Source organism: Kitasatospora sp. NPDC058444, assembly GCF_042721415.1.
In the GTDB taxonomy this organism is placed as follows: Bacteria; Actinomycetota; Actinomycetes; order Streptomycetales; family Streptomycetaceae; genus Kitasatospora.
In genome coordinates this window covers 55,882-111,961 of sequence record NZ_JBHXLL010000028.1, presented here as the reverse complement: position 1 = coordinate 111,961, position 56,080 = coordinate 55,882, and the positions used below count along the sequence as shown (strand labels likewise).

General features: G+C 72.7%; 54 protein-coding genes (2 of these 54 running past the window's edge). 21 read left to right on the top strand and 33 right to left on the bottom strand.

Features of this window, described 5'->3' with window-relative positions; genetic code table 11:
• From pheS to infC, 6 genes are all read right to left on the bottom strand, one after another.
• Positions 1-503 carry the 5' portion of a phenylalanine--tRNA ligase subunit alpha gene (gene pheS, locus ACFWP2_RS26400; protein WP_380455646.1) on the bottom strand. It extends 619 nt beyond the left edge of the window, so only the first 503 of its 1,122 coding nucleotides appear in the window; its start codon is at positions 501-503; the stop codon falls past the left edge of the window.
• A gap of 205 nt (positions 504-708) precedes the next feature.
• On the bottom strand, positions 709-1,812 hold the full coding sequence (locus ACFWP2_RS26395) for an ATP-binding protein (protein WP_380455644.1): 1,104 nt from the start codon (positions 1,810-1,812) through the stop codon (positions 709-711).
• A 173-nt stretch (positions 1,813-1,985) separates the two neighbouring features.
• Positions 1,986-2,852, bottom strand: a complete 867-nt coding sequence (locus ACFWP2_RS26390; RefSeq protein WP_380455642.1) for a TrmH family RNA methyltransferase — start codon at positions 2,850-2,852, stop codon at positions 1,986-1,988.
• A gap of 98 nt (positions 2,853-2,950) precedes the next feature.
• Positions 2,951-3,346, bottom strand: coding sequence for a 50S ribosomal protein L20 (gene rplT, locus ACFWP2_RS26385; RefSeq protein WP_030055649.1), 396 nt, complete (start codon positions 3,344-3,346; stop codon positions 2,951-2,953).
• A 109-nt stretch (positions 3,347-3,455) separates the two neighbouring features.
• Positions 3,456-3,650, bottom strand: a complete 195-nt coding sequence (gene rpmI, locus ACFWP2_RS26380) for a 50S ribosomal protein L35 (RefSeq protein WP_030055648.1) — start codon at positions 3,648-3,650, stop codon at positions 3,456-3,458.
• Positions 3,651-3,793: 143 nt separating this feature from the next.
• Positions 3,794-4,534, bottom strand: a complete 741-nt coding sequence (infC, locus tag ACFWP2_RS26375; RefSeq protein ID WP_380455679.1) for a translation initiation factor IF-3 — start codon at positions 4,532-4,534, stop codon at positions 3,794-3,796.
• Positions 4,535-4,974: 440 nt separating this feature from the next.
• On the opposite strand from infC, the gene ACFWP2_RS26370 reads away from it, so the two are divergent.
• Positions 4,975-5,352 carry a DUF1844 domain-containing protein gene (locus ACFWP2_RS26370; protein ID WP_316520291.1) on the top strand — a complete coding sequence of 126 codons (378 nt, stop codon included), beginning with the start codon at positions 4,975-4,977 and terminating at the stop codon, positions 5,350-5,352.
• A gap of 48 nt (positions 5,353-5,400) precedes the next feature.
• Here the strand turns inward: ACFWP2_RS26370 and ACFWP2_RS26365 are convergent, their stop codons facing one another.
• Entirely contained in the window at positions 5,401-6,174 is a 774-nt protein-coding gene (locus ACFWP2_RS26365) for an SseB family protein (protein ID WP_380455639.1), read from the bottom strand.
• A 91-nt stretch (positions 6,175-6,265) separates the two neighbouring features.
• Here ACFWP2_RS26365 and ACFWP2_RS26360 point away from each other — a divergent pair, with 91 nt between their 5' ends.
• The 3 genes from ACFWP2_RS26360 to ACFWP2_RS26350 all read left to right on the top strand — a co-directional run bounded on the left by ACFWP2_RS26360 (position 6,266) and on the right by ACFWP2_RS26350 (position 9,116).
• A complete protein-coding gene (locus ACFWP2_RS26360; RefSeq protein ID WP_380455637.1) occupies positions 6,266-7,489 on the top strand; it encodes an amino acid deaminase/aldolase in 1,224 nt (407 codons plus the stop codon).
• 59 nt (positions 7,490-7,548) lie between these two features.
• Positions 7,549-7,959, top strand: coding sequence for a hypothetical protein (locus tag ACFWP2_RS26355; RefSeq protein WP_380455635.1), 411 nt, complete (start codon positions 7,549-7,551; stop codon positions 7,957-7,959).
• A gap of 242 nt (positions 7,960-8,201) precedes the next feature.
• Positions 8,202-9,116 carry a lytic polysaccharide monooxygenase gene (locus ACFWP2_RS26350; RefSeq protein WP_380455633.1) on the top strand — a complete coding sequence of 305 codons (915 nt, stop codon included), beginning with the start codon at positions 8,202-8,204 and terminating at the stop codon, positions 9,114-9,116.
• 140 nt (positions 9,117-9,256) lie between these two features.
• On the opposite strand, the gene ACFWP2_RS26345 is transcribed toward ACFWP2_RS26350, so the two are convergent.
• The 4 genes from ACFWP2_RS26345 to ACFWP2_RS26330 all read right to left on the bottom strand — a co-directional run bounded on the left by ACFWP2_RS26345 (position 9,257) and on the right by ACFWP2_RS26330 (position 14,174).
• Positions 9,257-10,402: a DUF2510 domain-containing protein gene (locus ACFWP2_RS26345; RefSeq protein ID WP_380455631.1), complete on the bottom strand. Its 1,146-nt coding sequence runs from the start codon at positions 10,400-10,402 to the stop codon at positions 9,257-9,259.
• 108 nt (positions 10,403-10,510) lie between these two features.
• A complete protein-coding gene (locus ACFWP2_RS26340; RefSeq protein WP_380455629.1) occupies positions 10,511-11,311 on the bottom strand; it encodes a 3-oxoacyl-ACP reductase in 801 nt (266 codons plus the stop codon).
• A gap of 7 nt (positions 11,312-11,318) precedes the next feature.
• The gene (locus tag ACFWP2_RS26335; RefSeq protein WP_380455627.1) at positions 11,319-12,776 is read right to left on the bottom strand and encodes an aldehyde dehydrogenase family protein; all 1,458 of its coding nucleotides are present in this window, start codon (positions 12,774-12,776) and stop codon (positions 11,319-11,321) included.
• A 3-nt stretch (positions 12,777-12,779) separates the two neighbouring features.
• Entirely contained in the window at positions 12,780-14,174 is a 1,395-nt protein-coding gene (locus tag ACFWP2_RS26330; RefSeq protein WP_380455625.1) for a glutamine synthetase family protein, read from the bottom strand.
• Between the two features lie 219 nt (positions 14,175-14,393).
• Here ACFWP2_RS26330 and ACFWP2_RS26325 point away from each other — a divergent pair, with 219 nt between their 5' ends.
• From ACFWP2_RS26325 to ACFWP2_RS26300, 6 genes are all read left to right on the top strand, one after another.
• Complete coding sequence (locus tag ACFWP2_RS26325) at positions 14,394-15,122, top strand: gamma-glutamyl-gamma-aminobutyrate hydrolase family protein (protein ID WP_380455623.1); 729 nt, start codon at positions 14,394-14,396, stop codon at positions 15,120-15,122.
• 194 nt (positions 15,123-15,316) lie between these two features.
• Positions 15,317-16,438, top strand: a complete 1,122-nt coding sequence (locus ACFWP2_RS26320; RefSeq protein WP_380455621.1) for a cation diffusion facilitator family transporter — start codon at positions 15,317-15,319, stop codon at positions 16,436-16,438.
• Between the two features lie 61 nt (positions 16,439-16,499).
• The gene (locus tag ACFWP2_RS26315; RefSeq protein WP_380455677.1) at positions 16,500-17,402 is read left to right on the top strand and encodes a 5'-3' exonuclease H3TH domain-containing protein; all 903 of its coding nucleotides are present in this window, start codon (positions 16,500-16,502) and stop codon (positions 17,400-17,402) included.
• Positions 17,403-17,560: 158 nt separating this feature from the next.
• On the top strand, positions 17,561-18,355 hold the full coding sequence (locus tag ACFWP2_RS26310; protein WP_380455619.1) for a hypothetical protein: 795 nt from the start codon (positions 17,561-17,563) through the stop codon (positions 18,353-18,355).
• Complete coding sequence (locus ACFWP2_RS26305) at positions 18,352-18,702, top strand: winged helix-turn-helix domain-containing protein (protein WP_380455617.1); 351 nt, start codon at positions 18,352-18,354, stop codon at positions 18,700-18,702. Before ACFWP2_RS26310 ends, ACFWP2_RS26305 begins: the two co-directional genes overlap by 4 nt.
• A 221-nt stretch (positions 18,703-18,923) precedes the next feature.
• A complete protein-coding gene (locus tag ACFWP2_RS26300) occupies positions 18,924-19,469 on the top strand; it encodes a DoxX family protein (RefSeq protein ID WP_380455614.1) in 546 nt (181 codons plus the stop codon).
• A gap of 71 nt (positions 19,470-19,540) precedes the next feature.
• Here the strand turns inward: ACFWP2_RS26300 and ACFWP2_RS26295 are convergent, their stop codons facing one another.
• The 6 genes from ACFWP2_RS26295 to ACFWP2_RS26270 all read right to left on the bottom strand — a co-directional run bounded on the left by ACFWP2_RS26295 (position 19,541) and on the right by ACFWP2_RS26270 (position 23,938).
• Entirely contained in the window at positions 19,541-20,635 is a 1,095-nt protein-coding gene (locus ACFWP2_RS26295; protein WP_380455612.1) for a radical SAM protein, read from the bottom strand.
• Between the two features lie 13 nt (positions 20,636-20,648).
• Positions 20,649-21,182, bottom strand: a complete 534-nt coding sequence (locus ACFWP2_RS26290; protein WP_380455610.1) for a class IV adenylate cyclase — start codon at positions 21,180-21,182, stop codon at positions 20,649-20,651.
• Positions 21,169-21,774, bottom strand: coding sequence for an AAA family ATPase (locus tag ACFWP2_RS26285; protein WP_380455608.1), 606 nt, complete (start codon positions 21,772-21,774; stop codon positions 21,169-21,171). The genes ACFWP2_RS26290 and ACFWP2_RS26285 overlap by 14 nt, the downstream gene beginning before the upstream one ends.
• A gap of 26 nt (positions 21,775-21,800) precedes the next feature.
• Positions 21,801-22,754: a hypothetical protein gene (locus ACFWP2_RS26280; RefSeq protein WP_380455606.1), complete on the bottom strand. Its 954-nt coding sequence runs from the start codon at positions 22,752-22,754 to the stop codon at positions 21,801-21,803.
• Complete coding sequence (locus tag ACFWP2_RS26275) at positions 22,751-23,434, bottom strand: ATP-binding protein (RefSeq protein WP_380455604.1); 684 nt, start codon at positions 23,432-23,434, stop codon at positions 22,751-22,753. The genes ACFWP2_RS26280 and ACFWP2_RS26275 overlap by 4 nt, the downstream gene beginning before the upstream one ends.
• 183 nt (positions 23,435-23,617) lie before the next feature.
• Positions 23,618-23,938, bottom strand: a complete 321-nt coding sequence (locus tag ACFWP2_RS26270; RefSeq protein WP_380455602.1) for a hypothetical protein — start codon at positions 23,936-23,938, stop codon at positions 23,618-23,620.
• A gap of 157 nt (positions 23,939-24,095) precedes the next feature.
• Here ACFWP2_RS26270 and ACFWP2_RS26265 point away from each other — a divergent pair, with 157 nt between their 5' ends.
• The 3 genes from ACFWP2_RS26265 to ACFWP2_RS26255 are packed head-to-tail and all read left to right on the top strand — an operon-like array spanning position 24,096 to position 26,572.
• Complete coding sequence (locus ACFWP2_RS26265) at positions 24,096-25,181, top strand: hypothetical protein (protein WP_380455600.1); 1,086 nt, start codon at positions 24,096-24,098, stop codon at positions 25,179-25,181.
• Between the two features lie 13 nt (positions 25,182-25,194).
• Complete coding sequence (locus tag ACFWP2_RS26260) at positions 25,195-25,863, top strand: YdcF family protein (protein ID WP_380455598.1); 669 nt, start codon at positions 25,195-25,197, stop codon at positions 25,861-25,863.
• Between the two features lie 22 nt (positions 25,864-25,885).
• Entirely contained in the window at positions 25,886-26,572 is a 687-nt protein-coding gene (locus ACFWP2_RS26255; protein ID WP_380455675.1) for a WbqC family protein, read from the top strand.
• Positions 26,573-26,909: 337 nt separating this feature from the next.
• Here ACFWP2_RS26255 and ACFWP2_RS26250 read toward each other — a convergent pair whose 3' ends face one another.
• Both ACFWP2_RS26250 and ACFWP2_RS26245 read right to left on the bottom strand, forming a co-directional pair.
• Positions 26,910-29,765 (bottom strand): DEAD/DEAH box helicase, encoded by a 2,856-nt coding sequence (locus ACFWP2_RS26250; protein WP_380455672.1) that lies wholly within the window; start codon positions 29,763-29,765, stop codon positions 26,910-26,912.
• Positions 29,766-29,937: 172 nt separating this feature from the next.
• Positions 29,938-31,110, bottom strand: coding sequence for an aminotransferase class V-fold PLP-dependent enzyme (locus ACFWP2_RS26245; protein WP_380455596.1), 1,173 nt, complete (start codon positions 31,108-31,110; stop codon positions 29,938-29,940).
• 109 nt (positions 31,111-31,219) lie between these two features.
• Between ACFWP2_RS26245 and ACFWP2_RS26240 the strand changes: the two genes are divergently transcribed.
• Together ACFWP2_RS26240 and ACFWP2_RS26235 are read left to right on the top strand one after the other, a co-directional pair.
• Positions 31,220-33,289, top strand: a complete 2,070-nt coding sequence (locus ACFWP2_RS26240) for a prolyl oligopeptidase family serine peptidase (protein ID WP_380455594.1) — start codon at positions 31,220-31,222, stop codon at positions 33,287-33,289.
• A 256-nt stretch (positions 33,290-33,545) separates the two neighbouring features.
• Positions 33,546-35,924: an immune inhibitor A domain-containing protein gene (locus ACFWP2_RS26235; RefSeq protein ID WP_380455592.1), complete on the top strand. Its 2,379-nt coding sequence runs from the start codon at positions 33,546-33,548 to the stop codon at positions 35,922-35,924.
• A gap of 127 nt (positions 35,925-36,051) precedes the next feature.
• On the opposite strand, the gene ACFWP2_RS26230 is transcribed toward ACFWP2_RS26235, so the two are convergent.
• A complete protein-coding gene (locus tag ACFWP2_RS26230; protein ID WP_380455590.1) occupies positions 36,052-37,509 on the bottom strand; it encodes an MFS transporter in 1,458 nt (485 codons plus the stop codon).
• A 47-nt stretch (positions 37,510-37,556) separates the two neighbouring features.
• Here ACFWP2_RS26230 and soxR point away from each other — a divergent pair, with 47 nt between their 5' ends.
• Entirely contained in the window at positions 37,557-38,030 is a 474-nt protein-coding gene (gene soxR, locus ACFWP2_RS26225) for a redox-sensitive transcriptional activator SoxR (RefSeq protein WP_380455588.1), read from the top strand.
• Positions 38,031-38,154: 124 nt separating this feature from the next.
• On the opposite strand, the gene ACFWP2_RS26220 is transcribed toward soxR, so the two are convergent.
• The 5 genes from ACFWP2_RS26220 to ACFWP2_RS26200 are packed head-to-tail and all read right to left on the bottom strand — an operon-like array spanning position 38,155 to position 43,861.
• A complete protein-coding gene (locus ACFWP2_RS26220; RefSeq protein ID WP_380455586.1) occupies positions 38,155-39,156 on the bottom strand; it encodes an ABC transporter ATP-binding protein in 1,002 nt (333 codons plus the stop codon).
• Positions 39,156-40,154 (bottom strand): ABC transporter ATP-binding protein, encoded by a 999-nt coding sequence (locus tag ACFWP2_RS26215; RefSeq protein WP_380455584.1) that lies wholly within the window; start codon positions 40,152-40,154, stop codon positions 39,156-39,158. The genes ACFWP2_RS26220 and ACFWP2_RS26215 overlap by 1 nt, the downstream gene beginning before the upstream one ends.
• The gene (locus ACFWP2_RS26210) at positions 40,154-41,140 is read right to left on the bottom strand and encodes an ABC transporter permease (protein WP_380455582.1); all 987 of its coding nucleotides are present in this window, start codon (positions 41,138-41,140) and stop codon (positions 40,154-40,156) included. The genes ACFWP2_RS26215 and ACFWP2_RS26210 overlap by 1 nt, the downstream gene beginning before the upstream one ends.
• The gene (locus tag ACFWP2_RS26205; protein WP_380455579.1) at positions 41,137-42,099 is read right to left on the bottom strand and encodes an ABC transporter permease; all 963 of its coding nucleotides are present in this window, start codon (positions 42,097-42,099) and stop codon (positions 41,137-41,139) included. Before ACFWP2_RS26205 ends, ACFWP2_RS26210 begins: the two co-directional genes overlap by 4 nt.
• Before the next feature lie 13 nt (positions 42,100-42,112).
• Positions 42,113-43,861: an ABC transporter substrate-binding protein gene (locus tag ACFWP2_RS26200; protein WP_380455577.1), complete on the bottom strand. Its 1,749-nt coding sequence runs from the start codon at positions 43,859-43,861 to the stop codon at positions 42,113-42,115.
• 163 nt (positions 43,862-44,024) lie between these two features.
• Between ACFWP2_RS26200 and ACFWP2_RS26195 the strand changes: the two genes are divergently transcribed.
• Positions 44,025-45,476 (top strand): aminopeptidase P family protein, encoded by a 1,452-nt coding sequence (locus tag ACFWP2_RS26195; protein ID WP_380455574.1) that lies wholly within the window; start codon positions 44,025-44,027, stop codon positions 45,474-45,476.
• A gap of 50 nt (positions 45,477-45,526) precedes the next feature.
• Here the strand turns inward: ACFWP2_RS26195 and ACFWP2_RS26190 are convergent, their stop codons facing one another.
• From ACFWP2_RS26190 to ACFWP2_RS26180, 3 genes are all read right to left on the bottom strand, one after another.
• Complete coding sequence (locus tag ACFWP2_RS26190) at positions 45,527-46,549, bottom strand: nitronate monooxygenase (protein WP_380455572.1); 1,023 nt, start codon at positions 46,547-46,549, stop codon at positions 45,527-45,529.
• A gap of 61 nt (positions 46,550-46,610) precedes the next feature.
• Entirely contained in the window at positions 46,611-47,237 is a 627-nt protein-coding gene (locus ACFWP2_RS26185) for a response regulator transcription factor (RefSeq protein ID WP_049656462.1), read from the bottom strand.
• Entirely contained in the window at positions 47,234-48,439 is a 1,206-nt protein-coding gene (locus ACFWP2_RS26180) for a sensor histidine kinase (protein WP_380455569.1), read from the bottom strand. The genes ACFWP2_RS26185 and ACFWP2_RS26180 overlap by 4 nt, the downstream gene beginning before the upstream one ends.
• Positions 48,440-48,602: 163 nt before the next feature.
• Between ACFWP2_RS26180 and ACFWP2_RS26175 the strand changes: the two genes are divergently transcribed.
• Positions 48,603-49,679, top strand: a complete 1,077-nt coding sequence (locus ACFWP2_RS26175; protein WP_380455567.1) for an ABC transporter permease — start codon at positions 48,603-48,605, stop codon at positions 49,677-49,679.
• Between the two features lie 73 nt (positions 49,680-49,752).
• On the top strand, positions 49,753-50,436 hold the full coding sequence (locus ACFWP2_RS26170) for an ABC transporter ATP-binding protein (RefSeq protein WP_380455565.1): 684 nt from the start codon (positions 49,753-49,755) through the stop codon (positions 50,434-50,436).
• A 1-nt stretch (position 50,437) separates the two neighbouring features.
• On the opposite strand, the gene ACFWP2_RS26165 is transcribed toward ACFWP2_RS26170, so the two are convergent.
• The 3 genes from ACFWP2_RS26165 to ACFWP2_RS26155 form a co-directional block, all read right to left on the bottom strand.
• Positions 50,438-51,034 (bottom strand): Uma2 family endonuclease, encoded by a 597-nt coding sequence (locus ACFWP2_RS26165; RefSeq protein WP_380455562.1) that lies wholly within the window; start codon positions 51,032-51,034, stop codon positions 50,438-50,440.
• Between the two features lie 99 nt (positions 51,035-51,133).
• Positions 51,134-51,844 (bottom strand): GntR family transcriptional regulator, encoded by a 711-nt coding sequence (locus ACFWP2_RS26160; RefSeq protein WP_380455560.1) that lies wholly within the window; start codon positions 51,842-51,844, stop codon positions 51,134-51,136.
• A 181-nt stretch (positions 51,845-52,025) separates the two neighbouring features.
• A complete protein-coding gene (locus ACFWP2_RS26155; protein WP_380455558.1) occupies positions 52,026-52,907 on the bottom strand; it encodes an NAD(P)-dependent oxidoreductase in 882 nt (293 codons plus the stop codon).
• A gap of 262 nt (positions 52,908-53,169) precedes the next feature.
• Between ACFWP2_RS26155 and ACFWP2_RS26150 the strand changes: the two genes are divergently transcribed.
• Positions 53,170-53,727 carry a TetR/AcrR family transcriptional regulator gene (locus ACFWP2_RS26150; protein WP_380455670.1) on the top strand — a complete coding sequence of 186 codons (558 nt, stop codon included), beginning with the start codon at positions 53,170-53,172 and terminating at the stop codon, positions 53,725-53,727.
• A gap of 121 nt (positions 53,728-53,848) precedes the next feature.
• Positions 53,849-54,181: a hypothetical protein gene (locus tag ACFWP2_RS26145; RefSeq protein WP_380455556.1), complete on the top strand. Its 333-nt coding sequence runs from the start codon at positions 53,849-53,851 to the stop codon at positions 54,179-54,181.
• Positions 54,182-54,194: 13 nt separating this feature from the next.
• Here ACFWP2_RS26145 and ACFWP2_RS26140 read toward each other — a convergent pair whose 3' ends face one another.
• The gene (locus ACFWP2_RS26140; protein WP_380455554.1) at positions 54,195-55,142 is read right to left on the bottom strand and encodes an ornithine cyclodeaminase family protein; all 948 of its coding nucleotides are present in this window, start codon (positions 55,140-55,142) and stop codon (positions 54,195-54,197) included.
• Positions 55,139-56,080, bottom strand: partial view of a proline racemase family protein gene (locus tag ACFWP2_RS26135; protein ID WP_380455552.1) — the 3' portion only. It continues 87 nt past the right edge of the window; only the last 942 of its 1,029 coding nucleotides appear in the window; its start codon lies beyond the right edge, outside the window; its stop codon occupies positions 55,139-55,141. The genes ACFWP2_RS26140 and ACFWP2_RS26135 overlap by 4 nt, the downstream gene beginning before the upstream one ends.

The window sequence follows — 56,080 nt, the reverse complement described above, 5'->3', positions numbered from 1 at the left end:
GCCGGGTGGTCCGGGCCCAGGTTGAGGGCGTCGAAGTTGAGCCACTCGGCCTCGACCTCGGGGCCCTCGGCGACCTGGTAGCCCATCGCGACGAAGGTGTCCTCGATGCGCTCGGCCATGGTGGTCAGCGGGTGCCGGGCGCCGCGCGGGGCGCGGTCGTACGGCAGTGTGACGTCCACCGCCTCCTCGACCAGCACGCGGGCGTCACGCTCCGCCTCCAGCTCGGCCTGCCGCTTGGCGAGGGCCTGGTTGACGGCCCCGCGGGCCTGGCCGATCAGCTTTCCGGTGGCCGCCTTGGCATGCGGGGGCAGGGCGCCGATCTCGCGATTGGCGAGCGAGAGCGCGGAGCGGTCGCCGGTGTGGGCGACCTTCGCCTGCTTCAGCTCGTCCAGGGAGCCGGCGGCGGCGAACGCGGCGATCGCCTCGTCCCGCGCCTGCTCCACCACCTCGGGCTTGAGGGCCTCGACCTCGACCGGGTCGTACGACTTGTTGGGTGCCGACATCTCTATCTTTCCCGTGCTCCTGCTCGTCCGTGCTCAAGGTCTTTGGGCCAACGCCAAAGGTCGAGTGTAGTCGCAGCGGGTATCACCGCTGCCGCGAAGCCCGTCCCGGGGAACGAGGTCCGACCTGCTCCGAAGCTCACCGCATGCCTTCCGCATGCCTTCCGGACGGGTTCCGGATGACTTCCGGAGGCCTTCCGGGCACGGATCAGAGCATGAAGTCGGGCACCCCGGCGGGCAGGATGAATCGGAACCGGGCGCCGCCGCCGGGCGCGCGGTCGACGCGGATCGAGCCGCCGTGGGCCTCCACGATGCCCTTGACGATGTAGAGGCCCAGGCCCGTACCGCCGCGCTTGGACCCGCGCCAGAAGCGGGTGAAGACGCGCGGCATCGACTCCTCGGGGATCCCGCTGCCTTCGTCGCTCACGGTGACCGCTGTGCCTTCCACGATGCGGGGCGGGGTGCCGTTGCGTTCCCAGACGGGCGCCTCGACGACCTCCTTGGCCGGTGCCACCTCGATCGTGACAGTTCCCTCACCGTGCCGCACCGCATTTTCCAGCAGGTTGGCCAGCACCTGGTCGACCTTGTCCGGGTCGGCCCACAGGACGGTCAGCGGTTCGCCGACCCGGATGTCGAAGCGGTCCTCGGGGATGCCGGTGGCGACCTTGCGCTCGACGTGCCGGCGCACCGCCGCGGCCAGGTCGACCACCTGCTTGCGCAGCTCCAGCCGGCCGGAGTCGATCCGGGAGATGTCCAGCAGCTCGGCGATCAGCCGGGTGACCCGGTCGGCGTCCGCGTCCACGGTCTCCAGCATCAGCCGCTTCTGCCCGTCGGTGAACCGCTCCCACTTGGCCAGCAGCGTCGCCGTGAAGCCCTTGACGCTGGTGAGCGGGGAGCGCAGCTCGTGCGCCACGGTGGCGATCAGCTCGGCGTGGCTGCGCTCGGTGCGGCGCCGGGCCTCGGTACCGCGCAGGGCGATCACCAGGCGCTCCAGCGGCCCGCCCGGCGCGCTGCGCACGTACCGGGCGGAGACCAGCACCTCGCGCCCCCCGGGCAGCAGCAGGTTGCGCTCCGGCTGGCGGGTGCGGATGGCCAGCCCGCCGTACGGGTCGGTCAGCTGCCACCAGCGGCGGCCGTCCAGGTCCTCCAGCGGGAGGACGTCCTCCAGCCCGCTGCCGAGCGCGGCCTGCGGGAGCACGCCGGTGAGCCGGGCCGCGGCCCGGTTGAAGCAGACCACCCGGCCCAGCGCGTCGGCGACCACCAGGCCGTCCGGCAGGTCGTCCGGGTCGAGCTCGGGCCCGCTGCCGACCATGGGTTGCCTCCCCGATTACCCACCGTGCCGTTCCCCCCACCGAGGCAGACCCTAGCGCCTCCCAGGCGCCCGCAGTAGGGCTTGCAGGGGAGTGATCCCCACGCGCCCCGGGGCGTGTCCGCCGGGATCCGCCGCGCACCCGGCAAGGACCCGCAGGACACGCCCCGGGTGCGTCAGGCGTTCGAGCGGCAGCCGCCGGGCGAACGCTGGGCGCGGGCCGAGGCGTACAGGCAGACGGCCGCCGCGGTGGCCAGGTTGAGGCTCTCGGCGTGCCCGTGGATCGGGACGCGCACGACCTCGTCGGTGAGCGCGCGGGTCTCCTCCGGAAGCCCCCACGCCTCGTTGCCGAACACCCACGCGCCGGGCGCCCCCAGGGTGCCCTCGTCCAGCTCCTGGTCCAGGTCGCGCTCCCCCGCGCCGTCCGCGGCGAGCACCCGGACGCCGGCCTCGCGCAGCCGGCCGACGGCCTCCTCGACCGGCACCCCGACCGCCACCGGCAGGTGGAACAGGCTGCCCACGGAGGCCCGGACGGCCTTCGGGTTGTAGAGGTCCACCGAGGCGTCGGTGAGCACCACGGCGTCCGCACCGGCCGCGTCGGCGGTGCGCAGCACGGTGCCGGCGTTCCCGGGGTCGCGCACGTGGGCGAGGATCGCGACCAGCTTCGGGCGGGCCTTGAGCACCTCGGCGAACGGGGTGTCGATGAAGCGGCAGAGCGCCACGATGCCCTGCGGCGTCACCGTGTCGCAGATCTCGGCGATCACCTCGTCGGTGGCGGTCAGCACCGGCAGCCCCTCGGCCAGGGCGGCCTCGACGATGCCGGCGTGCCGCTCGGCGGCCTCCGGGGTCGCGTAGACCTCGACCACGGCGTGCTCACCGGTGCCCGGCAGCCTGCCGAAGGCGATGGCCTCCCGGACGGCCTGCGGGCCCTCGGCCAGGAAGCGGCGCTCCTTGCTGCGCTGGTTGCGCTTGGCCAGCCGGCGGGCGGCCACGACGCGCGGCGAGCGCAGGGAGGTCAGCAGGGGGGTGTCGGTGCTCGGCATGGTCTCGTTCTCCGGAGGCGCTGAAGGAGGGGGAAAAGCAGGACCGGACCCGCAGGAGAGCCTGCGGGTCCGGTCAGAGCTCAACCGATCTCGGAAGATCAGGCGGCGTCGGCGGCGGCCTTCGGGGCGTTCACGTCGGCCGGCAGCGCCTTCTGGGCGACCTCGACCAGGGAGGCGAACGCACCCGGGTCGTTGACGGCCAGGTCGGCCAGCATCTTGCGGTCGATCTCGACGCTGGCGGCCTTCAGGCCCTGCACGAAGCGGTTGTAGGTGATGCCGTTGGCACGGGCCGCAGCGTTGATGCGCTGGATCCACAGCTGACGGAAGTCGCCCTTGCGCTTCTTGCGGTCGTTGAAGTTGTAGACCAGCGAGTGGGTGACCTGCTCCTTGGCCTTGCGGTACAGGCGCGAACGCTGGCCACGGTAGCCGCTGGCGCGCTCCAGGATGACCCGGCGCTTCTTGTGGGCGTTGACTGCCCGCTTGACGCGTGCCACTTGATTACTCCTTGGGTTGGACCACGGACTACTTCACGTGGTCCGTCATTCGAATGGGTCGGGAAGGATCAGCTGTCCCGCTCGCGGCTCGCACCGGGCGGGAGCGCGATCACTTGCCGAGAAGCTTCTTGATCTTCTTGGCGTCAGCGGGGGCCAGCTCGACCGTCCCGGCCAGCTTGCGGGTCAGCGTCGAGGGCTTGTGCTCCAGGAGGTGGCGGCGGCCGGCGCGCTCGCGCAGCACCTTGCCAGAGCCACTGATCTTGAAGCGCTTGCTGGCGCCACTGTGCGTCTTCTGCTTCGGCATTTCGCCGTATCTCCTCGTCGGTCCCGTCCACGCCCGCGCGGCGGCTGCCACGCGGGCGTGAACTGGATGGATCTGCGGTGACCGGGCGGGACGCCCCGTCACCCTGTGGGCCGGTCTCCCGGGCCCTCCTGGCCGGTGAAGGCTCAGGCGCCCTGGGAGGCGGCCGGCTCCTCGACCGGAGCGTCGGCCTCGACGGCCGGCTCCTCGGCCGGGGCGTCCTGCGCCTCGGTCGCGACGTCCTCGACGTCCTCGACCTCGGTCACGACGTCCTCGTCCTCGATCTCCGCAGTGGCGTCGGAGCCGACGGTGCGGCCCTGACGCTCGGCCTTGCGGGCGTCCGCGAGGGCGCGGGCCTCGGCCATCGCCTCGGTCTTCTTCTTGTGCGGGCCAAGGACCATGATCATGTTGCGGCCGTCCTGCTTCGGCGAGGACTCGACGAAGCCCAGGTCCTGGACGTCGTCGGCGAGCCGCTGGAGCAGACGGAAGCCCAGCTCGGGGCGGGACTGCTCACGACCGCGGAACATGATCGTGATCTTGACCTTGTCGCCCTGCTTGAGGAACCGGACGACGTGACCCTTCTTGGTGTCATAGTCGTGCGGGTCGATCTTCGGCCGGAGCTTCATCTCCTTGATGACCGTGTGCGCCTGGTTCTTGCGCGCCTCACGGGCCTTCATGGCCGACTCGTACTTGAACTTGCCGTAGTCCATGAGCTTGCACACCGGCGGCCGGGCGGTCGCCGCGACCTCGACCAGGTCGAGGTCGTACTCCTGCGCGAGCTCCAGCGCCTTGGCAAGCGGCACGATGCCGACCTGCTCGCCGCTGGGACCGACGAGTCGCACCTCGGGGACGCGAATCCGGTCGTTGATGCGGGGCTCGGTGCTGATGGGGCCTCCTCGGTTGCACCTTCTGCGATGCGGCCGTCGGACGGCGGTCGCACGTAGTGGACTCGACCACTGGGCGGGGCTTCATTCGTGCTGCGCTGTCCGGTACGTACACCGCCACACGAAAAAAGCCCCGCTCGGTACAAGCGGGGCTCCACACAACCGGGGCGCCCGGTGAGGGGCGCTGCGGCGACTCGGCGCCAAGGCGCCCGTCGCGGACCGGGACCCGTCGACCGTGAAGCCGATCAGGTGGGAGACTTTCGCGGTTGCCCTCTCGGGCCTCCTCAGTGGAGCCTCCACTTGCTGGCCGAGTGCCCATACGGGATCCCGGCCGGTCAGTCTCGAAGCTTACAGCGTCGGGGGGTCGAACGCTATTCCGCCCCTCCGCGGAGCCCCTTGTACGCTCCACGTGTACCCACACGGCACAACGGAACGAGCCACCCTTGAGCAGCGAGCCCACCCAGAACCCCGGCGCTGACGACGACGCGATCGGCTTCGACGACCTCACCCGCGACATCGCCGAGGTCCCGGCCGTCGAGGTGATCACCACCGTCGCGGTGCACCTGATGAGCGCCGCGGCCGTCAAGTGCGGTCTCGCCGAGGGCGGCGAGAAGGACAAGGACCTGGACGAGGCCCGCAAGCTGATCACCGCCCTGGCCGGGCTGGTCACCGCCGGCGCCCCGGAGATCAGCAACTTCCACGCCGCGCCGCTGCGGGACGGGCTGCGCTCGCTCCAGCTCGCGTTCCGCGAGGCCTCCATCGTGCCGGACGCCCCGGGCGCGGGGCCGGGCGAGAAGTTCACCGGGCCGGTCTACTCCTGAGACCGGACGCGGGAGGCCCGACCCACGTGGGTCGGGCCTCCCGCTCTTTCAGCGCTGGTGGAGCGGCTCCCCCGGCAGCTCCGCGCCGGCCGGCAGCACCGCGAGTTCCAGCCCCAGGTCCAACCGCACCCGCAGCACCGGGTCGGCGGCCACCGCCTGCCCGAGCCGCTGGACGACCTCCACCATCCCCGGATGGTCCAGCGCCGGGTCGAACACCACCACGACCACTCCGTCCGAGCCCTCCGACGCCTCCAGCAGCCCGATGACCACCTGCGGCTCGGCCGCCAGCAGCCCGCGCACCGCCTCGCGCACCTCCGGGTCGAGGGCCGGCGGCAGGAACGGACGGTTCTCCGCCAGCGCCCGCAGCCGGGCGCCGCTCAGCTGGAACGCCACCGGCCCGGCCGGGTCGACCAGCAGGGTGTCGGCCCGCTCCGAGAAGGCCACCATCGCGGCCTGCGGGGCCGCCGTCGGCGCCGGGCGGGCGTCGGCGCGCCAGCGGGCCAGCGTCTCCAGCGAGGTGAAGGCCGGCAGCGCGCGGCGCCCGTCCGGGGCCTCCAGCACCGGGACGGCCATGTCGCTGGTCTTCTCGTGCCGGTGCCCGTGCGCGTCCACCTCGACCTCGCCGAGGATGGCGACGATCGGGACCATCAGCCGGGTGGGGGTCAGCGCCGCCAGCACCTCCGGCTCGGCCGAGCGGTCCTGCGACCAGCGCGCGAGGGCCTCGGTGAGCGCCGGGTCGGCGGTGCCGTCGTCGTCGGAGAAGCCGGGATTCGGGATGCTCTTGCCGACGAACGCCGGGTTGGAGAAGTCTTTGCGGTCCACCCGCCCGACCCTATGCCACCGCGCCCGAGCGGCCCCATTTCCCTGCACGCGACACCTACCCACCGGTAGCGCGGTGTGGCACCCTGCGGCCATGGTGATCCTCGACGCGCCCGCGCCCGCGCCCGCCCCGGTCTCCGACCGCCTCCGGTACGACCGCGCCACCGCCCACCTGGACGGGCCGGTGGCCGTCGTGGACCTCGCCGCCTTCGACGCGAACGCCGCCGACCTGGTCCGCCGGGCGGGCGGCAAGCCGATCCGGCTGGCCAGCAAGTCGATCCGCTGCCGGGCGCTGCTGGAACGGGCGCTGGCCGTGGACGGCTTCCTCGGGGTGATGAGCTTCACCCTGGAGGAGTCGCTCTGGCTGGCCCGCACCGGCGTCCGCGACATCCTGCTCGCCTACCCCTCCGCCGACCGGGCCGGCTTCGCCGAGCTCACCGCCGACCCGGAGGCCGCCCGCGAGATCACCGTCGTGCTGGACGACCCGGCCCAGCTGGACCTGATCGACGAGGCCCGCGGCGGCGACGCCGAGGTGCGGGTCTGCCTGGAGCTGGACACCTCGCTGCACCTGCTCGGCGGCCGGGTCCGGGTGGGCGCCCGGCGCTCGCCGCTGCGCACCCCCGAGGACCTCGGCGCCTTCGCCGAGCTCGTCCAGCGTCGCCGGGGCTTCCGGGTGGTCGGCCTGATGGCGTACGAGGGGCACGTCGCCGGGGTCGGCGACCGGGTGCCCGGGCGGCCGGTGCGCTCGCGGCTGATCCGGCTGATGCAGGCCACGGCCAGGACCGAGCTGGCCGAGCGGCGCGCGGCGGCGGTCCGGCGGCTGCGGCAGGTCGCCGACCTGGAGTTCGTCAACGGCGGCGGCACCGGCAGCGTGGAGTCCACCGTGGCCGAACGCGCCGTCACCGAGGTCGCGGCCGGCTCCGGGCTCTACCAGCCGCAGCTGTTCGACAACTACCGCTCCTTCCGGGGCCGCCCGGCCGCGCTCTTCGGCCAGCCGGTGGTGCGCCGCCCCGGCCTCGGCGTGGTGACCGTCCTCGGCGGCGGCTACCCGGCCTCCGGCGCGGCCGGCCCGGACCGCTCGCCGGTGCCGTACCTGCCGGCCGGGCTGCGCTACGACCCGATGGAGGGCGCCGGGGAGGTGCAGACCCCGCTGCTCGGCTCGGCCGCGGACGACCTGCTGATCGGCGACCGGGTCTGGTTCCGGCACGCCAAGGCGGGCGAGCTGTGCGAACGCTTCGCCGAGCTGCACCTGATCGAGGGCGACCGGATCGTCCGGACCGTGCCGACGTACCGGGGCGAGGGGAAGACCTTCCTCTGACGCTTCGTCCGCCTTTGCCCTACCGTGGTGCCGACACTGCGGTACGACAAGGGAGCAGCATGGACCCCGAGTTCACTGACATCGCCACCCAGGGCGCGGCAATGCTGGCCGGTCTCATGGTCACCTCGGCCTGGGAACGGGTGAAGCCGCGCGTTGCGGCGATGTTCGGCCGCAGGGCGGAGTCGATCTCGGAAGAACTGGACGAAACCCAGGCCGAGCTGGTCGCGGCGCCGGAGGAAGGCCGCGAGTCCGCCGCCCTGAGCGCCCGTGGCGAGTGGGAGCCGAAGCTGCGCCGGCTGCTGGCCAACGACCAGGCAATGGTGGCCGAACTCCAGGCGATCCTGGCGGAGTTCGCACCGGAGCCGGCCGACCAGCCCGGCAGCACGGTGCACAACGAGATCAGCGGGAACGCCAAGATCCACGGCAAGGTCGTCCAGGCCCACACGATCAACGGCAGCCTGAACTTCTGACCTTTCCGGAGCCTTAACGGGGCCCGATGGAACGGCTAACCACAGCCGTCCGTCGGGCCTTTGTGCTGCTCGGGGGCCTACAGTCCGTCAACAAGCACAGCACGCGCGGCTATTGCCATCTGGTCCAGACCAATCCTACGCTCTGGCCCGGGGGCCGCGCGCCGGGCCGGCGGCTCCCGAGCGGGCAGGCGTGCCCGCTCCCCCACACTCGCCCGGAACGACGGTCAAGGAGTCCCCACCCCATGTCCATCAAGCGAAGTGCCCTGTCCGTCGGCGTGATCGGCGCCGCGTTCCTCGCGGTGGCCGGTGCCACCGCCGGCACCGCCAGCGCCCACGGCACGATGACCAACCCCGTCAGCCGGGTCGCGGCCTGCTACGCCGAGGGCCCCGAGCACCCGGTGTCCCAGGTCTGCAAGGACCTCGTCGCCGCGAGCGGCACCCAGCCGCTGTACGACTGGAACGAGGTCAACATCGCCAACGCCAACGGCAACCACCAGGCGCTGATCCCGGACGGCAAGCTCTGCTCGGCCAACCGCGACAAGTACGCGGCGCTGGACTGGCCGCGCACCGACTGGCCGGCCACCGCGGTGAAGGCCGGTGCCTTCACCTTCCAGTTCCGCACCACCGCGCCGCACGTCGGCACCCAGACGGTCTACATCACCAAGGCGGGCTACGACCCCACCAAGGCGCTGAAGTGGTCGGACCTCGACCCGGCCCCGGTGGCCAAGGTGCAGGTCGACCGCAACGCCGTCAACGGGTCCTACACCTACTCCGGCACCCTGCCGCAGCGCACCGGCCGTCAGGTCCTGTACACGGTGTGGCAGCGCAGCGACAGCCCGGAGGCCTTCTACTCCTGCTCCGACGTCGACTTCGGCGCCTCCACCACGGCCGTGTCGGCGCTCGCCGCCCAGGCCCCGGCCGCCCCGAGCGACGCCCAGATCGCGGCCGACGCCTCCAAGTCCACGGTCGCCCACCACGGCCACGGCGGGGACCCGGACTCCCCGGCCGGCCAGGTGGTCCCGACCGCCTCCGCGGCCGTGGGCGGCACCTCGGCCACCGGCCCGCTGCTGCTCGCGGGCGCTGCCGCGATCGGCGTCGGCTGGGCCGGCATGGTGCTCCGGCGCCGTCGCGTCGAGGCTGTTCGACGCGACTCCTGACGCCGGGCGCGGGGGCCGGGCCGGCACACCCCCGTCCGGCCCGGCCCCTGTGGCACCACCCCGCACGGCGGCGAACGGCGGCGGCCCACCCGGGGGTTCTCCCTCCCGGGTGGGCCGCCGCCGTGTGAGGAGCGCGGGGCTCAGGTGGTGGTACCCCCGGGGCCGCCGCCCGTCCCGGGCAGCCCGGGGAGGTTCGGCAGCTTGCCCTTGTACGCCGTGATGCCCTTGACGACGGTGTCCATCACCGCGACGTCCGGCGCCTTGTCGGCGATGTCGAAGCCGAAGTGCACCGAGACCAGTGACTTCCCGTCGGCGGACGGGAAGACCACGGTCTGCACGTAGCCGTTGTTGCCCTTGGGCGCGTCCACCTTCCAGCGGACCAGGTAGCCGTCCTGGCCGTTGACCTTCACGGCCTCGGACTTGAGCTCCTGATGCCCGGTGATCTCGCCGTACGAGTCCTTGGCGGCCGCCTCGATGTCGGTCTTGGCCGCCGCCTGGGCGTCGGTGCCGCCGCCGTCGATCCGGCCGGTGTTCACCCCGCCGAGGGAGCACTCGCCCTTGCCGTCCGCGCAGGTGTACGAGCCGACGGTGAGCATGGCGTAGCCCTTGTCGGTGGTGCCGGCCTCCCAGCCGTCCGGGACCGGCAGGGTGAGCCGGTTGACCACGTCGATCGCCTGGTCGGCGCTCGGGCGGGTCCTGCCGCCGCCGTTGCCGCTCCCGCCGCCCTTGCCGTCCCCGTTCCCGTTCCCGTTCCCGCCGTTCCCGCCGTTGCCGCCGTTGCCGGGGTCGCTGAAGTCCGGGACGCCGCCCCACGGGCCGTGCCCGCCCTGCGGGACCGGGCGGGCGCTGCGCGGGGCGCGGTCCCCGTGGCCGTCCATCGCGAGGTAGGTGATCCCCGCGCCGGCGCCCAGGCCGAGCAGGGCGGCGAGGGTGGTCGCCAGTACCAGCTTGGAGGGCTTGCGCCGGGCCTTGCGCGGCGGCCCGGCGGCCTCGCCGTAGGCGACGCCGAACGGCGGCGGCTCCGGGTAGCGGACGGTCGGGCCGCTCTCCAGCACCTCGCCCTCCAGCACCCTGGGCTGCTCGGCCGCTCCCGGCTCCGGGGCCGCGGCGGCGGTCGGCTCCGCCGCCCGAGCGGCCGCCGCCGGGGCGTCCACCGCCGGGGCGTCCGAGGGTGCGGGCCGGGTGGAGGCCGTCCAGCCCTTGCCGTCCCACCACCGCTGCGGCCTCGGGTCGCTGGTGGTGTCCTTGGGGTCCGGGTACCACCCGGCGGGAATCTGCTCGCTCACACAGAGAATCTAAAGGCAGCCGGATAAACGCGAAATCAGCGCAGCCGGAAATTCCCGCCGTTTTCGATGAGATTCCGGTGAGAACCCCGGCGCGCGGGCGTTCGGCGGCTACAGCGGGGTGACGTACGCCCCGGAGATGCCGCCGTCCACCAGGAACTCGCTCGCCGTGATGAAGGAGGAGTCGTCGCTGGCCAGGAAGGCCACCGCGGCCGCGATCTCCTCGGCCCGGGCGAACCGGCCGAGCGGGATGTGCACCAGCCGGCGGGCGGCCCGCTCCGGGTCCGCGGCGAACAGCTCGCGCAGCAGCGGGGTGTCCACCGGTCCGGGCGAGAGCGCGTTGACCCGGATGCCCTCCCGGGCGAACTGCACGCCCAGCTCGCGGGACATCGCCAGCACTCCGCCCTTGGAGGCGGTGTAGGAGATCTGCGAGGTGGCCGCGCCCATCCGGGCCACGAAGCTGGCGGTGTTGATGATCGAGCCCCGCCCGTGCCGGCGCATGTACGGCAGCGCGGCCTTGCAGCACAGGTAGACAGAGGTCAGGTTGACCTCCTGGACCCTGCGCCAGGCGTCCAGCCCGGTGGTCAGGATCGAGTCGTCCTCCGGCGGCGAGATGCCGGCGTTGTTGAACGCGACGTCCACGCTGCCGCAGGTCTCGTACGCCTCGTCGAACAGCGCCTCGACCATGTACGGGTCGGTGACGTCGGTGTGCACGAACAGCCCGCCGACCTCCTTGGCGGCGGCCCGCCCGGTCTCCTCGTCGAGGTCCGCGCAGACCACCTTCGCCCCCTCCGAGGCGAGCCGGCGGGCGGCGGCCAGACCGATCCCGCTGCCGGCGCCGGTGACCACCGCGGTACGGCCGACCAGCCGGCGGCAGACCACCTCGTCCCGCGCGGCGTGCTTCTCGCTCATCGGGCTGTCACTCCTCGCTGTGGATGAAGACGTTCTTGGTCTCGGTGAAGTGGCGCAGCGCGTCCGGGCCGAGCTCGCGCCCCACCCCGGACTCGCCGTAGCCGCCGAAGGGCGTCCAGTAGCGCACCGAGGAGTGCGAGTTGACCGACAGGTTGCCCGCCCGTACGCCCCGGGCCAGGCGCAGCGCGCGGCCGACGTCCCGGGTCCAGATCGAGCCCGACAGGCCGTAGCGGGTGGCGTTGGCCAGGCGCAGCGCGTCGGCCTCGTCGGTGAACGGCAGGACGGCGGCGACCGGGCCGAAGATCTCCTCGGTGACGGCCGGGACCTGCGGGTCCTCGGGGGCGATCACCGTCGGCGGGTACCAGTAGCCGGGCCCGTCCGGGATCTTGCCGCGGGCGAGCACCGGCAGGTCGGGGGTGAGGTAGGAGGCGACCCGGCGGACCTGGGCGGCCGAGATCAGCGGGCCGAGCCGGGTCTGCGGGTCGGTCGGGTCGCCGGTGCGCAGGGTCTCGACGGCGGGCAGCAGGTGGGCGAGGAAGTCCTCGTACACCTCGCGCTGGACCAGGATCCGGCTGCGGGCGCAGCAGTCCTGGCCGCTGTTGTCGGCGAAGGACATCGGATCGGCGGCGCGGGCCAGGTCGGCGTCGGCGAAGACGATGCTGGGGCTCTTTCCGCCGAGCTCCAGGGTGACCCGCTTGGCGCGGGCCGCGCAGCGGGCGGCGACCTCCTTGCCGACGACGGTCGAGCCGGTGAAGACGATCTTGCGGACGGCCGGATGGTCCACCAGGGCCCGGCCGGTGGTGGCGCCCACGCCGGGGACGACCTGGAACAGGCCCTCGGGCAGGCCCGCCGCGAGGGCGAGCTCGGCCAGCCGCAGAGCGGTCAACGGGGTGGCCTCGGCGGGCTTGAGCAGGACGGCGTTGCCGGCCGCCAGGGCGGGGGCGAAGCCCCAGGCGGCGATCGGCATCGGGAAGTTCCACGGTGCGATCACCCCGACCACGCCGACCGGCTCGTGGAAGGTCACGTCCAGGCCGCCCGCCACCGGGATCTGCCGTCCGGTCAGCCGCTCCACTCCCCCGGCCGCGTACTCCAGCAGGTCCCGCACGTTGCCCGCCTCCCAGCGGGCGGTGGCCAGGACGTGGCCGGCCTCGTCCACCTCCAGGGCGGCCAGCTCGGGGACGTGCACCTCGACCTGGTCGGCGAACCGGCGCAGCAGCCGGGCGCGTTCGCCGGGGGCGAGCGCGGCCCAGCCGGTCTGGGCCGCCACCGCCCGCCGGACGGCGGCGTCCAGCTGTTCGGGGGTGGTGTCGGGGACGGTGGCGAGCACCTCGCCGGTGGCGGGGTTGCGGACGGTGCTGCTCCCGGGGCTCGGGGCCGGCTCGGCGCCGCTCCCGGGGCGCGCGGTGGACTCGGCGCCGCTCCCGGGGCTCGGACCCGGCTCGGGGCCTACGGTGGGCTCGGTCATGGATCACATCCGTTCGAAGGATCGGTAGCGCTCCCAGTCGGTGACCGCCCCGTCGTAGGCCGCCTGCTCGACCCGGGCCATGTTCAGGTAGTGCTCGACCACGTCGTCGCCGAAGGCCTCCCGGGCCAGGGCGCTCTCCGCCCACAGCTCGGCCGCCTCGCGCAGCGATCCGGGCACCCGGGCGTACTCCTCCACCGCGTAGGCGTTGCCCAGGCAGGGCGCGGGCAGGTCCAGCTTGCGCTGCAACCCGTGCAGGCCGGCCGCGATCATCCCGGCCACCGCGAGGTACGGGTTGACGTCGCCGCCCGGCACCCGGTTCTCCATCCGCAGGCCGGGGCCGTGGCCGACCACCCGGTAGGCGCAGGTGCGGTTGTCCCGGCCCCAGGCGACGGCGGTCGGGGCGAAGGAGCCGGGGCGGTAGCGCTTGTAGGAGTTGATGTTCGGCGCGTACAGCAGGCTGAACTCGCGCAGCGCCGTCAGCTGGCCGGCCAGGAAGTGCCGCATGGTGTCGGTCATCCGGCCGTCCCGGTCGGCGAAGGCCGGGGCGCCGACGGCGTCGCGCAGCGAGAGGTGGATGTGGCAGCTGTTGCCCTCGCGCTCGTCGTACTTGGCCATGAAGGTGAGCGCGCAGCCGAGCTGGGCGGCGATCTCCTTCGCACCGGTCTTGTAGACGCTGTGCTGGTCGCAGGTGGTGAGGGCGTCGGCGTAGCGGAAGGCGATCTCGTGCTGGCCGAGGTTGCACTCGCCCTTGGCCGACTCCACCACCAGGCCGGCGCCGGCCATCTCGGTGCGGATCCGGGACAGCAGCGGCTCGACCCGGGCGGTGCCCAGCATCGAGTAGTCCACGTTGTAGAGGTTCGCCGGGGTCAGGCCGCGGTAGCCGCCCAGCCAGGCCTGCTCGTAGGTGTCGCGGAAGACCAGGAACTCCAGCTCGGTGCCGATGTCGGCGGCCAGGCCGTACTCGGCGAGCCGGGCGATCTGGCGGCGCAGCAGCTGGCGCGGGGCGGCGTCCACGGGGTGGCCGCCGTGCCGGGCGAGGTCGGCGGTGACCTGGGCGGTGCCGGGCTGCCAGGGGGTCAGCCGCAGGGTGGAGAGGTCGGGGCGCATCGCGAAGTCGCCGTAGCCGGTGGCCCAGGAGGAGAAGGCGTAGCCGTCCACGGTGTTCAGGTCGACGTCGACGGCCAGCAGGTAGTCGCAGGCCTCGGCGCCGTGCTCGGCGACCTCATCGAGGAAGAACCGGGCGGCGAAGCGCTTGCCCTGGAGGCGGCCCTGCATGTCGGTGAAGGCGAGCGCGACGGTGTGCACCTCACCGGCGTCCACCAGGGTGCGCAGCCCGTCCAGGGTCAGCGGCGGCCGGGGCGCCGAACCCGCGGCGGCCTGTGCGGACGTTTCGGACATGGCCGAACCCTCCTCCTCGATCACTCTTCGAGATCAAGCGGTCACAGCGAACCGTACGGCCTGCGGCTCGCGGGGCGGAAGAGGGCGGGTGAGTGGCGGGCCGGTGTCGGGCGGGGCCCGGGGTGGGGGGGCGGAGGCCGGGCGGGTGTCGGGCAGGCGTGGCGCGCCGACGCGCGTGGCTGACGGGGGATCAGGCACTCCGGGGGGAGAATGCCCGCCATGGATCGCAGGCCTTTGATCGGCGTCAGCACCTACCTGGTGGACGCGAGTTGGAGCGATTGGCGGGGCCGCCGGGTGGCCCTGCTGCCCGAGCGGTACACCGCGCAGGTCCGGGACTCGGGCGGGATCGCGGTCCTGCTGCCGCCGGACGCCCCGGAGCGCGCGCCGGAGGTGCTGGCCCGACTGGACGGCCTGGTGATCGCGGGCGGGCCGGACATCGACCCGGCGTACTACGGGGAGCCGGCCCACCCGGCGACCGAGGTGGACTCGCCGGAGCGGGACGCCTGGGAGGTCGCGCTGCTGCGGTCGGCGCTGGCGACGGGGATGCCGCTGCTGGCGGTCTGCCGGGGCATGCAGATCCTGAACGTGGTGTGCGGCGGAACACTGGTGCAGCACCTGCCGGACGTGGTGCCGGTGGACGTGCACGGCGGCTCGCCCGGGCACTACGGCTCACACCCGGTGCGGCCGGTGCCGGGGACGCTGCTGGGCGGTCTGCTGCCGGAGAGCGAGCTGGAGGTGCCGACCTTCCACCACCAGGCCGTCGGCCGGCTGGGGGCGGGCCTGCGGGTCAGCGCCCACGCGCCGGACGGGACGGTGGAGGCGGTGGAGGGCCCGGGGTTCGCGCTCGGGGTGCAGTGGCACCCGGAGCAGGGGGACGACCTGCGGCTGATGCGGGCGCTGGCCCGGGCGGCCACCGCGGCGACACTCGACACGCTGGCACTGGGGTAGCTCAACCGGGCATGGCGGCAGGGGAGTTCGGCCCGCCCGGCGGCTGCGGAGTGCGCCGGGTCCGGCCGCCTGGACGGGAACGACAACGGTCACCAGTACAGCCTTTGGATCTTTGTCGATTCTGCGGTTCACTTCCGTTGCGGGGCGGTCGCGCCGCGCCCCCCTCCCCACCCGTGCGCCCAGAGAGGACCTCCATGGCCGGGCACGAGCATTCGCACGATGATCATGCGCATGACCACGAGCACTCGCCCTCGCACTCACATGCGGACGTGAACGGCGGGCACGGGCACGGTGGGAACGGCGGGCACGGCGGGCACGGGCACGGCGGCCACGCGCACGGTCCCGGCGGCCACTCGCACGGCGTCGCCGCCGACGCGGACCGCCGCTGGCTGCTCAGCGCCCTCGCCCTGATCGTCGTCTTCATGGCCGGCGAGGTCGTGGTCGGCTTCGCCGCCCAGTCCCTGGCGCTGATCTCCGACGCGGCCCACATGCTCACCGACGCCGCCTCGATCGTGCTCGCGCTGATCGCCATGCGGCTCGCCGCCCGCCCGGCCCGGGGCGGCTACACCTACGGCCTCAAGCGCGCCGAGATCCTCTCCGCGCAGGCCAACGGCGTCACCCTGCTGGTGCTGTCGGCCTGGCTGGGCTACGAGGCGATCACCCGGCTGCTGGAACCGCCGGAGGTCACCGGCTCACTGGTGCTGATCACCGCGCTGGTCGGGATCGTCGTCAACCTCGCCGCCACCTGGTGCATGTCCAAGGCCAACCGCAGCTCGCTGAACGTCGAGGGCGCCTTCCAGCACGTGCTGACGGACCTCTACGCCTTCATCGCCACCGCCGTCGCCGGTGTGGTCGTGCTGACCACCGGCTTCGCCCGGGCCGACGCGATCGCCTCGCTGATCGTCGTCGCGCTGATGCTCAAGGCCGGCGTCGCGCTGGTCCGGGACTCCGGGCGGATCTTCCTGGAGGCCGCCCCGGCGGGCGTCGACCCGGACGCGGTGGCCGACCGGATGGTCACCGAGCCGCTGGTCGAGGAGATCCACGACCTGCACATCTGGGAGATCACCTCCGGCCAGCCCGCCCTGTCCGCGCACATCCTGGTCACCCCCGGCGGCGACTGCCACGCGGTGCGGCGCTCCCTGCAACGCCGGCTCTCGAAGGAGTACGGCATCACCCACTCCACCCTCCAGGTCGACCACGTCGGCGAGGACGAGGCCGGCGCGCTGCTGCAGATCACCACCCCGGCCGACTCCACCCCCGAACACTGCGCCGACGCCCACGGACCGGTCCACCGCGCCGGACCGCACGAGCACTGACAACGCACCCGTCCGTCACCGCGGTGCGGCATGATGCTGAGTCGTGACCGCACCGCGACTGATGCTGCTCGACTCCGCCAGCCTGTACTTCCGGGCCTACTTCGGCGTACCGGACACCCTGCGCTCGCCGCAGGGTGAGCCGGTCAACGCCGTCCGCGGCCTGCTGGACTTCATCGCCAGGCTGGTCCACGACCACCGGCCCGATCAGCTGGTGGCCTGCATGGACGCCGACTGGCGCCCCCAGTGGAGGGTGGACCTCGTTCCCTCCTACAAGACCCACCGGGTCGCCGAGGCGGCCGAGGACGGCGAGGAGGAGGTGCCCGACACGCTGGCCCCGCAGGTCCCGGTGATCGAGCAGGTGCTGGACGCGCTCGGCATCGCCCGGGTCGGCTCCCCCGGCTACGAGGCGGACGACGTGATCGGCACCCTCACCGCCCGCGCCGCCGGGCCGGTGCAGATCGTCACCGGCGACCGCGACCTCTTCCAACTGGTGGACGACGCCCGCGGGATCACCGTGCTCTACCCGGTCAAGGGCATGGGCAACCTCCAGGTCACCGACGACGCGCTGCTGCTGGAGAAGTACGGCGTGCGCGGCGCCCAGTACGCCGACATGGCCGCCCTGCGCGGGGACCCGTCGGACGGCCTGCCCGGCGTCAAGGGCATCGGCGAGAAGACCGCCGCCCAGCTGATCAACGAGTACGGCGACCTCGCGGCCATCCGCGCCGCCGCCCTCGACGTCGGCTCCAAGCTCACCCCGGCCCGCCGCCGCAACATCGTCGAGGGCGCCGCCTACCTCGACGTCGCCCCCAAGGTCGTCCGCGTCGCCGACGACACCCCCCTGCCGGCCTTCGACCCGGCCGTCCCCCGCGAGCCGCTCTACCCCATGACCCTGGAGGAACTCTCCGCCCGCTGGGGCCTCGGCACCTCCCTCGACCGCCTTCTGGAGTCCCTCGCCACCCGCTGAGCCGCCGTACTCGCGAAGGGGCCCGCACGTTCGACGCGAACGTGCGGGCCCTCGGCGTTCCCGGGGTCCGAACGCCCCAAGTGCCCTTGACCGCAGCTCACTTTGCGATGCAAAGTTCATGGCACAGCAAAGCGTATGCGCGTGACAAGGGGTGGATCATGTCGACAACGCACCGGGACGACCCGGCCGGACTCCTCGCCGAGACGGAAGGCCTCCGCGCCCGGGCCCGGACCCGGCTGCGCGGCTCGGGGGTGCCGCTGCTCGGGTTCGGCCTGCTCGCCCTGGCCGCCGTGCCGATCTCCGGCCAGGCCTACAACTTCGGCGCCAACGGACGATTCGTCCCCTCGTACCCGTCCTTCGCCTACTCGGAGCTCATCGACCTCTGCGTGCCGCACGCACTGGACGGCACCTGCCAAACCGGCGACTTCGACGGCGCCGTGCTCCGCTTCCTGGCCTGGGGCGTCTGGTACGCGCTGCTCCCGCTCGCCTGGCTGGCGCTGGCCCGCTGGTACCGGCGGCGCGGCGAGGCCCGCGGAATCGTCCCGCACCGCCTCGGCTGGCTCGGCGCCGTGGCCGGCGTCGGCATCCTGCTCACCGCCGTCCTGCTCGCCCTGCTGTTCGCGCCCCGCGTGCCCTTCGCCCTGTCGGTGCTCGCGAACACCTACACCTCGCCCTGGTACGCGGTCGGCATCGGCCTGATCGTCCTCGGGCTGACCGAGCGCAGCCCCCTGGTGACCGGCGCCGGGCTCGTCCACACGACCCTGCTCACCGCCTACCTCGCGGCACCCTGGGAGAGCGGCTGGCTTCCGTGGCTCGACCGGGGCGAAGGCGGCTGGGCCGACGGCCCGCAGCCGAAGGCCCTGCTGCTGGCGGCGGTCCTGCTGACCGCCGGTCTGGCGCAGTGGACGGCGGCCCGCCGCACGCCGCGGGCATCCCGTACGGTCACCCCATGAGCGTTGCGGACGAAGCCGAGGAGCAGCACCCGACCCTCGCGCTGGACGACACCGTCCACCAGCGGGTCCGGCTCGGCATCCTGGCGATCGCCCGCGAGGCCGAGAGCGTCGAGTTCGGATTCCTCAAGGAGCAGCTCGGCCTCACCGACGGCAACCTCTCCCGCCACCTCAAGGTCCTCGAGGACTCCGGCCTGGTCACCGTCGCCAAGGGCTACGCGGGCCGCCGCCCCCGCACCTGGGTCTCCCTCACCCCCCACGGCGCCGAAGCCCTCGACCACGAACTGCGCGCCCTGCGCGAACTCGTCCGCCGCCTCGACGCCGCCGGCCCGTCCCGCCCCAGCGCGTAGGAAGTCGGCCGGGCCGACTTCCCGCGCCACACCGGCCCCGCTGCGCCGAACCTATCCGCCGCGGCGGCAGGGCGCTAAGCTGCGGCCTTCCGAGCCGGCACCTGACGAGCCGTGCCACGGTCGGTACTTCGGGCCGCCCCTCACCCGGATCCCGCCGACCGCGGTGTGCCCCGTCCTCCTGGGTGCCGGAGAACTCTGAAAGGGATCTGATGGAGGGGCGAATGGAGTCGCATCTCGCACGCGCCGTGCGGACGGGCAGACGCCGGGCCGAGGAGTTCTCCCGCGGCTACCGGCGGGTGGCCCCCGGAGTCCTGCGAGTCAGCGTCGGGGCGGTGTACCTCTGGTTCGGGGTGCTCAAGTTCCTCCCCGGCGCCAGCCCCGCCGAGGACCTCGCCACGCGCTGCATGAGCCTGCTGACCTTCGGCCTGGTGCCGCCCGACGTCTCGCGGCCGCTACTGGCCCTCATGGAGGTCCTCATCGGCGCCGGCCTGGTCACCGGGCTGCTGCTCCGCGCCGTCCTGGCGGTGTTCTTCCTGCACATGGCCGGGGTGTTCGCGACGCTCGTCCTGCTGCCCGACGACGTGTGGGTCCACGGCATCCCGCCCGTCCCCACGCTGGAGGGCCAGTACATCCTCAAGAACATCGAGCTCATCGCGGCCTGCCTGACCGTCGCCACCCGACGGGAGGACCGGCCCGACCCGGCCCCGCGCGACGGCAACCTCACCGGCGCCGGCCCCCGGGCCGAACACCGGGCGATGACGGGCTGACCACGCCACCGGGTCGCGGCCTCGCCCGGGGCGAGCGAGGCCGCGAAAGCCCCGACGCCAGAGCCCGCCGCTCAGGCGGCGGCGCCGTACTCGCGCGTCAGCCTGCGGACTTCAGCGTCCTTGAAGGCCAGCACCTCCTCCACGATCCCGCTCTTCGACAGCTCCGCCACGGGAACGCAGAGGTCCATCCGTTGGATGCAGACGCCCACCATGTACTCCCCCTGGTCGGTGAGGTAGAGGCGGATGCCGTAGTAGCCCTCCTCACAGTCCGTGTCATTGTTGAACCAGCACGACGCACACGTGTCCGGGAGCCGCACGGGCAGCAGCCGCTTCACGTACACCGCACGACTGCCGAGCGCCCGGTAGAGGGTGCGCTCGTCGGAGGTCCCGGCGGTGAACGTCCGGAGCACCGGCTCCGCACCGACCCGGGCCAGCACTTCGGAGACCGCCGCGACCGACTCCGGTCTGTCCTGGATGCTGGTGAGCATCCGCACGTCCGCGAACTGGCCGTACGACTCGACCAGGTTGACGACCCGGCCGACGTGGGCCATGCCGGGAACGACGATGTTCACGGAGACCTTCACGCCATGGGAGACCGCGGCACGGATCGTCTGCTCCGCCGCGCGGATCTTCGTCTCGGCCAGACCCGCCGTCCTGAAGCGCTCGGACTGGACGGCCTGCAGTTCTACGGCGGTCGTTCCGAAGACCGACACGTTGACCCGGTTGAGGCCGGCCACCGAACACTCCGGCATGACCTGTCGGCCGCGCTCCCCGTTGCTGGTCATTCCGACACTCAGCCCCATGCCGGTGAGCGCAGCGACCAGCGCGGGTACCTCCGTGTGGAGCGTGGGCTCCCCTCCCGTGAGGTGGACTTCGTCGGCATCGAACGCCCTCGCCACGGTTCGCACCGCCCGCCGGAAGCCCATGTCCGGGGCCATCCTGGCGGCGAGGAAGCCGACCCCGTTCGTCTCGCTGTAGATCGACACACGCCCGGACCGGCCCGGGCCTGCAAGGAAGGGCAGTGCGGTGCGGCCCCGGTTGTCGGCGGTGACCGGCGTTCCCTCGTTGTGGCAGAACGTGCAGGCCAATCCGCAGTCGTCGATCACCTTGACGCGGATGGTCCGGTCCCGGACGACCCTGACCGCCGGACGATGGGTAGCTGACAAGGCTCGTCTCCTGTCACTCGAACGTGAGCCGGGGGATCGCCTCGATGTCGATCCCGTACCGGCGGTAGACCTTGGTCGTGTTCTCGCTCGTCAGCTCCTCCAGAGGGAGCCTGAGCGCGAGGGCGGTCGCGTGGACGTGTTCGGCGCTGTCGCCCTCGATCTCCAGATAGGGGGGAATCAGCGGCCAGTGGTCGATCTCGACTGCCGCGCCGGCCAGCCTCCAGGAGGACCGGCGGTTCTCCTGGTACGCCTTCGGCTGGCAACCGAGCTTGCCGAGGAGCGCGTTCGTCACTTCGAAGGCACCGACGGTCGTCTCCGTTTCGGTCACGCCGTCGATCGCTTCGGAGTGGATCTCCTTGACGCACAGCGTGACGTCGGTGCCGGTGTCACGCAGCCGGACCCACGCACCCGGCCGGCCGGGGATGTCGTAGACGTAGCGACGCTGGAACCGGTCACACAGGTGCTCGGCCCCGGCCTCAGCCAGGAGCACGCGCATGGCCTCCGGCTCGATGTTGAGAACCTTCGCCTCGAACTCAATTGCGGTCATGGAAAGTTGCCTTCCTCGATGCGGTACGAGCATGCGAGCGCACGGTATCGGCGATACTGCGCGCCACCTCATCAGGCGTACGGGCGGTGCCGTCCACCGGCAGCAGTCCGAACGCCTGGTACACACGGGAGCTCTCCGCCACGTTCGGCTCCTCCCGCTGGTGCCAGCAGGTCAGCGCCCCTTGCAGTTCCCGCTGTTGAATCCGCTCGCGACGCACACGTTCGTCCACTTCCAGGAGGATCGGCACGTCCGGCACGAGGGCCCCGTCCGGATACTCCGGCAGGCAGTCGTGTCCCATCGCCCTGTGCGTGGCGACAGTGCGCGGGAAGTAGGACTCGACCACCACCGTCCGGCCGGTCTCGATGAGCGCTCGGGCGGTCTCGGACTTGACGTGGTTGGCCATCATCCACCAGTGGAACCGCGCCGGCAGGATGCCGGCGGCATCCACCTCCGCACGCATGCGGGGGAATGCCGACAAGGTGTCGTCCGTGAGATGGACGCCGTCAACGAAGGCCGCAACCAATGGGGCGACCGTGGTCTTCCCGCTCGCGCTGAGACCGTCGATGGTGATGAAGAGCCCTCGGGGGTTCATGGAAACTCCTTTCCTCGTTCGGACTGTCACCGCGGCCCCCAGTCCCACGGGGCGGGGTGCGCGCCGCGCAGGCACGCGACGCGGTGGGCGGCCTGCCGGCGGGCGGCCTCGTCGAGCCGGGCACGGCGGACGGTCTCCATGACGGCGGTGAGGACGACGACGTCGCGTACGACCTGGTAGCCGGACCAGGCGCCGATGTACGGGTGGGCCGGGATCCGGTCCTCCCGCTCGTAGGAGAGGTAGGTGTCGGCATACATGCGGTGGTCCTCGCGGGGGCCGGTGAGCAGTTCGGAGCGCCAGCGGGCGGCGACGAGGTCCCATTCGCGGTGGCCGCAGGTGAGGGGGCGGCGCAGCAGGAGTCCGACGTGGGTGCCGTCGTCGTGGATGGGGACCATGCCGAGGGCGCCGAGGACGACGGTGTCCGGGGTCGGCCAGTCCAGGTAGTCCCATTCCTCGCGCAGCAGAGCCGCGCGCCCGCGCAGGAAGCGGCGGGCGGTGTCGTCCAGCGGGGCGTCGTCCAGGCCGTCCAGCAGGCCGGCGAACGGGTCGTGTTCCCGCAGCCACGGGGCTGTCGCGGGGTCGATGCGGTGGGTGAGGGCGGTGACCCAGGCGGACAGGGAGGTGTCCGTACTGGGCCTGCCGGGGTCCTGCCAGAAGGTCACGGCCCGGCCGTCGGCGGCGGCGCGGACGTCGGTGTAGTAGGGGGAGGTGACGGGAAGCCGGTGCTGCCGGAGGAACTGCGCACCCTTGATCAGGGCCCAGGCCTCGTCCAGGTCCGGGTGCACGATGGCGAGCGCGCATGAGCGCGAGCCGAGCGACCACAGGTGGTTCGGGCTGGCGCTGACCAGCTCGGCCTTCGCAGGGTCGTCACCGGTGGCCACGCAGGCTTGGGTCAGGGCCTCGTAGGAGGCCGCGATGTCCAGTCTGCGGGCGGGGCTGACGGTCTTGAGCAGCGTCTTGGTGCGCGTTCCGACACTCACGGCGCAGTCCTCGGGTACGGAGTAGGTGGATAGACGGGGAAGGCGGGGCGGCCCGGCCCCTGGAGGCGTCGGCTCGCGGCCGTCGGCACGGCGGTGCGTTCCCCGGGTCGTTGAGCCGGTCGGTTCGGCCTCGGTGCGTTCCCGGGTGCGTGCCCGGAGCCGGCCTTCAGGCACCGCTCAGGGGGCCGCACGGCGGTCTTCGGCTGCACTTCCGCCTCAGCGGCGGTGGCCTGGCCGAAGGTCTGCGGCTCCACGTCGAGTTCGAACCAGACGGACCACCCGGTGGGCCGCCCCTGAAAGTCGAGCCGCTGGTGCCAGCCGATGTCGTCCGCGTAGCCGTCGGCGACCACCAGTCCGCGGCCGCTGGTCGCGTCGAGGTCATCGATGCTGCTGTTCATCGCCGATTCGACCGCGCTCGGGTCCGTCACGGTGATCCGCAAACGGCTGCGCTCCCGATCGACGCCGACCTCGATCGACAACTCGGCTTTCCTGTAGAGAGCTTGACCTGCAGAGTGCTTGATCGCGTTGTCGATGAACTCCGACGAGCACACGCGGAGCGCGTACGCCCGGGACTCGTCGAGGACGATGCCGGCTCTCATGACCTCTTCGGACAACCGGTTGCGCATCGCGCCGAGAGACGCGGTTGTGGCCGTGGCACTGAACTCCAGGACGCGGATCATGGATGTTCCTCCGGGCTGGACGTGGGGAGGTGGTCCCGAGCCGCTGGCCGGGGTGGCGAGTGATGGTCATCGCGTGTTCGCAGGGAATCGCCGCGCCAGGAGCCGGGAGGCAAATAGGAAAACTGCTGCCGCAAGAGCCGAACTCACCGATTTGACACAAGAGTTCGGCGTTATCGAAGCCTTCTAGGCACGAGTGACCAGGAGGCGTATGCCGACGTCCTCAAGGTGCTTGCGCCGCCTGGTGGCGGCAGCCTGGTCGCCGAGGTGCGCGATCGTGGGCAGCACGACGGCGTACACATCGTGCCGCTCATCGATACCGGCGATGAGGGGGTCCGGCTCGGCACCCTCATCGGTGATCACACCGACGAGGTGGAGTTCCTGCCGCTCGCAGAAGGCGTCGAGGACCCCGGTCAGAGCGCGCCGACGAGGTAGCCCCGCAGCGACCGCTGTGCGGAGCAGCCCAATGACGACGGGCGGTGGGACCGATAGGTGCTCGGTGAGCATGCTGGACGGTTCCTTCCGGTCAGCGGGGTTGTCGGCTTCCAGACTGCGGGAGGCTCCGTCGTCGCGGAATCGCGTGCCGTGGCAGTTCCGTGGCAGTTTCGCCGCACCACCACGACCTGCGGTGCTTCGATGGCACCCCGGAGCGGGAGGTATGGCGATGGCGGCAGTGATCGTGTGGACCGGGCTCGAAGCGAGGGCTCTGCGGATGGCGTGCCGCAAGTCCGTCCGGGACTGGGCGGCGCAGTTGGGCATGTCGGTCCGCGCGGTGTCGAACTGGGAGAAGCTGGGGGTGGGTACCAGGCCGAGGCCGGACACCCAGGCGATCTTCGACACGGTGCTGCGCCAGTGCGATCCCGATGCTCGTATGCGATTCGAGGCACTGGTGGCGCAACAGGTCGGCGCTCCGGTACTCGCGGAGATCCAGGCCGGGCCGCGGGCGTGGGAGTACGAGTCGTGGGCGGAGGACATCGAGAGGGCGGTGCTGGCGGCGTCCCGGCAGGAATTCGCGTGGGCGGGAGTCCTGCTGGAACGTTGGCGGTCACGCTGGCCGACAGCCGAACTCGACGACCGCGGCCTCTACCTGTTGGCCCGCTCGACGGCCCTGGTGGGCGACCTCCGCCGTGATCAGGGTGCACTGCTCGGCCCGCTGTCGGCGTCGGCCTCATACGCCAAGGCCCGATTGTTGTACACCCAGCTCGACATCCCCCGGCGGACGGCTCAGTTGGACCTGGCGTTGGCCGTGGTGACGGAGATGTCCGGACAGCTCTCGGCCGCGGCGGACCGATACTCGGACCTTTCCGGTGACGTTCGCCTCAGCGCACGGGACCGGACTCGGGCGGCCCTGTGGGTGGGAACCTCGCTCGACAAGCAGGGCGAGCACGAACAGGCCATCGGCATCACCGAGTCGGCGATCCGGGTGTTCGAGAACCTCGGTGAGGCTGAGGACTGGGCGACGGGCAACCAGAAGCTCGCGCTCGCGCACCGCGGTGCGGGGAATCTCGGGGAGGCGGTCCGGTTGATCGAAGTGGCGAGGACGAACACCAACGGTTCGGCGCCCATGCAGGAGGTACGGCTGACCACTGCGCACGGCCACATCCTGCTGACCGACCACGCGACTGCCGGGGAGGGGCTCGCTCTGCTGGACAGGGCCGAGGTGATGGCGGACAAGTACGGTATGACCCACCAGCGAAGGAGCATCCGAGGCATCCGGTCTGGATTCCAGCGGGCACGGTGCCTTCAGTGAGTGGGAGAAGAACGTGGCGGACACTCAGCAGTGCGAGATCACCGACCGGCAGTGGGCGGACGCCACGCTGATCTGGGAATACCACCAGATGGGGCACGAGCGGCGGCCGTGCGATGTGGCGATCGGTCTGGGCTGCCATGACCTCGGAGTGGCGGCCGAGGCAGCAGCCCTGTACTTGGACGGCCTGGCGCAGAAGATCGTGTTCACGGGCGGGCCGAACCCGTCCCGGCCGGAGCTCTTCCCCCGAGGTGAGGCCGTGCACTTCACCGAGCACGCCACCGCCCTCGGGGTCCCCGAGCATGCGATCCATCAGGAGCCCCGCGCCCGCAACACCGGGCAGAACATCCAGTTCTCCCGTGAGGTCCTGGAGGCCGCCGGGGTAGAGGCACGGTCGGTACTGCTCGTGAGCATGCCGTACATGGAGCGCCGGGCGTTCGCGACGTGCCGCAAGGTGTGGCCGGAGGTCGAGGTGGTGTGCGCCTCGGCCCCGATGAACCTGAACGACTACGTGAAAAGCGTCGGCGACGACAAGCTCGTGATCGACAGCCTCGTGGGCGACCTCCAGCGGGTGGTCGAGTACCCGAGGCGCGGGTTCGCCGTCGCCCAGGATGTTCCGGAGACGGTTCATGATGCGTACCAGCGGCTTCTGGCCGACGGATTCGACAGCAAGATCCTCAGCTGACGCGGCGCCGCCCTCCGGGCTGGTGTGCGCTGTCCACCAACCCAACTTCCTCCCCCGACTGTCCACCGTGGCGAAGCTGGCTGCCGCGGACGTCTGGGTGGTCCTCGATGATGTCCAGTTCAACCGTCGTGACTACCAGCACCGGGCCCGGCTGGGGCCGATCGACGGTAGCGGCCCAACCCGGTGGCTGTCCGTCCCCACGCACCTTCCGGCCGGAAGGGCAACACTGATCCGCGACGCCCGCCTCGTCGAAATCCCGCGCAGCGTCCGCCGGGTGGAACACGTCCTTCGCCGGCATTACGGGGACAGTCCCTTCTGGCCACGGTTGGCGGCGGACCTACAGGGGCTCCTGCCGCTCTTCAGGAGTACCGACCGGATGGCGGAGGTCGCCGAAGCATCCACCCTGCTGCTACTCCGTTTCCTCGGCTGGTCAGGAGCGACGGTACGCAGCAGCACCCTGTCCGTCGGCTCCGGACGGACGCAGCGTCTCGTGAACCTGTGTCGGGCAGTCGGCGCGGATACGTACCTGTGCGGCACGGGCGGCACCACGTACATCGAGCCGGACCTGTTCACGGCTGGACGGGTCGAACTGCGGCAGTTCGGCGTACCGACCACGGGAGTGTGGGCCGGGGCCCGGCAGGTCAGCGCACTGCACAACCTGATGGTGCACGGGCCCCACATCGTGAAGGCGGTCCTCGAAATGACATGAGAGGTGTTTGGCGCGGTAGTCGAGTTCTCCTTCTCCATGAGAAGTCGACCGTATCGACTTCCTACGCAGCCTCTCACCATTCCGTTGCCGCTTAGGCCCGCCGAAGCGGCAACGGCCACTCCCTTCGTCGTCAACATGCCTCTGCCCCTGCCGTCGGCGGGGGCAGAGGCATTTCTTCTGCGCAGGAAGTCGGCTGGGCCGACTTCCTGCGCAACACCGTGAAGGCCAAAAGCGGCGAGGCGAAGCCGAAGCCGTACGGGGGTGGGGGGCGGGGCGTGGGGAAGCGCAGGGGCCCGCGCGCTCGGGTGAGCGGCGGGCCCCTGCGGTGGGGTGGTGGCTAGCCGACGGAGGAGTAGGCGATGATGCCGCGGCGGAGGCTGTCGACGGCCTTGCGGGCGGTCCTGCGGAGTTCGATGTCCTCGCCGGCGGCGTCCTGGATCTGGCCGAGGACGTCGATCAGCTGCTTGGTCCAGCGGACGAAGTCGCCGGCCGGCATGTCGGCGTCGCGCAGGACCTGGTCGAGGTTGTGGCCGAGCGCCCAGCGGTAGGCGACCCAGGCGAAGCCGAGGTCGGGTTCGCGCTGGCCGACGCCCTCGGCGGTGTTGATCCGGTGCTGCTCCTCCAGGGCGTCCAGGTGGCCCCAGATCCGGACCATCTTGCCGAGCGCCTCCTTGGCCGCGCCCTCCGGCACCCGGGGGGCGCCGGCGTCGTCGGACTGGCGGGCCTCGTACACCAGCGCCGAGGCGCAGGCGGCGAGTTCGGCGGCGGCCAGGCCGCTCCAGACGCCCTCGCGGATGCACTCGGAGGCGAGCAGGTCGAGCTCGCCGTACAGCCGGCCGAGCCGCTTGCCGTCGTCGGTGACGGTGTCGCCGCTCAGGTAGCCGAGGTCGGTGAGCAGCGCGCAGACCCGGTCGAAGGTGCGGGCGATGGTGTGGGTGCGCGAGCGCATCCGGCGTTCCAGCAGTTCGGTGTCGCGGTGCAGCCGGTGGTAGCGCTCGGACCAGCGGGCGTGGTCCTCGCGGTCGGAGCAGCCGTGGCAGGGGTGCTGGCGCAGTTCGGTGCGCAGCCGGGTGATCTCCGGGTCGTCGGCGGCGGCCGCGCGGCCGCGCCGGAACCGCTCGGGCTCCAGGTGGCCGGCCTTGGTGCGCAGGGCCGAGGCGAGGTCGCGCCGGGACTGCGGGCTGCGCGGGTTGAAGGACTTGGGGATGCGCAGCCGTTCGATCGCGACGACCGGGTGCGGGAAGTCGATCATGGCGAGCCGCTTGACCTGCCGCTCGGCGGTGAGCACCACCGGGCGCGGGCCGTCCTGGAAGTCGGGGTGGCGCGGGCCGCCCCGGCCGGAGCGGTTGACCGGCGGCAGGCCCGGGTCGAGGACCAGGGCGAGGCCGGCGAACTTGCCGGTGGGCACGTGGATGACGTCGCCCGGCTTGAGCTGCTCGATGGATTCGACGGCGGCCGCGCGCCGCTGGCTGCTGCCCTCGCGGGCCAGCTCGTTCTCGCGGTCCTTGAGCCGGCGGCGCAGCTCCATGTACTCGTCGAAGTCGCCGAGGTGGCAGGTCATCGACTCGCGGTAGCCGTCCAGCCCCTCCTCGTTGCGCTGCACCTGACGGGCGATGCCGACCACCGAGCGGTCCGCCTGGAACTGGGCGAAGGAGGTCTCCAGCAGCTCGCGCGAGCGGTGCCGGCCGAACTGGGAGACCAGGTTGACGGCCATGTTGTACGAGGGCCGGAACGAGGACTTCAGCGGGTAGGTGCGGGTGCCGGCCAGGCCGGCCAGCGCCTCCGGGTCGAGGCTGCGCTGCCAGAGCACCACGGCGTGGCCCTCGACGTCGATGCCGCGCCGCCCGGCCCGGCCGGTGAGCTGGGTGTACTCGCCGGGGGTGATGTCGGCGTGGGTCTCGCCGTTCCACTTGACCAGCTTCTCCATGACCACCGAGCGGGCGGGCATGTTGATGCCGAGCGCCAGGGTCTCGGTCGCGAAGACGGCCTTGACCAGGCCCTTCACGAAGAGCTCCTCGACCACTTCCTTGAACCGGGGCAGCATCCCGGCGTGGTGGGCGGCGATGCCGCGCTCCAGCCCGTCCAGCCACTCGAAGTAGCCGAGGACGTGCAGGTCCTCGTCGGGGATGTCGGCGCAGCGCTCCTCGACGATCGCCCGGACCTGGGCGCGCTCGGAGTCCTTGTTGAGCCGCAGGCCGGAGCTGAGGCACTGCTGGACGGCGGCCTCGCAGCCGGCCCGGCTGAAGATGAAGGTGATCGCGGGCAGCAGGCCCTCGGCGTCGAGCCGGTCGATGACGTCGACCCGGCCCGGCGTCCAGACCCGGCCGGGGCGGCCGTTGGGCATGGAGCGGCCCCGGCCGCGGCCGAAGCGGTCGCGCGGGTTGCGGTCGAGCTCGGAGCGGGCGAGCCGGACCAGTTCGGGGTTGACGGCCTTGCCGGGGTTCTTCAGGTTGTTCTTGGGGCGGCCGTCCCGGTCGGGGTCGGCGAACAGGTCGTACATCCGGTTGCCGGCCATCACGTGCTGCCACAGCGGCACGGGCCTGGTCTCGGAGACGATCACCTTGGTGCCGCCGCGCACGGTGTCCAGCCAGTCGCCGAACTCCTCGGCGTTGGAGACGGTCGCGGAGAGCGAGACGAGGGTGACCGACTCGGGGAGGTGGATGATGACCTCCTCCCAGACGGCGCCGCGGAGGCGGTCGGCGAGGTAGTGCACCTCGTCCATCACGACGTAGCCGAGGCCGTCGAGGGTGCTGGAGCCCGCGTAGAGCATGTTGCGCAGCACCTCGGTGGTCATCACCACCACGGGTGCGTCGCCGTTGACGGTGTTGTCGCCGGTGAGCAGGCCGACCTTGGCGGCGCCGTAGCGCTTGACCAGGTCCCCGTACTTCTGGTTGGAGAGCGCCTTGATCGGCGTGGTGTAGAAGCACTTGCGGCCCGCGGCCAGGGCCAGGTGCACGGCGAACTCGCCGACGATGGTCTTCCCGGAGCCGGTGGGGGCGGCGACCAGGACGCCGGATCCGGCCTCCAGCGTCTCGCAGGCCTCCAGCTGGAAGTCGTCCAGCGGGAAGTCGTACAGCTGCTGGAAGCCGTACAGGGCGGTGGCCTGCTCCTGGGCCCGTCGACGGCTGGCCGCGTACGCCTCGGCGGGGCTGAGCTCCTGGTCGTCCTGGGGCTCGGGATCGGGGGTGTTCATCGCCGTCCGGGTGTGGTTGGTGTGATCTCGCATCTCAGCGAGAGGTTACCCGGGAGGACTGACATCGATAGCACCGTTTTTCCGTGCGACGAGGTCGCCCCCGGAATCGCTCCTCTCGGATCCATGGTCGCAAACGTCCTCACCCGGACGGCGGCTCGGCCCTTCGGCGGGCTCAGCCCTTCAGCAGCTCCGCCAGCCCGTCCGCCAGCCGCTCGTACTCCGCCGGCCGGTTGTACAGCTGCGCGCTGACCCGCAGCACCCCGCCGCCGGCCCACGGGCGGACGGCGATCCGGGTGCCGAGCCGCTGCCACACCTCGGCCATCAGCGCCTTCACCTGCGGCTCGGTCTCGCCGAACCCGGCCGGCAGCCGGACGGCGCGCATCCACACCCCGGGCGTCGCGGGCAGCGGCGCCAGACCGGCCCGCTCGGCCAGCGCCCGGTGGCCGTACGCGGCGAGGGCGGCGTTGTGGGCGGCCACCTCCGCGTGGCCGAGCTCGCGCAGCAGCCGGAAGCCGGCCGGGGCGGCCAGCCAGGGGGTGTAGTCGCAGGTGCCGCGCCACTCCACGTTGCCCGGGAAGCCCTTGTCGTGCTCCCAGGACAGCGCCAGCGGGCGCACCCGGCCGGTCCACTCGGGGCGGACGGCGAGCACGCCGGTGGCGCGCGGGGCGAAGGCCCACTTGTGCAGGTTGCCGAACCAGAAGTCGGCGTTCGGGTCGACCGGGGCGGGCAGCATGCCGGGCGCGTGGGCGCCGTCCACCACGGTGGTCACGCCGCGGGCGCGCAGGTCGGCGAGCAGGGCCGGGCCGGCCACCAGGCGGGCGGTGGGCGAGGTCAGCTGGTCCAGGATCGCGACGGTGGTGCGTCCGTCCACGGCGGCGAGCACCGCCTCCCGGACGGCCTGCTCGTCCGGGGCGTCCAGCGGCACCGGGACGACCACCACCTCGGCGCCGGTCTCGGCGGCCTTGCGGGCCGCGGCCCGGGTGACCGCGCCGTAGCCGTGGTCGGTGACCAGGATCCGGTCGCCGGGGGCGAACGGGATGCTGTCCAGGGCGATCGCGACCGCCTCGGTGACGTTGGAGACCAGCGCGAGCCGGTCCGGGTCGGTGTCCAGCTCGACGGCGAGCAGGGCGCGGGCGGCGGCGATCCGGGCCGGGAGGTCGGCGAAGAAGCCGTCCGGGTCCTGCTCGTGCTCGGTGCGCAGCCGTTCCTGCGCCCGCTGCACCGGGACGGGCACGGCGCCGAACGAGCCGTGGTTCAGGTGCGCGGTCCGCGTGGACACGCTGAACAGCCCGTCGGCGGCGGGCAGGGGGGCCGGGGGTTCGGCGGCCCGCAGGTCCTCGATCACGTTTCCTCCGCTCGCTGACGCACCGGTGGCCGGCACGTCGGACTGATGTGTGACATTTCACATGACAGACTACTGGTCGGAGTACGCACCTCGCGACCACCATCGGGCCGTGACCATCACCGACGCCTTCCTTGCCCTCAGCGCCCGAACCGGCCGGTTCACCTTCGGTGCCCCGCGCGCGTACACCTTCGCGGAGGACGGTACCCGGCTGCTGCTGCTGCTGCGCTCCAGCGGTCCGGAGGATCCGGTCGACCGCCTCCACCTGCTCGACACCACCACCGGCGAGGAGCGGCTGGTCGCCGACCCGGCCGCGCTGCTGCCCGGCCGCACCGGCCGGCGCGACGACCTGCCCGTCGTCGAGCGCCGGCTGCGCGAGCGCACCCGGCTGGTCGCCGCCGGCATCGGCACGTACGCCGCCACCGCCGACCTCGCCACCGCCGTCTTCACCCTGGACGGCCGGCTGTTCCGCACCGACACCACCACCGGCACCAGCGACGAACTCCCCGTCGCCGGGCCCGCGTTCGACCCCCGGCCGGACGCCATCGGACAGCGCGTCGCCTACGTCGCCGACGACGCCCTGTACGTCACCCCCGCCCTCGAGCCGCTCTCCCCCGCCGACGGCGCCCGCTGGGGCGTCGCCGAGTTCGCCGCCGCCGAGGAGCTCGGCCGCGCCCGGGGCCACTGGTGGCGACCGGACGGTGGCGCGCTGCTGGCCGCCCGGGTGGACGAATCCGGCGTCCCCCGGCGCCACTTCGCCGACCCGGCGCACCCCGGCGAGGCGCCCGAGGACTTCGCCTACCCGCAGGCCGGCGGCCCCAACGCGATCGTCCAGCTCTGGGTGCTCGGCCTCGACGGCACCCGGGTGCGGATCCACTGGGACGCCTGGGAGTTCCCGTACGTCTGCGCCGCCTCCTGGGCCTCCGACGACGAGGTGCTGCTGACCGTCGCCGACCGCCTCCAGCAGAACGTGCTGCTGCTGAGCGCCGACCCGGCCACCGGCACGATCACCGAACTCTCCCGCACCACCGACGAGTTCTGGGTGGACGACCTGCCCGGCACCCCGGCCCGGCTGACCGACGGCCGGCTGCTCACCGTCCACGACACCCCGCAGGCCCGCGGCCTCGCGCTGGACGGCAAGCCGCTGGACACCACCGGCCTGCAGATCCGCCGGGTCGTCGGCCGACTGGACGGCCGGCTGCTCTGCGAGACCGGCGAGGGCGACCCCTTCGACCAGTACGTCCACCTGATCGACCCGGACGGCGGCGCACCCGAGCGGCTCACCTCCGGCCCCGGCCTGCACGCGGCCCTCGCCGCCGGCGACACCCTGCTGCTCACCTCGGCCACCCCGGAGGGCGTGCGCCGCGTCGTCGTCCGCGACGGCCGCGAGCTGCCGCTCACCGACCACAGCGCCCCGCTGCCGTACCGGGTGGAGCCGCTGCTCGCCCGGGTCACCGAACGCGCCCTGCCCGGCGCCGTGGTCTACCCGCGCGACCACGTCCCGGGCCGGCGGCTGCCCGTGCTGCTGGACGTCTACGGCGGGCCCGGCTACCAGGCGGTGGCCAACGAGCCGCGCCGCTGGCAGCTCAAGCAGTGGTGGGCCGACCAGGGCTTCGCGGTGGTCACCGTCGACAACGGCGGCACCCCGTTCATCTCCCCCGCCTTCACCCGCACCATCTTCCGCCGGATGTCCCAGGTGGCGCTGGACGACCAGGTCGACGCCCTGCACGCGCTCGCCGAGCGGCACCCGGACCTCGACCTCGGCCGGGTCGGCGTGCGCGGCTGGTCGTACGGCGGCTACTTCGCGGCGCTCGCCGTGCTGCGCCGCCCGGACGTCTTCCACGCCGCCTGCGCGGGCGCCCCGCCCACCGACTTCCGGCTCTACGACACCGCGTACACCGAGCGCTACCTCGGCCTGCCGCAGGACAACCCCGAGGGCTACGCCGACGACTGCCTGATCCCCGACGCGCCCGGCCTGACCAGGCCGCTGCTGCTGATCCACGGGCTGGCCGACGACAACGTCCACCCCTCGCACACCCTGCTGCTCTCCCAGGCGCTCACCAGGGCCGGCCGCCCGCACAGCGTGCTGCCGCTGCCCGGTGCCACCCACATGACCCCGGGCGGGCTGATGGAGCAGCTGGCCCAGTCCGAACTCGCGTTCCTGCGGGCCTCCCTGGGGTGATCCATCGCGCCGGAGCACACCACCGGCCGAGGGCAAGGAGGTTGAGGGGCGTCGCGGCTTCGGCCGCGGCGCCCCTTCGCCCGCTCCGAACCCTGCTCCGAACCTCGCCCCGAACCCCGCTCCCCACCCTGTTCCGAGCCCTTCCCCGAACCTCGCTCCACACCCCTTCCACGTGACCCGTCACATGTGAAATATTACCTGCGCTTCATCGACTGATGACCTGAAGGACCCCCATCCCCCGGAAAGGACCGGTCAGTTGCGCAGACTGTCCGCGGCCCTCGCCGCCGCGCTCACCACCGGCGCGATAGCGGCCACCCTGCTGGGCACCCCCGCCCAGGCCGCACCCCCGAACCCCGCCGCCCTCGCCGCGGCCTCGGCCGACGCCGAACAGGGCGCCGCCCAGGGCGCCGAGGCCCCACCCGCACCGCTGGCCCCGCAGGAACGCGAGCGCCAGGCCCTGCGCGGCAAGGCCCTGGAACAGCTCAACAAGGGCTCCGTCGCCAAGGCCGCGGGCAAGCGGGCCCCGGCGAAGGTGAAGATCGGCAACGACTACGTCCAGCTCGCGCACCAGCGCACGGACAAGGTCTTCGTGATCCTCGCCCAGTTCGGCGACGAGGTGGACAGCACCACCCAGTGGAACGGCCAGCCCCGCTACGGCGGCACCCCCGGCCCGCGCCACAACCAGATCCCCAAGCCCGGCAAGGACGACAACCACACCCTGTGGTCGGCGGACTTCGACCGCGCGTACTACCAGAAGATGTTCTTCGACGACACGCCCGGCGCCGTGTCGATGCGCAACTACTACCGCACCCAGTCCTCCGGCCGGTACGACGTCGAGGGCACCGTCAGCGACTGGGTCACCGTCCCGTACAACGAGGCCCGCTACGGCAGCAACAAGGGCCCGCAGGGCTCCGGCGCCTGGACCCAGGGGCAGGAGTTCATCCGGGACGCCGTCAAGGCCTGGTACGACGGCGAGATCGCCAAGGGCCGCTCCGCCGCCGACGTCAAGGCGCAGCTCGCCCAGTACGACGTCTACGACCGCTACGACCACGACAAGGACGGCGAGTTCAACCAGCCGGACGGCTACCTGGACAACGTCGTCGTGGTGCACGCGGGCGTGGACGAGACCTGGGGCGGCGGCGCCCAGGGCGCCGACGCGCTGTGGGCGCACCGCAGCTGGACCTTCCCGGACGCGACCGGGCAGACCGGCCCGGAGGGCAACAAGATCGGCGGCGCCCCGGTCGGCGACACCGGCCTCTACGTCTACGACTACGTCCAGGGCGGCGAGAACAGCGGTGTCGGCCTGTTCGCCCACGAGTACGGCCACAACCTCGGCCTGCCCGACCTGTACAGCACCAGCGGCGGCGACAACAGCGTCAACTTCTGGTCGCTGATGTCCTCCGGCTCGTACCTGGGCAAGGGCCCGAACACCACCGGCGGCTACCCCGGTGACCTCGACGCCTGGAGCAAGCTCCAGTTCGGCTGGCTCGACTACGACGAGGCGCAGGCCGCCACCCGCTCCACCCACGCCCTCGGGGTGAGCAGCTACAACACCGACCAGGCCCAGGCGGTCCTCGTCCACCTGCCGGACGGCACCACCAGCACCGACCTCGCCGACCCGTACGAGGGCGGCCGGCAGTGGTGGAGCGACACCGGCGACAACCTCGACAACTCCCTCGCCCGGGACGTCGACCTGCGCACCGCCGCCGGCCCGGCCGCCCTGGACGCGGCGGTCTGGTACGACACCGAGCAGGACTACGACTTCCTGACCGTCGAGGCCTCCACCGACCAGGGCAAGCACTGGACCGCCCTCGGCGGCACCGTGGACGGCGCCCCGATCGGCAACACCAGCGCCAACACCCCCGGGCTGAGCGGCACTTCCGGCGGCTACAAGCAGCTGCACATCCCGCTGGACGGTTACCTCGGCCAGCAGGTCCGGCTGCGCTTCCACGCCACCTCGGACGGCAACACCCACGGCCGGGGCGTGCTGGTGGACGCCGTGAAGGCCACCGCCGGCACCGCCGTCCTGTTCGCCGACGGCGCCGAGAACGGCACCGACGGCTGGACGGCCAACGGCTTCACGGTCATCACCGGCCGCGCCGCCGTCAAGCAGCACCCGCGCGCGTACCTCGCCGAGAACCGCCGCTACACCGGTTACGGGGCGTTCCTGAAGGCCGGCCCGTACAACTTCGGCTACAGCGGGGTCGCGGGCAAGGCCAACGTGGTGGACAACTACCCGTACCAGGAGGGCGTCCTGATCTGGCTGTGGGACACCTCGTACGGTGACAACAACACCAAGGACCACCCCGGCGGCGGGCTGATCCTGCCGATCGACGCCCGCCCGGCGCCGGTCCGCTTCGCCGACGGGACGCTGGTCAACGGGCGGGCGCAGACCTACGACGCGCCCTTCTCGCTCAAGCCGACCACGCCGTTCACCCTGCACAAGGGCGGCGTCGCGGTGCGCGTCCCGGCCAAGCCGGCCGTCCCGGTGTTCAACGACCACACCGGGGTGTACGGCGACCCGGCCACGCCGCAGCTGACGGTGAAGGTGCCGGACACCAACACCAGGATCGAGGTCGTCCGGGAGTCCCAGGGCGGGAAGATCACCACCGTCCGGGTGGGCCCGGCCTCCTGAGGCCCGCACCGGCCGTGACGAAGAACCCCGCACCGCCGTGACGAAGGGCCCCGGATCCCCCCGACGAAAAGGGATCCGGGGCCTGCTCAGGTGTGGTGCGGGGCTCACTTCCTCTGTGGCGCGGGGCTCACTTCCCCAGCGCGCGGGCGGTGCGCGCCGCGGTGACCACCCCGAGGGCGGTGATCGCGGCGATCCCGAGGGTCATGTACCGGGCCGAGTCGACCGGGCTGACCCCGCCCAGGTTCACCAGGGTGCCGGCCAGCGCCGAGGTCACCGAGAAGGCGATCAGCTGGGTGGTGTTGATCGCCGCGGCCGCCTTGCCGCCCTCCGCCGGGTCACCGCTGCTGCGCATCGCGGCCACGCTCAGGTGCGGGAAGGCCAGCCCGATCCCGGTGCCGGCGCCGAACAGCGCCACCGCCCAGAGCAGCACCCTGGGGCCGGAGGCGTGCCCGGTCTGCGACAGCCCGTAGAGCAGCAGGCCGCCGACCAGCACCAGCGGGGCGGTGCGGATCGCCAGGGCCCGGCCGCGGGCCGACTCGATGCCGACGCTGAACAGCTGGGCGGTGGTCCAGCCCGCCGAGGTGGTGGCGCCGAGGAAGCCGGCCACCAGCGGGGAGAGGCCGCCCAGCTGCTGGCCGAACAGCGGGATGAAGTTCTCCGTCACCACGCCCGCGCAGAGCACCGCGACGGTCAGGTAGAGCCACTTCAGCGGGTTGCCGGGCCGGTAGGTCTGCTGCGGCAGCACCGTGGCCGCCGCGCGCCGCTCGACTGCCACGAAGCCCGCCAGCAGCGCCAGTCCGGCGAGCAGGCACAGGGCGGTCGGCCAGCCGCTCGGCACCGTCGAGCTGACGCTGAAGGCGGCCGCCGCCAGGGTGAGCAGCAGCAGCGACGGCAGTGGCACTGGGCCGCTGCCGTGCCCCGCGCCGGAGCGCCCGGGCAGCACCCGACGGGCCAGCACCGCCAGCACCAGCGCGGCGACCAGCAGCAGGACGTACGCCCCGCGCCAGGCGCCGAGCTGGGCGAAGAGCCCGCCCAGCGACGGTCCGACCAGGGTGCCGACGCCCCACATCGCGGAGACCAGTCCGGCCGCGCGGGTCCATAGTCGCTCCGGCAGGGCGGTGCGGATCACGGCGTAGCCGAGCCCGGCCACCAGGCCGCCCCCGAGGCCCTGCACCACCCGGCCGACGATCAGCGCCGCCATCGACGGGCTGAGCGCGTTGACCACCGCTCCCGCGCCGAAGACCAGGAAGCCCAGCACGTAGGCCCGGGCGGCGCCGAGGCGGTCCAGCAGCCGGCTGACCAGCATCGAGGCGATGACGGCGGCCATCAGGAAGCCGGTGGCCACCCACGCGTAGTACCGCTCGCCGCCGATGCCGGCGACGATCGAGGGCATCAGGGCGGCGGTGAAGTAGAGGTTCATCGCGTACAGCGCGACGCCGCCGGCCAGGATCGAGGCGGGGGCGGCGTAGCGGCGGGAGAAGAGTTCGCGCCACCCGCCGGAGGCCCCCGCGGATGGCGACTCCGACGGGCAACTGTCCAGCTGGGCAGCGGTGGTGTCGTTCTCGACGGCAGCGGATTCGTTCACGTCCGGTACGCTAGGACTTCAAGAGAACTTGAAGTCAAGGAGCCGCCATGACCACCGCGCCGGTCGATCTGCTGAGTGTCGGCGAGGTGGCCCGCCGGGCCGGGATCGCCACCTCGGCGGTGCGCTTCTACGAGGACCAGGGGCTGATCTCCGCCGAACGCACGTCGGGCAACCAGCGGCGCTACCGGCGGCACGTGCTGCGCCGGATCTCGCTCATCCTGGTCGCCAAGCGACTCGGCATCCCGCTCTCCGAGGTCGCCGAGGTGTTCACCGGCCTGCCCGAGGACCGGATGCCCGGCAAGCACGACTGGGAGCGGATCTCCCTGCGCTGGGCCGAGCAGCTGCGCGCCCGCCGGGCCGAGCTGGAGCGGCTGGAGGAGGAGCTGACCGGCTGCATCGGCTGCGGTTGCGTGTCGCTGCGCCGCTGCCGGGTGCTCAACCCGGGGGACGAGCTGGCCGCCGAGGGCCCGGGCCCGCGCCGGCTGCTGCCGGAGGAAGGCCTGCTGCCCGTCGGGGAGTGAGCCGGGAAACTCTCGAAAGGTGGGCGGGAAACCGTCGAAAGATGGGCGGGGAAAGGGGTGGAACCCGGCCGGACGCGGCCCTCGCAGGGTTCCCCGCCGCGTCCGACCGGGGGCTTGTGCGGCCTCAGGCCTCCGGGAAGTGGCAGGCCGCCTGCCGCTCGCCGGGCCCGGCGATCCTCAGCAGCGGCCGCTCGGTGCGGCAGAGGTCCTGGGCCTTGGGGCAGCGCGGGTGGAAGGTGCAGCCGGGCGGCGGGTCGGCCGGGCTCGGCGGGTCGCCGAGCAGCACGATCCGCTCCCGTTCGCGCTCCGCCTGCGGGTCCGGCAGCGGGACGGCGGACAGCAGCGCCCTGGTGTACGGGTGCGCGGGGTTGCCGTACACCTCGGCCTTGTCGCCGATCTCCACGATCCGGCCCAGGTACATCACCGCGACCCGGTCGCAGACCCGCTTGACCACCGAGAGGTCGTGCGCGATGAACACGTACGCCAGCCCCAGCTCCTGCTGGAGCCGCTCCATCAGGTTGACCACCTGGGCCTGGATGGAGACGTCCAGCGCGGAGACCGGCTCGTCGGCGATCACCAGCCGGGGCGAGGTGGCCAGCGAGCGGGCGATGCCGATGCGCTGGGCCTGGCCGCCGGAGAACTCGTGCGGGTAGCGGTCCAGGTGCTCGGGGATCAGCCCGACCAGCTCCATCAGCTCGGCGGCCCGCTTGCGCGCGTCCGTCGAGCTCCGGCCCTGGACCAGCAGCGGCTCGGAGATGATCCGGGCGACCGTCTGCCGGGGGTTGAGCGAGGAGTACGGGTCCTGGAAGACCATCTGGAGGTCGCGCCGGTGCGGCCGCAGCTGGGCCTGGGAGAGCCCGCCGATCTCGGTGCCGTCGAAGGTGACGGTGCCCGAGGTCGGGTCGAGCAGCCGGACGATCATCCGCCCGGTGGTGGACTTGCCGCAGCCGGACTCGCCGACCAGGCCGAGGGTCTCGCCCGCGCCGACGTCGAAGCTCACCCCGTCCACCGCCCGGATCGGTGCCCCGGGCCGGCCTGTGCGGCCGCGCCGGCCGGGGAAGGTCTTCACCAGGTCCCGTACCGAGAGCAGCGGCCCGGCCGCGCCCTTCGTCGACGGCGTGGTCATCACAGCACCCCTTCCGGCACCAGCGGCAGGTGGCAGGCGGCCTGGTGGCCGGCGGCGAGCCGGTCGAGCACGGGGCGCTCGGCCAGACAGCGGGCGTGCTCCTCGGCGGACGCCGCGGTGGTGCGGGCGCAGCGCGGGGCGAAGGAGCAGCCGGGGGCGGGGGCGATCAGCGACGGCGGGCTGCCGGGGATGGCCCGCAGCGGGGCGTCGTCGGTGTCGTCCAGGCGCGGCAGCGAGTCCAGCAGGCCGCGCGTGTACGGGTGCGCGGGCTGGCTGAACAGCCGGTCCACCGGGGCCTGTTCGGCGGCCCGGCCGCCGTACATCACCAGCACCTCGTGGGCGACCCGGGCGACCACGCCCAGGTCGTGGGTGATCATCACGACGCCGAGGCCGCGCTCCTGCTGGATCCGGGCGATCAGGTCGAGGATCTGCGCCTGGACCGTGACGTCGAGAGCCGTGGTGGGCTCGTCGGCGATCAGCAGCTCGGGCTCGCAGGCGAGCGCCATGGCGATCATGACGCGCTGGCGCATGCCGCCGGAGAACTGGTGCGGGTACTCGTCGACCCGGCGGGACGGCTCCGGGATGCCGACCTCGGCCAGCATCTCCACCGCCTTGGCCTTCCCGGCCTTGCGGTTCGCCTTGAAGTGCACCCGGTAGTGCTCGGCGATCTGCTCGCCGACCGTGTAGAAGGGGTGCAGGCTGGACAGCGGGTCCTGGAAGATCATCGCGATCCGGCGGCCCCGGACGGTGCCCAGTTCCTTCTCCCCGAGCCCGTTCAGCTCCTGGCCGTTCAGCCGGATCGAGCCGGTGACGGCCGCGCCGCGGTGCAGGCCCATGACGGCGAGCGAGGTGACGGACTTGCCGCTGCCCGACTCGCCGACCAGCCCGAGCGTGCGCCCGGCCTCGACGGTGAAGGAGATCCCGTCCACCGCCCGGACGGTGCCGCGCGGGGTGTCGAAGGCGACCTTGAGGTCCTCGACCTCCAACAGTCCGGTCATCAGTACCTCACTCTCGGGTCGACGAACGCGTAGAGCAGGTCGACCAGCAGGTTCGCCGCGACGATGAAGAAGGCCGCGAGCAGGGTGACGCCGAGGATGACGGGCTGGTCGGAGCGGCCCAGGCCGTCGTAGAACAGCCGGCCCACACCGGGCAGACCGAAGATCGACTCGGTGATCACCGCGCCGGCCAGCAGGCCGCCGAGGTCCATCCCGAAGATGGTCAGGATCGGCGTCATCCCGGAGCGCAGCCCGTGCTTGACGGTGACCGTCAGCGGCGGCAGGCCCTTGGCCCGGGCGGTGCGGATGTACGGTTCGGCCATCGCCTCGATCATCGAGTTGCGGCTCTGCCGGGCGTACATGGCGGCGTACAGCAGGGCCAGCGCGATCCACGGCAGCAGCAGGTTGGAGCCCCACTCCAGGGGGTTCTCGGTGAACTTGTGGTACGAGGGGTAGGGCAGCAGGCCGGCCGTCCTGACGACGCCCCAGATCAGCATGATCGAGGTGAAGTAGACCGGCAGCGAGGCGGTGCCGACGGACAGCACCATCAGCGTCTTGTCGATCGGCCTGCCCTTGCGCAGCGCCGAGGTGACGCCCGCGCCGAGGCCGAGGACCAGCCAGAGCACGGCCGCGCCGAGGGCCAGCGAGATGGAGACCGGAAGGCGGTCGGTGAGCAGGTCCCAGACCGGCAGCCCGTACTCGTAGGAGTAGCCGAGGCAGGGGAAGCCGCAGTGCACCGCGCTGGGGCCGGAGCCGTAGTCGCGGCCGGCGAAGATGCCGCCGAGGTAGGCGAGGAACTGGTCCCAGACCGGCTTGTCCAGGCCCATCGCGGCCTTGACGTCGGCGAGCCGCTCGGGGCTGCAGGTCTTGCCGCAGGCGGCCGCGGCCGGGTCGTTGGGCAGCAGGTAGAAGATGGTGAAGGTGATGGCGCAGATGGCGAGCAGGATGCCCACCACGCCGAGCAGCCGGCGGCCGAGGTAGAGGATCACGACCGGCCTCCCCGGGGGTCGAGGATGTCGCGCAGCGCGTCGCCGAGCAGGGTGAAGGCGAGCACGGCGACGAACAGGAAGGCGGTCGGGATCAGGAAGTAGGTCGGGTCGGTCTCGTAGTGCACGATGCTCTCGGCGATCATCTGGCCCCAGGACGCCGTCGGCGGGCGGACCCCCACGCCGAGGTAGCTGAGCGCGGCCTCGGTGGCGATCATGCCGGGGATGAGCAGGGTGGTGTAGGCGATGATCGGGCCGGAGACGTTCGGCAGGATCTCGCGGGTGAGGATGCGCCAGGAGCGCGCCCCGCCGACCTTGGCGGCCTCGACGTACTCGCGGTGCTTGAGCGAGAGGGTCTGGCCGCGCACCACCCGGGCGATGCCGGGCCAGGTGAACAGCCCGATCACCAGGGTGATCAGCAGGATCCGGTTGACGTCCTTGGCCACCGACATCATCGCGATCATGAAGATCAGCGACGGGAAGGACATCGTGAGGTCCATCAGCCGGGACAGCAGGGTGTCGACGCGGCCTCCGAAGTAGCCCGCCGCGATGCCGGCCAGGGTGCCGGCGAGCACGACGACGGCGGTCGCGGTGAACGCGATCAGCAGGGAGACCTGCCCGCCGTGCAGCACCCGGGCGAACAGGTCGCGGCCGGTGCCCGGCTCGACGCCGAGCCAGTGCCGGGCGCTGATGCCGCCGAAGTCGCCCCGGGGCACGCCGCCCAGGTACGGGTCGATGGCGCGCTTGTCGAACTCCTCGGGGGTCCAGCCGCCGAGCGCGCTGAGCGGGCCGGCCAGCGCGGCGGCCAGCAGCAGCACGCCGACGGTGATCAGTCCGAACCGGGCCGAGCCCTTGGCCCACAGCTGGTCCCAGACCAGCCGCCAGGGCCCGCGCCCGGCACTCTTCTTGGTGCCCCCCGCCGTGGCGTCGGCCACGACGGGAGGCTCAGTGGTGGTACTCATCGCTGCCGGCCCCTCACTTGCCCTTGGCGGGGTCCTTGAGGCCGATGGCACCCAGGTCGAGCATGCCGGCGTAGCCCTGGTTGCCGAACGCGCCGGCCACGTTGGAGCCGACCAGCAGGGGGCGGCGCTGCCAGATCAGCGGGACGGCCGGGGCCTTCTTCGCCAGGTCCTGGTCCAGCTGCTGCCAGGCCTTGTCGGCCTCGCCGACGTCCGTCATGGCCGCGATCTGGTCCATCCGGTCCATCGTGGCCTGGTCCTTGAACTGGCTGAAGTTGCCCTGGTTGCCCTTCTCCTTGATGGTGCGGCCGTCGAACTGGAACGGCAGGAAGGTCGCACCGGAGGGGTAGTCGGGACACCAGCCGTTGATGGTGAGTTCGGGGGCGTTCTTGGTGTCGCCGATGGTGTCGGCGAAGGCGGACGGGTCGGTGGTGTTGATGGTGACCTGGACGCCGGCCTTGGACAGCGACTGCTGGATCGCCTCGGCGCGGGTCTTGTCGCCGAGCGAGACGGTGAGCGAGACCTTGAGGTCGGTCTTGCCGGCCTCCTGGAGCAGCTTCTTGGCCTTCTCCTGGTCCCCGGTGGCCGGGATCTTCAGCGGGTCGGACTTGACGCCGGCGGTCAGCGAGGGCGGCAGGTAGGAGGTCGCCACGTCGGCCATCGCCGGGCCGCCGAAGGCCGTCACCTGCGCGTCGCGGTCGACCGCCCACATCATCGCCTCGCGCACCTTCGGGTCGTCGAAGGGGGCCTTGGCGGTGTTCAGGTACAGCATGTCGGTGCAGCCGGTGACCTCGGCGGCCATCCGGGACTTGACGTCCGGCTTGGGCAGCACCTTGGCGACGGTCTCGTGCTGCATCCACGGCATGTTGATCGCGTTGGCGTCGGCGCCGTCGCTGGCGATGATCCGGTCGTCGGCCTGGCCGCCCTTGATGCCCTGGGTGACGACGACCTTGTCCGGGTACGCCTTGCGGACGGTGTCGGTGGCCGGGTCCCAGTTGGTGTTGCGGACCAGCACCAGCTGCTTGCCGCGGTCGTAGGTCTCGATCTTGTACGGGCCGGAGGAGAACGGCCGGGCGTCGTACTGGGTGCCCTTCTCCTGGGACTGCGGCACCGGGGCGAAGGTCGGCAGCGAGACGGTGGAGGAGAACTCGGCGACCGGGCGCTTCAGGTGGAAGACGATCGTCTTGTCGTCCGGGGTCTCGATGCTCGCCAGGTGCTCGCCGTTCAGCGGGCCCTTGTAGTTCTCGCCGCCGGCCAGGTACTGGATCGCGTAGTCGGGGCCGCCGGTGAGGTCCGGGGAGTAGGACCGCTCGACGTTGTACTTGATGTCGGCGGACTTGATCGGCGTGCCGTCCTCGTACTTGAGGCCGTCCTTGAGGGTGAAGGTCCACACCTTGCCGCCCTCGGCGGACTTGCCGAGGTCGGTGGCGAGGTCCGGGACGATCTCGCTGCCGGCCGCGCCGGGCTCGGACTTGAAGGTGGTCAGCGTCCGGTAGAGCAGCCGGGTGCCGAAGTCCATGTGCGGCACCACCCAGTTGCGGGCCGGGTCGAGGTGCGCGAAGTCCTGGTTGGTCAGGACCGTGAGGGTGCCGCCCTTGACGGGGGTGCCGCCGATGATCGAGCCGGACGCCGCGCCCGGGCCCTTGCTGTCGGAGGGGGCCGCCTCGGTGCCGCTGTCGCTCTTGTCGTTCGAGCAGGCCCCGAGGCCGAGGGTGAGGGTCGCCGCGAGGGCCGCCGCGAGGGCGGCGTGGGTGCGCCTGGTCATGTTGCAACTCCGCTGTGGGGGGCCCGATCCGCCTGATCTGGCCGCTGCGCTGTGTGACCCGTAACATAGTAATGTGAAATTGCACTGCACAAGAGGTGACGCCACCCGTTACCGAGCTGTGTCCGTGCCCCGCATCTCCCCAGCCCCGCCTAGGAGTTCACCGGTGACCCTTCCCCCGACCGGCCTCAACACCGGCAGCCACGACCTCCCGGTCTCCCCCGCCCTCGCCTCGTTCATGGCCACCAGCTGGGCCGCCACCCCGCTCCCCGCCGACCGGCGGGTCCCCGGCTACGACCGCTTCCCCGGCCGCCGCGCCCGGCTCTCCGCCGCCTTCCCCGGCGAACGGCTGATCATCCCGGCCGGCCGCCTCAAGGTCCGCTGCAACGACCTCGACTACCGCTTCCGCCCGCACAGCGCGTACGTCTGGCTCACCGGCCTCACCGGCGAGGACCAGGCCGACCACGTCCTCGTCCTCGAACCGGCCGGCCCCGAAGGCCACGAGCCGGTGCTCTACCTGCGCCCGCGCTCCCCGCGCGACGGCGGCGAGTTCTACCGCGACCGCCGCTACGGCGAGTTCTGGGTCGGCTCCCGCCCCGACCTCGCCGAAGCGGCCCGACTCACCGGGGTGCGCACCGAACACCTCGACGACCTCGGAAAGCTGCTCACCGGCCCGCAGCCGCCCACCCGGGTCCTGGCCGGCACCGACCCACTGGTCGACGAGGCCACCGGGCGGCCGTCCGCCGACCACCGGGACGGCGAACTGGCCGCCGTCCTCTCCGAGTTGCGCCTGGTCAAGGACCAGTGGGAGATCGGGCAGCTGCAACTGGCCGTCGACCACACCACCACCGGCTTCGAGGACGTCGTCCGCGCCCTGCCCACCGCGCTGCGCCACCACCGCGGCGAGCGCTGGATCGAGGGCGTCTTCGACCTGCGCGCCCGCGCCGAGGGCAACGGCACCTCCTACACCACCATCGCCGCCTCCGGCGCCCACGCCTGCGTGCTGCACTGGATCCGCAACGACGGCGCCCTCGACCCGAACTCCCTGCTGCTGCTGGACGCCGGCGTCGAGACCGACACCCTCTACGCCGCCGACATCACCCGCACCCTCCCGCTCAGCGGCACCTTCACCCCCGTCCAGCGCCAGGCCTACGACCTCGTCCTCGCCGCCCAGAGCGCCGGCATCGCCACCCTGCGCCCGGGCGCGCGGTTCCGCGACTTCCACCGCGCCGCCATGCGGGTCATCGCCGAGGGCCTCGCCGACTGGGGCGTCCTGCCCGTCTCCGCCGAGGAGGCCCTCGCCGAGGAGAACGGCCTCTACCGCCGCTACACCCTCTGCGGCAGCGGCCACATGCTCGGCCTCGACTACCACGACTGCGCCAAGTCCCGCGCCGACCGCTACCTCGACGGCACCCTGGAGGAGGGCATGGTCCTCACCGTCGAACCCGGCCTCTACCTCCAGCCCGACGACGAGACCCTCCCCGCCGAACTCCGCGGCCTCGGCATCCGCATCGAGGACGACCTCGTCATCACCGCCGACGGCGCCCACCTGATGTCGAACGCCCTCCCCCGCGCCGCCGCCGACGTCGAGTCCTGGATGGCCACCCTGCTCTCCTGAGCCCAGGAGCGGACGATCAAGCCACCTTGATCGTCCGCTCCCCCGGCTCACTACGCGCGGGCCGACCGCCAGAGGTCGGTGACGATCCGCTCCGCCGGGCCGGTGCGGGCGAGCAGGTGGGCGGTGCCGGCCCAGAGGTGCATGGCGGACGTGTCGTCGCGGCGGGTGGCGGCGGCGCGCAGGGGGGTGGTGAGGCGGTTGACCTCGGGGTAGGCGGGCGGGGCGTACGGGCCGTGGCGGTCGATGAAGGCGTTGCGCAGGCCGCGGGCCGGGCGGCCGGTGTAGGCGCGGGTGACGACCGTCTCCGGCAGTTCGACGAGCGCTGCCCGGTGGGCGGCCGGGGCGCCCGACTCGTCCGACCGCAGCAGCGCCGTGCCCAGCTGCACCGCCACCGCCCCCGCCCGCAGCGCCGCCGCGACGGCCGGGCCGTCGCCGAGCCCGCCCGCGGCGATCAGCGGCAGCCCCGTCACCTCCCGTACGGCGGGCAGCAGTCGGAGCAGCGGCAGCTCCCCCGGCCGGTCCGCCACCCGGTGGGTGCCGCGGTGGCCGCCCGCCTCCGGCCCCTGCACGCACAGCGCGTCCATCCCGACCGCCTCCGCCGCCCGCGCCTCCCGCGGCGTGGTGACGGTGGCGACCTGGGTCGTGCCGACGGCCCGCAGCGCCGCCGCCTCCTCGGCCGTCGGCAGCCCGAAGGTGTACGAGACCACCGGCACCGGGTCCGCGAGCAGCGCGGCGAGCTTGGCCTCCCAGTCGTCCCGGTCCGGCGCGATCTCCTCCGGCAGCGTCACGCCCCACTGCTCGGCCTCGGGCCGCAGCCGCTCCCGGTACGCGGCGACGGCCGCCCCGTCCCCGGGCGGGCCCGGCACGAAGAGGTTCACCCCGTACGGCCGGTCGGTCGACTTCCGCACCGCGGCGATCTGCTCGGCCATCCCCCCGGCCGTCCTCATCCCCGCGGCCAGGAACCCCAGCCCGCCGGCCCGGTTCACCGCCGCGACCAGTTCGGGCGTCGTGGGCCCGCCCGCCATCGGGGCGGCGATCACGGGCACGGCGAGCTCGTCGAGCCGGACGGTCATCGGGCGCTCCTCACACTGCTGCGGGACACTGCTGCGGGCACGGAACACCCCCAGCCTACGCTCAGCGGATCAGCCCCAGCCGTCGTGCCTCGCGCACCGCCGCCGTGCGCGAGTCCACCCCCAACTTGGTGTAGATGTGCACCAGATGGGACTTCACGGTGGCCTGGCTCAGGTGCAGCCGCTGGCTGACCTGCTGGTTGGTCAGCCCGTCCGCGACCAGCCCCAGCACCTCGGTCTCCCGGGCGCTGAGCGCCGCCGCCGGCGTCCGCATCCGCTCCAGCAGCCGGTCCGCCACGCTGGGCGCCAGCGCGCTGCGCCCGGCCGCGGCGGCCCGCACGGCCTGCGCCAGTTCCTCCGGCGGCGCGTCCTTCAGCAGGTAGCCGGTGGCGCCCGCCTCCAGGGCCGGCAGGGTGTCCGCGTCGGTGTCGTACGTGGTGACCACCAGCACCCGCGGCGCGCCCGCCCGGGCGGTGATCGCCGCGGTGGCCTGCGCCCCGTTCATCGCCGAGCCCGGTCCGAACTGGAGGTCCATCAGCACCACGTCCACCCCCGGCTCCGCCGCCAGCTCGACGGCCCGCTCGGCGGTGGCCGCCTCCGCCACGATGGCGAAGTCCGGCTCGCACTCCAGTACCGCCCGCAGCCCGGCCCGCACCACCGGATGGTCGTCCGCGATGAGCAGCCGGATCACTGGCCGGCCTCCGGGGTGACCGGCAGCTGCACCGCCACCGTCGTGCCCTCCCCGGGCGCCGACTCCACGGTGAACCCGCCGCCGAGCGCCCGCGCCCGGGCCCGCATCGAGGGCAGCCCGAACCCGCCGTCGCCGCCGGTGCGGCCGGCGACCGCCGCCGGGTCGAACCCGGCCCCGTCGTCGTACACGTCCAGTGCCACCTCACCCTCCATGTAGCTGAGCGTCACCTCGGCCCGGGTGGCTCCCGCGTGCCGGACGGTGTTGCCGAGCGCCGACTGCGCGATCCGCAGCAGCGCCACCTCCTGGGCGGCCGACAGCCGGACCGGGTCGCCGGAGACGTGCAGTTTCACCGGCAGTCCGCTCTGCGCAGTGGTCGTCGCGCTCAGCCGCTCCAGCGCGACCGGCAGCGGATCGCCGTCCAGCGCGGGCGGGGTGAGCGCCCGGACGAACCGCCGGGCCTCGTCCAGGTTGTCCTGGGCGGCCTGCCGCGCCTGCTCGACGTACCCGGCGGCGGCCTCGGTGCGCTCCGGCAGGGCCCGCTGGGCCGCCCGCAGCAGCAGTTGGATGGAGGTGAGGCTCTGCGCGAGGGTGTCGTGGATCTCCCGGGCGAGCCGCTCCCGCTCGGCCAGCACACCGGCCGTGTGGTGCGCGGCGGCGGCGTCGGCGCGGGCGGCGGTCAGTTCGTCGATCAGCCGCCGGCGCTCCTCGCTCTCCCGGTACAGCGCCTGGTAGCCGAGCACGGTGGCGGTGGCGACGGCCGCGCCGAGCGCGGGCCCGATCGAGGCGGCGAAGCCGAAGCTGTGCTGGTGCCAGGACCAGGCGGCGATCGAGGCGGCGGCGGTCAGTCCGACGGCCACCAGCCCGCCGCGCCGCCCCAGCAGGTGCAGTTCCAGGAAGTACAGCGGGAACGCCAGCCAGACCCCGTCCTGGGTGGTGATCAGCACGCCCGCCCAGGTGACTCCGAGCAGCACCAGCCAGAGCGCGGCCGCCCGGCGCGAGCGGCGCACGGCGGCCAGCTGCGGCCCGACGGTGTAGACGGCGGCCATCGCGGTGGCCGCGGCGGCGACGGCGGCCGGATCGCCGCCCCGCTCGACGAAGACGGCCCGGGCGACGGCGAGCGCGAGCAGGCCCGCAACGAGCAGGTGCAGGCAGACCTGGAGGACGCGGGCGACGGGGGTGGTTCTGGATCGTTCGGTCGCCATCCGTCCAGCCTAAGTCGGCGCCCGCGGCACGGCATCAATCAAAAGGTTGAACTCGGCGTCTTCCCTTTGATGCCCAGGATGCAATCCCCGGCGCGATGCCCCGGGGCCCCTCTGTCCGGGACGGTGGAAGCGTCGAAAGAACCTGCGCAGAGAAAGGCTCACCGTGTTCGTCGCCTGGAGGGACCTGAGGTTCGCCAAGGGGCGGTTCGCCCTGATGGGAACCGTCATCGTGCTGATCACCGTCCTGGTCGGTCTGCTGTCCGGACTGACCGCCGGGCTCGGTCGGCAGAACATCTCCGCGATCACCGGCCTGCCCGCCGACCACCTGGTCTTCGGCAAGCCGGCCGACGGCCAGCAGCTCTCCTTCACCGACTCCCAGGTCACCCCCGACCAGTGGCAGGCCTGGGCCCGCGAGCCCGGCGTCACCTCCGCCCAGCCGATCGGCATCACCACCACCAAGGCCGCCGCCGGCCAGCGCACCGCCGCGCTCTCCGCCTTCGGCGTCCCGGACGGCTCCGGGCTCGCCCCGCAGGGCACCCGGATCGCCCCCGGCCAGGCGGTGCTGTCCAAGACCGCCGCGGAGGACCTCGGCGGCCTCACCCCCGGCGACGGGTTCACCCTGGCCGGGCACCCGCTCAAGGTCACCGCCGTCGAGGGCGACGCCGCGTACAGCCACACCCCGGTGATCTGGACCAGCCTCGGCGACTGGCAGCAGTTCGCCCCCGGCGGCACCGGCCACGCCACCGTCATCGCCCTCGACACCGCGAAGGGCGCCGACCTGGCCGCCGCCGACGCCCGCCACGGCACCGAGACCCGCACCCGCGACGACGCGCTCGCCGCGATCGGCTCCTACACCTCGGAGAACGGCTCCCTCCAGCTCATGCGCGGCTTCCTGTTCGCCATCTCGGCCCTGGTGATCGGCGCGTTCTTCACCGTCTGGACGATCCAGCGCAGCGGCGACATCGCCGTCCTCAAGGCCCTCGGCGCCTCCACCCGCTACCTGCTGCGCGACGCGCTCGGCCAGGCCGTCCTGCTGCTGGTGCTCGGCACGCTCGTCGGCACCGCGATCGCGGCCGGGTTCGGCGCGCTGATCGGCTCCGCCGTCCCGTTCGTCCTGGACGCCCCGACCGTCCTGCTGCCCGCCGCCGTCATGATCGCCCTCGGCGCGATCGGCGCGGCCCTGTCCATCCGCCGGATCACCTCCGTCGACCCGCTGACCGCCCTCGGGAGCGCCCGTTGAACGAGCAAAGCGAAGTGACCATCAAGAAGTGCGCGTGGGCGAATGCCCCCGCCGAGCGAAGGGAGGCGGGCGCATGAGTCTTGTCCTCGACCGCATCACCCTGACCTACCCCGACGGCGACGGCCGGCTCACGGCCCTGGACGAGGTCTCGCTGACCGTCCCCAAGGGCTCCCTCACCGCCGTCGTCGGCCCCTCCGGCTCCGGCAAGTCCAGCCTGCTGGCGGTCGCCGCCACCCTGATCACCCCGGACTCCGGGCAGGTCGTCATCGACGGCACCGACACCACGGGCCTCGGCCGGGCGGAACTCACCGCACTGCGCCGCACCAGGATCGGCATCGTCTTCCAGCAGGCCAACCTGCTGCCCTCGCTCACCGCGGTGGAGCAGCTGCAGGTGATGGCCCACCTGGACGGCCGCGCCCCGCGCACCGCCCTGCCCCGGGCCCTGGAACTCCTGGACGCCGTCGGCCTGCGCGACCAGGCCGCCCGCCGCCCGCACCAGCTCTCCGGCGGTCAGCGCCAGCGGATCAACATCGCCCGCGCGCTGATGAACGACCCCACGGTGCTCCTGGTGGACGAGCCCACCAGCGCCCTCGACCACGAGCGCGGCGCCGCCGTCCTCGACCTGATCACCGACCTCACCCACCGCCGGGCCACCGCCACCGTCCTGGTCACCCACGACCGCACCCACCTGACGGCCGTCGACCAGGTCGCCGAGGTCCACGACGGAAAGCTGACGCTGCCGGCGGCGGCGGTCTGAGCTACTTCTTGGCCGTCAGCACGTCGTCCACCGAGAGCGTCACCGACGCTCCGATCGACTCCGGCAGAGTGAACGACTGCCCGGGGTGGTGGACGGCGTGCACCCGGTACTCGCCGTCCTTCGGGTCGGTCAGCACCATCACGCGCTGGTTCGTCCGGTCGACGATGACGTAGACGGGCACTCCTGCCTCCGCGTACAGCGTCGGCTTGACCTTCAGGTCGACCAGGTGATTCGACGACGTCACTTCCAGTACGAGACGGAAGACCGCCGGGTCGTAGCAACCGTGTTCGAGAATCCGGTCGTCACTGTCGGCGTCGAGGACCGCTAGGTCCGGCACGGCAAAGTCGTACGGGCCGTTCGGCAACCAGATGCCGATGCCCTGGAAGACTTCGGTTTCTCCGCCGTCCAGACCCGCCGCTTCGAACAGGCGGTCAAACCTCTTGATCGATCGACCGTGCTTGAGGTTGGGCGGCGGCGTCACGGTGATCTGGCTCCCGATGATCTCGACCCGGTAGCCAGGGAACTGCTCGGAGATCAGCTCGGCGGCTTCGAGCAGCGTCGGCTGCTGCATGGGTTCTTCCACTGCTGCGGCGGACATGGAGTTCCTCCTGACTGCCGATGTCGAGAGCATCATCGTAGAACCGGCCCCGCCTCCAGCGCCCGATCCTCAGGCTTCACCCGAAGGAGTGGTTTAGCCCTACCGGGACCGGAGCCGCAGGGCAGAAGCCTCCGGGTCGGCGGGCTTCTCGTCGCCGGCCCAGAGGGAGCGGACGTGGCTGAGGTGGCGGATCATGCAGGCCTCGGCGCCCGCGGCGTCGCCGGCGAGCAGGAGGTCCAGCAGCTCCAGGTGCTCCTGGGCCGAGGAGACCAGCTCGCCGCGCTCGTCGAGCCGGTTGAGGCCGTACAGCCGCGAGCGCTTGCGCAGGTCGCCGACCACCTCGACCAGCCGGGTGTTGCCGGCCAGCCCGAGGAGGTCGAGGTGGAACTGGCGGTCGGCCTCCAGGTAGCCGATCAGGTCGTGCTTGCGGGCCGCGGCGACGATCGCCTCGGCCTGCGGGCGCAGCCGCTCCAGCTGTTCCGCGGTGGCGGTGCGCGCCACCTGGCCGACGGTCGGGACCTCGATCAGGGCGCGGATCTCGGTGTAGTCGTCGAGGTCGCGGTCGGTGAGCTCGGTGACCCGGAAGCCCTTGTTGCGGACGGCCTCGACCAGGCCCTCGCGGGCGAGGTCGAGCATGGCCTCGCGGACCGGGGTCGCGGAGACGCCGAAGTCGGCGGCGAGCGCGGGTGCGGAGTAGACCACGCCGGGGCGCAGTTCGCCGGAGATCAGGGCCGCCCGGAGCGCGTGGGCGACCTGGTCGCGAAGCCGCTCCTGTACGGAGATCAGGGTGCGGGATTTGAGGTCGGCCATGGTGTTCCTCCGGATGGGTGCAGAACACCAGCGTACAATGTCACGTTACGTTGCGTACGCAACAGCCGACGATTCACACACCTGCAACGGTGCCCCCTCGCGACACCGAACGCCATGGTGGCAGCGGCCGTCGACCGTGACAACGGCCGACGGCACACGACCTTCCACCCTGCACGGAGGGCTACGCCCGGCGGAACTGGCCCACCAGGGTGGTCAGGCTGGCCGCACCGTTCCCGGCCGCCGCGCCCCGCCGGAACGCCTCCTCCAGGACGGCCGGCAGGGCGCCGTCCACCCCGGAGTCCTCCGCGGTGTGCCGGACGTGCTCGATGCTCGCCAGCGCCATCGCCAGCCGGTCGACGTCGCCGCGGTGGTCCCCGGCGGTGATCCGCGGCGCGTAGAACGCCTGGAAGCCGGCCATCGAGGCGGCGGTCGAGGAGAGGTACGGCAGGAACTCCTCGGCCGAGATGCCGTTGGCCTCGGCGATCGCCGTGGCGTGCAGGTAGCCGACCATCGAGGACCAGAACAGGTCCATCTGGATCTGGTAGTACAGCTGCGCCAGTCCGGGGTCGTCGCCCCGGTAGTCGACCCCGGTGAGCACCTCCAGGGCGGCGCGGTGCCGCTGGAACAGCTCGACCGGGCCGCTGTAGAAGGTGGACGACTCGGGGCTGCCGATGCCCGACGGCGGCACCTGCACCCCGCCGGTCAGGTGTCCGGCGCCGCGCTCGGCCAGCCAGCGGGCGGCCTCGCGGGCCCGCCCCGGGGTGTCCGAGCTGAGGTTCGCGACCACCTTCCCCTCCAGCGCCGGCTCGACCGACTCCAGGACCCCGAACACCGCGTCGTAGTCGGTGAGGCTGAGCACCACCAGCTCGTTCGCCGCCACCGCCGCCTCCGCGCTGGGCGCGGCCTGCGCACCGCGGGCGACGAGCTCCTCGGCCCGCGCGGCCGTGCGGTTCCACACCGTGACGTCGTACCCGGCGTCCAGGAACGCCCCGGCCATGGCCTGCCCCATCGGGCCGAGCCCGATCACCGTCACGGATCGCTTCGACTGCTGCTCCACGGACATACGTCTTCCCCTTCACCGGAACCGGTCCTCTAGAACGAGCGCTCTATCCAGGGCGCCGGAGCCGACGCTAGCACAGGAGTAGAACGAACGCTCTACCCAGAAACTCGGCTAGGATCGCGCCGTGAACACGCCCGAGAGAGCCGACGCGAGGACGAGCGCGAGGACGAACCCGAGCCCGAACGCGAAAACGAACGCGAACGCGAGGACGCACGCGAAGACGCACGCGAAGGCCGGAGAAGCGAAGCCCGGCACCCGCGAGCGGATCGTCCGGGCCACCTCCCGGCTGCTGCAGCGCCAGGGGTACGAGGGCACCGGGATCAAGCAGATCTCCCGCGAGGCGGAAGCCACCCTCGGCTCCGTCTACCACTTCTTCCCGGGCGGCAAGCAGGAGTTGGCCGCCGAGGCGATCCGGCACGGGGACGAGGAGTTCGCCGTCCTGCTGCGCGCCGGGCTCGGCTCCTCGCCGGACCTGGGCGAGGCGATGACCTCCTGCACCCGGCTGCTCGCCACCGAACTGCGCGAGTCCGGTTGGCAGGACGGCTGCCCGATCACCAGCACGGCCCTGGAGACGGTCGGCCGGGTGCCGGTGATCGAGGAGGCGGTGGCTGAGGCCTTCGCCAACTGGCGGGCCGTGGTGACGGAACGGCTCCTCGCCGCCGGCATCGGCGCGCAGGACGCCCGCGAGCTGGCCGGGACCGTGATCAGCACCCTGGAGGGCGCCGAGCTCGCCGCCCAGGTCGCCCGCAGCGAGGAACCGCTGCTGGTCACCGGCAAGCACCTGGCCCGCCTGCTCACCGCCTACGCCGACGACCGGGCCTGAAACCCGCGACCGTCACCGGCGGGACGCCCGGAAAACGCGAGGAGCCGGCGCAGCGGGGGATCCCTTCCCGCTGCGCCGGCTCCGGTTCCACAACCCCCGACCACGGCCAGGAGTAACGCACTTGTCGATCGAAGCGGCACTGTACGACGGCCGCCCGAACAACGGCCGCCGCACCAGCCCGAACCTGCTGCACCTGTCCACCGGCCACGGCGCCGGTCTCGCCGACGCCCTGGCCGAGCACGCCCGCCCGTCCGACCACCGGCTCGGCCGGATCGACCCGTACGGCGACACCCTGTTCAACGAGCAGGACGCCGGCGCCGCCTTCGAGGAGGCCACCGCCCTGCTCGCCCGCTGCACCACCGAGGAACAGCGGGCGGCCGTCCGCGACCTGCGCAACCTGCTCGCCAACTGCGCCGCCGTCACGGGCAGTTGGCTATGCCTCTACGGCGACTGAGCCGCCGGGGAGGCTAGACCGCCACGGCCCGGTACACCTCCGCCGCGACGGCCAGGTCCTGCCAGGCCATTCCGCTGCTCTTGAAGAACCGCGGCCGCCCGTCCGGCACCAGCGCGTCACCGCGCACCAGTTCGGCGAGGTTCCACAGCTGCCGCCCGGTCACGCCCGCCATCAGCAGGTCCCCGGCCTCCCGGTCCGCGACCGTACGCGCCTCCACGTACAACTCGGACCGCTGGACCAGCAGTTCGTCGACCTCCCGGGCGTCCGGCTCGTGCGAGCCGACCGCCGCCACCGCCGCGTGCGCGGGCACCAGGGCGCCGTCGAACAGCGGCGTGCGCGCGGTGGTGCAGCAGACCACCAGGTCCGCGTCGCGGACCGCCCGCGGCCCGCCGACCTCGGCGGTCAGCCCGAGCTTCCGCCCGTACGCGGCCAGCGCCTCGGCCCGTTCGGGATTGCGCGCCACCACGGTGAGCCGGCGCAGCGGCCGCACGGCGAGCAGGGCGTCCAGGTGCCCGTAGGCCTGCGGCCCGGAGCCGAACAGCACCAGGTGCTCGGCCTCCGGCACCGCCAGCCGCTTGAGCGCGGCCGCGGTGACGGCGGGCGTGCGCAGCGCGGTGAGCGCGGCGCCGTCCAGCAGGGCGAGCGGCTGCAGGGTGGGCCCGTCCAGCAGCAGGTAGCTGCCGGTGATCCGGGGCAGCCCCTGCTCGGGGTTGGCGGGCGCGACCCCGGCGATCTTCACGCCCGCGTACGGCCCGGCGGCGGCCGGCATCAGCAGCAGTTCCCCGGCGGGCACCGGTACGACCGACCGGGCGGGTGCCGCTTCCGGGTCGAACCCGTCCAGCAGCACCCGCTCGATCGCCCCCACCGCACCGGCGGGCCCGACCCCGCCGGTGCCCGTCACGGCGTACTGGAGCGGCACAACCACCGTTCCGGACAGCGCGGTCGGATTCGAGGAGGTCACAGCAGGAACCCCGCTCCCAGCTCGTCGCCCGGCTCCAGGACGAAGCCGTGCTCGCCGGTGCGGAAGGCCGTCCCGCCGACCTCGGTGACCACGCCCTCGCCCAGCGGGTCACCGCCGGGGAGGAAGCGGCCGGAGAAGACCGTCCCGATGATCGACTCGTGCCGCAGCGGCTCACCGGGGGCCAGCCGTCCCTCGGCGGCGAGCACCGCCAGCCGGGCCGAGGTGCCGGAGCCGCAGGGCGAGCGGTCGATCTGGCCGTCGGCGAAGACGGTGACGTTCCGCTGGTTCAACACCCCGTCCGCCGAGGGGAGTTCGTCGTACAGCACGACCCCGTACACGCCCGACAGCCGGGCGTCCGTCGGGTGGGCGACCGCCTCGGCGCCGGCCAGCGCCGCCCTGATCTCCCGTCCCACGGAGGTGAGTTCGGGCAGCTGCTCCGGTTCCACGGCGAGCCCGAGGGCGGCCGCGGGCACCGAGGCGTAGCAGGCGCCGGAGTGCGCCACGGCGACCTCCACGGTGCCGAGCGAGGTCTCCACCGGCAGCTTCAGCGCCGTCACCCGGCTGGGCACGTTGCGGAAGGTCACCCCGGTGGTGCGTCCGCCGACCCGGTGCACCAGGGCGGTGACCCGGCCGGACGGCACGTCGATCCGCACCCGCGCCACGCCGTCCTCGGGGGCCGGCACCAGTCCGGAGTCCACCGCCCAGGCGCCGAGCGCGATGGTGCCGTGCCCGCAGGCGGTGGAGTAGCCGTCCTTGTGCCAGAACAGCACGCCCAGGTGTGCCTCGTCGTCGTCCGCCGGCACCAGGAAGCCGCCGTACATGCCGGCGTGGCCGCGCGGCTCGCGCACGAGCAGCTGCCGGACGTCGTCCAGCGCGCTGGGCCGGGGCGCCGTCGCGCTGCCGCCCGCGCCGAGCGCGATGGCCCGGCGCTCGGCCAC

Coding starts and splice junctions, on each gene's coding strand:
- ACFWP2_RS26395 (WP_380455644.1), bottom strand. CDS start 1,812: ATGGTCGGCAGCGGGCCCGAGCTCGACCCGGACGACCTGCCGGACGGC.
- ACFWP2_RS26390 (WP_380455642.1), bottom strand. CDS start 2,852: ATGCCGAGCACCGACACCCCCCTGCTGACCTCCCTGCGCTCGCCGCGC.
- rpmI (WP_030055648.1), bottom strand. CDS start 3,650: ATGCCGAAGCAGAAGACGCACAGTGGCGCCAGCAAGCGCTTCAAGATC.
- ACFWP2_RS26360 (WP_380455637.1), top strand. CDS start 6,266: ATGGTGATCCTCGACGCGCCCGCGCCCGCGCCCGCCCCGGTCTCCGAC.
- ACFWP2_RS26355 (WP_380455635.1), top strand. CDS start 7,549: ATGGACCCCGAGTTCACTGACATCGCCACCCAGGGCGCGGCAATGCTG.
- ACFWP2_RS26350 (WP_380455633.1), top strand. CDS start 8,202: ATGTCCATCAAGCGAAGTGCCCTGTCCGTCGGCGTGATCGGCGCCGCG.
- ACFWP2_RS26340 (WP_380455629.1), bottom strand. CDS start 11,311: ATGAGCGAGAAGCACGCCGCGCGGGACGAGGTGGTCTGCCGCCGGCTG.
- ACFWP2_RS26335 (WP_380455627.1), bottom strand. CDS start 12,776: ATGACCGAGCCCACCGTAGGCCCCGAGCCGGGTCCGAGCCCCGGGAGC.
- ACFWP2_RS26330 (WP_380455625.1), bottom strand. CDS start 14,174: ATGTCCGAAACGTCCGCACAGGCCGCCGCGGGTTCGGCGCCCCGGCCG.
- ACFWP2_RS26325 (WP_380455623.1), top strand. CDS start 14,394: ATGGATCGCAGGCCTTTGATCGGCGTCAGCACCTACCTGGTGGACGCG.
- ACFWP2_RS26320 (WP_380455621.1), top strand. CDS start 15,317: ATGGCCGGGCACGAGCATTCGCACGATGATCATGCGCATGACCACGAG.
- ACFWP2_RS26315 (WP_380455677.1), top strand. CDS start 16,500: ATGCTGCTCGACTCCGCCAGCCTGTACTTCCGGGCCTACTTCGGCGTA.
- ACFWP2_RS26310 (WP_380455619.1), top strand. CDS start 17,561: ATGTCGACAACGCACCGGGACGACCCGGCCGGACTCCTCGCCGAGACG.
- ACFWP2_RS26305 (WP_380455617.1), top strand. CDS start 18,352: ATGAGCGTTGCGGACGAAGCCGAGGAGCAGCACCCGACCCTCGCGCTG.
- ACFWP2_RS26300 (WP_380455614.1), top strand. CDS start 18,924: ATGGAGTCGCATCTCGCACGCGCCGTGCGGACGGGCAGACGCCGGGCC.
- ACFWP2_RS26290 (WP_380455610.1), bottom strand. CDS start 21,182: ATGACCGCAATTGAGTTCGAGGCGAAGGTTCTCAACATCGAGCCGGAG.
- ACFWP2_RS26285 (WP_380455608.1), bottom strand. CDS start 21,774: ATGAACCCCCGAGGGCTCTTCATCACCATCGACGGTCTCAGCGCGAGC.
- ACFWP2_RS26275 (WP_380455604.1), bottom strand. CDS start 23,434: ATGATCCGCGTCCTGGAGTTCAGTGCCACGGCCACAACCGCGTCTCTC.
- ACFWP2_RS26270 (WP_380455602.1), bottom strand. CDS start 23,938: ATGCTCACCGAGCACCTATCGGTCCCACCGCCCGTCGTCATTGGGCTG.
- ACFWP2_RS26265 (WP_380455600.1), top strand. CDS start 24,096: ATGGCGGCAGTGATCGTGTGGACCGGGCTCGAAGCGAGGGCTCTGCGG.
- ACFWP2_RS26250 (WP_380455672.1), bottom strand. CDS start 29,765: ATGAACACCCCCGATCCCGAGCCCCAGGACGACCAGGAGCTCAGCCCC.
- soxR (WP_380455588.1), top strand. CDS start 37,557: ATGACCACCGCGCCGGTCGATCTGCTGAGTGTCGGCGAGGTGGCCCGC.
- ACFWP2_RS26220 (WP_380455586.1), bottom strand. CDS start 39,156: ATGACCACGCCGTCGACGAAGGGCGCGGCCGGGCCGCTGCTCTCGGTA.
- ACFWP2_RS26215 (WP_380455584.1), bottom strand. CDS start 40,154: ATGACCGGACTGTTGGAGGTCGAGGACCTCAAGGTCGCCTTCGACACC.
- ACFWP2_RS26205 (WP_380455579.1), bottom strand. CDS start 42,099: ATGAGTACCACCACTGAGCCTCCCGTCGTGGCCGACGCCACGGCGGGG.
- ACFWP2_RS26200 (WP_380455577.1), bottom strand. CDS start 43,861: ATGACCAGGCGCACCCACGCCGCCCTCGCGGCGGCCCTCGCGGCGACC.
- ACFWP2_RS26190 (WP_380455572.1), bottom strand. CDS start 46,549: ATGACCGTCCGGCTCGACGAGCTCGCCGTGCCCGTGATCGCCGCCCCG.
- ACFWP2_RS26180 (WP_380455569.1), bottom strand. CDS start 48,439: ATGGCGACCGAACGATCCAGAACCACCCCCGTCGCCCGCGTCCTCCAG.
- ACFWP2_RS26170 (WP_380455565.1), top strand. CDS start 49,753: ATGAGTCTTGTCCTCGACCGCATCACCCTGACCTACCCCGACGGCGAC.
- ACFWP2_RS26165 (WP_380455562.1), bottom strand. CDS start 51,034: ATGTCCGCCGCAGCAGTGGAAGAACCCATGCAGCAGCCGACGCTGCTC.
- ACFWP2_RS26160 (WP_380455560.1), bottom strand. CDS start 51,844: ATGGCCGACCTCAAATCCCGCACCCTGATCTCCGTACAGGAGCGGCTT.
- ACFWP2_RS26155 (WP_380455558.1), bottom strand. CDS start 52,907: ATGTCCGTGGAGCAGCAGTCGAAGCGATCCGTGACGGTGATCGGGCTC.